Origin of the sequence: Citrobacter sp. Cpo142 (assembly GCF_030332425.1) — a bacterium.
GTDB classification, from domain to species: Bacteria; Pseudomonadota; Gammaproteobacteria; order Enterobacterales; family Enterobacteriaceae; genus Citrobacter; species Citrobacter portucalensis.
Window position 1 is genome coordinate 1 of the sequence record NZ_JAOWHW010000097.1, and the last position, 57,671, is coordinate 57,671.

General features: G+C 52.8%; 44 protein-coding genes and 1 pseudogene (1 of these 45 running past the window's edge). 31 read left to right on the forward strand and 14 right to left on the reverse strand.

Annotation, left to right across the window (positions count from 1 at the left end):
- Positions 1 to 309, reverse strand: a pseudogene (locus tag OGY18_RS05165) (IS1-like element transposase); the annotation flags it as partial.
- Between the two features lie 407 nt (positions 310 to 716).
- Between OGY18_RS05165 and OGY18_RS05170 the strand changes: the two are divergent.
- Positions 717 to 2,375, forward strand: coding sequence for an ATP-dependent endonuclease (locus tag OGY18_RS05170; RefSeq protein ID WP_003834292.1), 1,659 nt, complete (start codon positions 717 to 719; stop codon positions 2,373 to 2,375).
- Here OGY18_RS05170 and OGY18_RS05175 read toward each other — a convergent pair.
- On the reverse strand, positions 2,372 to 3,322 hold the full coding sequence (locus tag OGY18_RS05175) for a VirK/YbjX family protein (RefSeq protein WP_003834290.1): 951 nt from the start codon (positions 3,320 to 3,322) through the stop codon (positions 2,372 to 2,374). The two genes, OGY18_RS05170 and OGY18_RS05175, sit on opposite strands and share 4 nt — an antisense overlap.
- A gap of 159 nt (positions 3,323 to 3,481) precedes the next feature.
- On the opposite strand from OGY18_RS05175, the gene macA reads away from it, so the two are divergent.
- Both macA and macB read left to right on the forward strand, forming a co-directional pair.
- Complete coding sequence (gene macA, locus OGY18_RS05180; protein ID WP_148361767.1) at positions 3,482 to 4,597, forward strand: macrolide transporter subunit MacA; 1,116 nt, start codon at positions 3,482 to 3,484, stop codon at positions 4,595 to 4,597.
- Positions 4,594 to 6,540 (forward strand): macrolide ABC transporter ATP-binding protein/permease MacB, encoded by a 1,947-nt coding sequence (gene macB, locus OGY18_RS05185; RefSeq protein WP_003834285.1) that lies wholly within the window; start codon positions 4,594 to 4,596, stop codon positions 6,538 to 6,540. Before macA ends, macB begins: the two co-directional genes overlap by 4 nt.
- 74 nt (positions 6,541 to 6,614) lie before the next feature.
- Here macB and cspD read toward each other — a convergent pair whose 3' ends face one another.
- Positions 6,615 to 6,839 carry a cold shock-like protein CspD gene (cspD, locus tag OGY18_RS05190; protein WP_003036813.1) on the reverse strand — a complete coding sequence of 75 codons (225 nt, stop codon included), beginning with the start codon at positions 6,837 to 6,839 and terminating at the stop codon, positions 6,615 to 6,617.
- Positions 6,840 to 7,162: 323 nt separating this feature from the next.
- Here cspD and clpS point away from each other — a divergent pair, with 323 nt between their 5' ends.
- Both clpS and clpA read left to right on the forward strand, forming a co-directional pair.
- A complete protein-coding gene (clpS, locus tag OGY18_RS05195) occupies positions 7,163 to 7,483 on the forward strand; it encodes an ATP-dependent Clp protease adapter ClpS (protein ID WP_003036810.1) in 321 nt (106 codons plus the stop codon).
- 30 nt (positions 7,484 to 7,513) lie between these two features.
- Positions 7,514 to 9,790 (forward strand): ATP-dependent Clp protease ATP-binding subunit ClpA, encoded by a 2,277-nt coding sequence (gene clpA / locus OGY18_RS05200; protein ID WP_003036804.1) that lies wholly within the window; start codon positions 7,514 to 7,516, stop codon positions 9,788 to 9,790.
- Between the two features lie 269 nt (positions 9,791 to 10,059).
- On the opposite strand, the gene trhP is transcribed toward clpA, so the two are convergent.
- The 8 genes from trhP to OGY18_RS05240 all read right to left on the reverse strand — a co-directional run bounded on the left by trhP (position 10,060) and on the right by OGY18_RS05240 (position 23,022).
- Complete coding sequence (gene trhP / locus OGY18_RS05205) at positions 10,060 to 11,421, reverse strand: prephenate-dependent tRNA uridine(34) hydroxylase TrhP (RefSeq protein ID WP_003834280.1); 1,362 nt, start codon at positions 11,419 to 11,421, stop codon at positions 10,060 to 10,062.
- Between the two features lie 159 nt (positions 11,422 to 11,580).
- Positions 11,581 to 11,913 (reverse strand): YegP family protein, encoded by a 333-nt coding sequence (locus OGY18_RS05210; protein ID WP_003834279.1) that lies wholly within the window; start codon positions 11,911 to 11,913, stop codon positions 11,581 to 11,583.
- 127 nt (positions 11,914 to 12,040) lie between these two features.
- Positions 12,041 to 12,763 carry an envelope stress response regulator BaeR gene (gene baeR / locus OGY18_RS05215; protein ID WP_003834278.1) on the reverse strand — a complete coding sequence of 241 codons (723 nt, stop codon included), beginning with the start codon at positions 12,761 to 12,763 and terminating at the stop codon, positions 12,041 to 12,043.
- Complete coding sequence (baeS, locus tag OGY18_RS05220) at positions 12,760 to 14,163, reverse strand: envelope stress sensor histidine kinase BaeS (protein ID WP_003834277.1); 1,404 nt, start codon at positions 14,161 to 14,163, stop codon at positions 12,760 to 12,762. The genes baeR and baeS overlap by 4 nt, the downstream gene beginning before the upstream one ends.
- Positions 14,163 to 15,575: an MFS transporter gene (locus tag OGY18_RS05225; RefSeq protein ID WP_003834276.1), complete on the reverse strand. Its 1,413-nt coding sequence runs from the start codon at positions 15,573 to 15,575 to the stop codon at positions 14,163 to 14,165. Before OGY18_RS05225 ends, baeS begins: the two co-directional genes overlap by 1 nt.
- Positions 15,572 to 18,652, reverse strand: coding sequence for a multidrug efflux RND transporter permease subunit MdtC (gene mdtC / locus OGY18_RS05230; protein WP_123267510.1), 3,081 nt, complete (start codon positions 18,650 to 18,652; stop codon positions 15,572 to 15,574). Before mdtC ends, OGY18_RS05225 begins: the two co-directional genes overlap by 4 nt.
- Positions 18,653 to 21,775 (reverse strand): MdtB/MuxB family multidrug efflux RND transporter permease subunit, encoded by a 3,123-nt coding sequence (locus OGY18_RS05235; RefSeq protein ID WP_286552121.1) that lies wholly within the window; start codon positions 21,773 to 21,775, stop codon positions 18,653 to 18,655.
- Complete coding sequence (locus OGY18_RS05240; protein ID WP_286552122.1) at positions 21,775 to 23,022, reverse strand: MdtA/MuxA family multidrug efflux RND transporter periplasmic adaptor subunit; 1,248 nt, start codon at positions 23,020 to 23,022, stop codon at positions 21,775 to 21,777. Before OGY18_RS05240 ends, OGY18_RS05235 begins: the two co-directional genes overlap by 1 nt.
- A 279-nt stretch (positions 23,023 to 23,301) precedes the next feature.
- Between OGY18_RS05240 and OGY18_RS05245 the strand changes: the two genes are divergently transcribed.
- The gene (locus tag OGY18_RS05245; protein WP_106672390.1) at positions 23,302 to 23,361 is read left to right on the forward strand and encodes a type I toxin-antitoxin system Ibs family toxin; all 60 of its coding nucleotides are present in this window, start codon (positions 23,302 to 23,304) and stop codon (positions 23,359 to 23,361) included.
- 99 nt (positions 23,362 to 23,460) lie between these two features.
- Here the strand turns inward: OGY18_RS05245 and yegD are convergent, their stop codons facing one another.
- Complete coding sequence (yegD, locus tag OGY18_RS05250) at positions 23,461 to 24,813, reverse strand: molecular chaperone (protein ID WP_286552123.1); 1,353 nt, start codon at positions 24,811 to 24,813, stop codon at positions 23,461 to 23,463.
- Positions 24,814 to 24,949: 136 nt separating this feature from the next.
- On the opposite strand from yegD, the gene alkA reads away from it, so the two are divergent.
- Positions 24,950 to 25,819 carry a DNA-3-methyladenine glycosylase 2 gene (gene alkA / locus OGY18_RS05255; RefSeq protein ID WP_191219846.1) on the forward strand — a complete coding sequence of 290 codons (870 nt, stop codon included), beginning with the start codon at positions 24,950 to 24,952 and terminating at the stop codon, positions 25,817 to 25,819.
- Here the strand turns inward: alkA and OGY18_RS05260 are convergent.
- Positions 25,787 to 29,116, reverse strand: a complete 3,330-nt coding sequence (locus tag OGY18_RS05260) for a diguanylate cyclase (RefSeq protein ID WP_063940589.1) — start codon at positions 29,114 to 29,116, stop codon at positions 25,787 to 25,789. The two genes, alkA and OGY18_RS05260, sit on opposite strands and share 33 nt — an antisense overlap.
- A gap of 315 nt (positions 29,117 to 29,431) precedes the next feature.
- Here OGY18_RS05260 and udk point away from each other — a divergent pair, with 315 nt between their 5' ends.
- The 3 genes from udk to asmA all read left to right on the forward strand — a co-directional run bounded on the left by udk (position 29,432) and on the right by asmA (position 32,626).
- The gene (gene udk / locus OGY18_RS05265; protein WP_003036776.1) at positions 29,432 to 30,073 is read left to right on the forward strand and encodes a uridine kinase; all 642 of its coding nucleotides are present in this window, start codon (positions 29,432 to 29,434) and stop codon (positions 30,071 to 30,073) included.
- A gap of 91 nt (positions 30,074 to 30,164) precedes the next feature.
- A complete protein-coding gene (gene dcd / locus OGY18_RS05270; protein WP_003834269.1) occupies positions 30,165 to 30,746 on the forward strand; it encodes a dCTP deaminase in 582 nt (193 codons plus the stop codon).
- Positions 30,747 to 30,772: 26 nt separating this feature from the next.
- Positions 30,773 to 32,626 (forward strand): outer membrane assembly protein AsmA, encoded by a 1,854-nt coding sequence (asmA, locus tag OGY18_RS05275; protein ID WP_286547736.1) that lies wholly within the window; start codon positions 30,773 to 30,775, stop codon positions 32,624 to 32,626.
- A gap of 44 nt (positions 32,627 to 32,670) precedes the next feature.
- On the opposite strand, the gene OGY18_RS05280 is transcribed toward asmA, so the two are convergent.
- On the reverse strand, positions 32,671 to 34,254 hold the full coding sequence (locus OGY18_RS05280; RefSeq protein ID WP_032934495.1) for a TerC family protein: 1,584 nt from the start codon (positions 34,252 to 34,254) through the stop codon (positions 32,671 to 32,673).
- Positions 34,255 to 34,908: 654 nt separating this feature from the next.
- Between OGY18_RS05280 and OGY18_RS05285 the strand changes: the two genes are divergently transcribed.
- The 21 genes from OGY18_RS05285 to OGY18_RS05385 all read left to right on the forward strand — a co-directional run.
- Positions 34,909 to 36,048 (forward strand): polysaccharide export protein, encoded by a 1,140-nt coding sequence (locus OGY18_RS05285; RefSeq protein WP_003834266.1) that lies wholly within the window; start codon positions 34,909 to 34,911, stop codon positions 36,046 to 36,048.
- 5 nt (positions 36,049 to 36,053) lie between these two features.
- Positions 36,054 to 36,503 (forward strand): low molecular weight protein-tyrosine-phosphatase Wzb, encoded by a 450-nt coding sequence (gene wzb, locus OGY18_RS05290; RefSeq protein ID WP_148361772.1) that lies wholly within the window; start codon positions 36,054 to 36,056, stop codon positions 36,501 to 36,503.
- Positions 36,500 to 38,662 carry a tyrosine-protein kinase Wzc gene (gene wzc, locus OGY18_RS05295; protein WP_286552126.1) on the forward strand — a complete coding sequence of 721 codons (2,163 nt, stop codon included), beginning with the start codon at positions 36,500 to 36,502 and terminating at the stop codon, positions 38,660 to 38,662. The genes wzb and wzc overlap by 4 nt, the downstream gene beginning before the upstream one ends.
- Before the next feature lie 72 nt (positions 38,663 to 38,734).
- A complete protein-coding gene (gene wcaA, locus OGY18_RS05300; RefSeq protein ID WP_000206145.1) occupies positions 38,735 to 39,577 on the forward strand; it encodes a colanic acid biosynthesis glycosyltransferase WcaA in 843 nt (280 codons plus the stop codon).
- A gap of 2 nt (positions 39,578 to 39,579) precedes the next feature.
- The gene (gene wcaB / locus OGY18_RS05305; protein WP_069219544.1) at positions 39,580 to 40,068 is read left to right on the forward strand and encodes a colanic acid biosynthesis acetyltransferase WcaB; all 489 of its coding nucleotides are present in this window, start codon (positions 39,580 to 39,582) and stop codon (positions 40,066 to 40,068) included.
- Positions 40,065 to 41,282, forward strand: a complete 1,218-nt coding sequence (wcaC, locus tag OGY18_RS05310) for a colanic acid biosynthesis glycosyltransferase WcaC (protein WP_286552130.1) — start codon at positions 40,065 to 40,067, stop codon at positions 41,280 to 41,282. Before wcaB ends, wcaC begins: the two co-directional genes overlap by 4 nt.
- Positions 41,257 to 42,474, forward strand: a complete 1,218-nt coding sequence (gene wcaD, locus OGY18_RS05315) for a colanic acid polymerase WcaD (protein WP_125112559.1) — start codon at positions 41,257 to 41,259, stop codon at positions 42,472 to 42,474. The genes wcaC and wcaD overlap by 26 nt, the downstream gene beginning before the upstream one ends.
- 5 nt (positions 42,475 to 42,479) lie before the next feature.
- Entirely contained in the window at positions 42,480 to 43,226 is a 747-nt protein-coding gene (wcaE, locus tag OGY18_RS05320; RefSeq protein ID WP_149281544.1) for a colanic acid biosynthesis glycosyltransferase WcaE, read from the forward strand.
- A gap of 9 nt (positions 43,227 to 43,235) precedes the next feature.
- Positions 43,236 to 43,790: a colanic acid biosynthesis acetyltransferase WcaF gene (gene wcaF / locus OGY18_RS05325; RefSeq protein ID WP_286552131.1), complete on the forward strand. Its 555-nt coding sequence runs from the start codon at positions 43,236 to 43,238 to the stop codon at positions 43,788 to 43,790.
- A gap of 24 nt (positions 43,791 to 43,814) precedes the next feature.
- The gene (gene gmd / locus OGY18_RS05330) at positions 43,815 to 44,936 is read left to right on the forward strand and encodes a GDP-mannose 4,6-dehydratase (RefSeq protein WP_003036748.1); all 1,122 of its coding nucleotides are present in this window, start codon (positions 43,815 to 43,817) and stop codon (positions 44,934 to 44,936) included.
- 2 nt (positions 44,937 to 44,938) lie between these two features.
- Positions 44,939 to 45,904 carry a GDP-L-fucose synthase gene (gene fcl, locus OGY18_RS05335; protein ID WP_198579330.1) on the forward strand — a complete coding sequence of 322 codons (966 nt, stop codon included), beginning with the start codon at positions 44,939 to 44,941 and terminating at the stop codon, positions 45,902 to 45,904.
- 2 nt (positions 45,905 to 45,906) lie between these two features.
- Entirely contained in the window at positions 45,907 to 46,386 is a 480-nt protein-coding gene (locus OGY18_RS05340; protein WP_286552135.1) for a GDP-mannose mannosyl hydrolase, read from the forward strand.
- Positions 46,383 to 47,609, forward strand: a complete 1,227-nt coding sequence (gene wcaI / locus OGY18_RS05345; protein WP_069219550.1) for a colanic acid biosynthesis fucosyltransferase WcaI — start codon at positions 46,383 to 46,385, stop codon at positions 47,607 to 47,609. Before OGY18_RS05340 ends, wcaI begins: the two co-directional genes overlap by 4 nt.
- Entirely contained in the window at positions 47,609 to 49,045 is a 1,437-nt protein-coding gene (gene cpsB / locus OGY18_RS05350) for a mannose-1-phosphate guanyltransferase (RefSeq protein WP_286552249.1), read from the forward strand. The genes wcaI and cpsB overlap by 1 nt, the downstream gene beginning before the upstream one ends.
- 127 nt (positions 49,046 to 49,172) lie before the next feature.
- A complete protein-coding gene (cpsG, locus tag OGY18_RS05355) occupies positions 49,173 to 50,543 on the forward strand; it encodes a colanic acid biosynthesis phosphomannomutase CpsG (RefSeq protein WP_286552139.1) in 1,371 nt (456 codons plus the stop codon).
- Between the two features lie 54 nt (positions 50,544 to 50,597).
- Complete coding sequence (wcaJ, locus tag OGY18_RS05360; protein ID WP_126317720.1) at positions 50,598 to 51,992, forward strand: undecaprenyl-phosphate glucose phosphotransferase; 1,395 nt, start codon at positions 50,598 to 50,600, stop codon at positions 51,990 to 51,992.
- 1 nt (position 51,993) lies between these two features.
- On the forward strand, positions 51,994 to 53,472 hold the full coding sequence (gene wzxC / locus OGY18_RS05365; RefSeq protein WP_284969257.1) for a colanic acid undecaprenyl disphosphate flippase WzxC: 1,479 nt from the start codon (positions 51,994 to 51,996) through the stop codon (positions 53,470 to 53,472).
- Between the two features lie 23 nt (positions 53,473 to 53,495).
- Positions 53,496 to 54,776, forward strand: a complete 1,281-nt coding sequence (gene wcaK / locus OGY18_RS05370) for a colanic acid biosynthesis pyruvyl transferase WcaK (protein WP_286552146.1) — start codon at positions 53,496 to 53,498, stop codon at positions 54,774 to 54,776.
- Entirely contained in the window at positions 54,773 to 55,993 is a 1,221-nt protein-coding gene (gene wcaL / locus OGY18_RS05375) for a colanic acid biosynthesis glycosyltransferase WcaL (protein WP_286547729.1), read from the forward strand. Before wcaK ends, wcaL begins: the two co-directional genes overlap by 4 nt.
- An 11-nt stretch (positions 55,994 to 56,004) precedes the next feature.
- On the forward strand, positions 56,005 to 57,399 hold the full coding sequence (gene wcaM / locus OGY18_RS05380) for a colanic acid biosynthesis protein WcaM (protein ID WP_286552149.1): 1,395 nt from the start codon (positions 56,005 to 56,007) through the stop codon (positions 57,397 to 57,399).
- Positions 57,400 to 57,548: 149 nt separating this feature from the next.
- Positions 57,549 to 57,671, forward strand: partial view of an NAD-dependent epimerase/dehydratase family protein gene (locus OGY18_RS05385; RefSeq protein ID WP_063940478.1) — the start only. Its footprint extends 873 nt past the window's final position; 123 of the gene's 996 nt are visible here — the first part of the coding sequence; its start codon is at positions 57,549 to 57,551; its stop codon lies off the right edge, out of view.

Here is a 57,671-nt window from a genome sequence, read left to right on the forward strand (position 1 = left end):
CAATCACATCACTGCCCGGTTGTATGCGCGAGGTTACCGACTGCGGCCTGAGTTTTTTAAGTGACGTAAAACCGTGTTGAGGCCAACGCCCATAATGCGTGCACTGGCGCGACATCCGACGCCATTCATGGCCATATCAATGATTTTCTGGTGCGTACCGGGCTGAGAGGCGGTGTAAGTGAACTGTAGTTGCCATGTTTTACGGCAATGAGAGCAGAGATAGCGCTGATGTCCGGCAGTGCTTTTGCCGTTACGCACCACGCCTTCAGTAGCGGAGCAGGAAGGACATCTGATGGAAATGGAAGCCACGCAAGCACCTTAAAATCACCATCATACACTAAATCAGTAAGTTGGCAGCATTACCCCGGGTTCGAGTTCCTTGCCCGGTAATTCATCGCTAAAAAGGGACGATGATGAAAGAGCGGGTATTTTAGAAAAAAACATCATCCCTTCGCCAGTTAAATTGATGAAAAAATTTGATTTAAGGCAATATGTTGTTATTCCTTTATGAATATTGGATGAATGAAGCATAGTTCAATTAGGAAAAGGTGATGATTGAGTTCTGAAATAATATTCCGAGGAAAACATAAGAAGAATATTCTTATATTTTTCAATTTCTGCTACTAACCTCCTGATCATACCGGGTGTCCTGAGCGCCCGCTTGCCGTTATACTCCTGATAACTTGAAGGAAAAAGTTAGCATTTCCGGAGGCTATATGATTCTCGAACGCGTTGAGATTGTTGGATTTCGTGGTATTAACCGTCTGTCGTTGATGCTGGAGCAGAGCAACGTGCTGATTGGGGAGAACGCGTGGGGTAAATCCAGTCTGCTGGATGCCTTGACCCTGCTGCTGTCGCCGGAGTCAGACCTGTATCATTTTGTCCGCGAGGATTTCTGGTTCCCGCCGGGTGATATACAGGGCCGGGAACACCACCTGCACATTATCCTGACGTTTCGTGAATCCCAACCAGGTCGTCACCGGGTGCGTCGCTATCGTCCTCTGGAAGCCAGCTGGACGCCGTGCCAGGATGGCTATCACCGCATTTTTTATCGCTTGGAAGGCGAGTGTGCGGATGACGGTAGCGTTCTGACCTTGCGCAGTTTTCTTGACGGCGACGGCCATCCATTACCTCTCGATGACATTAACGATCAGGCGCGACACCTCGTGCGCCTGATGCCGGTACTGCGTCTGCGTGACGCGCGATTTATGCGACGGATCCGCAACGGTACGGTGCCAGATTCGGCGGATGTCGAAGTCACCGCCCGCCAACTGGATTTTCTGGCGCGTGAGCTGGCTACCCGGCCGCAAAACCTGACAGACGGGCAGATCCGTCAGGGTTTATCGGCCATGGTACAGCTGTTGGAGCACTATTTTTCCGAGCAGGGGGCTGGCCAGTCCCGCTACCGTCTGATGCGCCGTCGCTCCAATAACGAACAACGGAGCTGGCGCTATCTGGACATTATTAACCGCATGATTGATAAACCCGGCGGACGTACGCACCGGGTTATTCTGTTGGGCCTGTTTTCGACCTTGTTGCAGGCCAAAGGCACGCTAAGGCTGGATAAAGACGCCCGACCTTTATTGCTGGTGGAAGATCCGGAAACACGTTTACATCCGATCATGCTGTCGGTGGCCTGGCACTTGTTGAATTTACTGCCTCTGCAGCGAGTGGCGACCACCAACTCCGGTGAGCTGCTGTCCCTTACGCCTGTTGAACATGTTGTTCGTCTGGTGCGTGAATCATCCCGCGTCGCCGCCTGGCGGCTGGGACCGGGTGGGATCAGTGCAGAAGACGGTCGGCGAATCGCATTTCATATTCGTTTTAATCGTGCGTCATCGTTGTTTGCCCGCTGCTGGCTGCTGGTGGAAGGTGAAACGGAAACCTGGGTGATTAACGAACTGGCCCGCCAGTGCGGACACCACTTTGATGCGGAAGGGATTAAAGTCATTGAATTTGCCCAGTCAGGTCTTAAGCCGCTGGTTAAATTCGCCCGCCGGATGGGAATAGAGTGGCATGTGCTGGTCGATGGAGATGAAGCCGGGAAAAAGTACGCGGCCACGGTACGTAGCTTATTGAATGACGACAGAGAGGAAGAGCGCGAGCATTTGACCATGCTCCCCGCGCTGGATATGGAACACTTTATGTATCGCCAGGGGTTTGCTGACGTCTTTCACCGGGTGGCGCAAATTCCGGAGAACGTGCCTATGAATATGCGCAAAATAATCTCCAAGGCGATTCATCGGTCGTCAAAACCGGATCTGGCGATCGAGGTGGCGATGGAAGCCGGGCGGCGGGGCGTTGATGCGGTGCCAACGCTGCTGCGAAAAATGTTTTCCCGCGTGCTGTGGCTGGCACGCGGCAGAGCGGATTAGTGGCGAAACATCGACGACAGCTGCGAATGGATGCTGTCCAGTAGCTGATAGCGGCGGCGGTATTCTGCGCGTTTTTTGCTCGCAATATCCGCCTCGCTTTTTCGCGCCAGCGTGCGCGGAATATGATAGTACCCGTTGCTGTCGCACTCACCGCCAACCGACTCCCAAAAAGTGTTGTAGTCGGAAAGGATTACCTTGTTTTTATCGTCGTAGCGCGGGCTGCGAAAAATATGCTGTTCATTGCTTACAGCCAGAATTTGTTCGATATTTAATTGTTCCGCAAAACAGCAAATGGCTTCCATCACAATACGTTTTGGGAAAATCCCATGGCATGATTTGGTCGCTTTTTGAATTTCTTCATGTGGCAGTAATCGGCTGCCTCCCTGTAACCCGCCAATAAACAGTGTACTGCTCCCTTCATAATTGCACAGCGTAAACGTCATTTCCGCTAAAGTCTCGCCAGTGCAATTGCGTACCAGAATGGTGCTTTCACCTTCTTTATCCAGTATGATGAATGAAGTCATTATTACGCTAAATACTTCGCTATTTTTTCCCTCAATTTGTGCTAGTTGTAATCCATCTTCACTTAAATAATTCTTAAATTCAGTGGCTGAAAAAAAGCTACGGATAGCATTGTAATGATAACGCACGGCATCCAGTTTCGTTTTGTGGTCAAGATTTTTCGCGAGATAGGCGCGATGCAAACGAACCGGCAATCGTGGCTGGCGTGCAAGTATGCTATCAAGGTCAGGCCATTGCGCCAACTCGGTCATCCATTCACGCGTTAATCGCGGCATAAGCGCTGAGCGCAGCAAAAACTTACGACGAAAGCTACGCTGATGCCAAAATTGTCCGGGGCGCCAATGTCCGGTCATCAGGCTACAAAAGAGGCTAAAACTTGTGACTGGTTTTGAAGAATGAAAAGTGCTTTCAGTTAGCTGGCTCATAATATAAATCCGATTGATACCCTTGTACTAATTTCAGCACAGCGGATCTTAACCATTCATCAATAACTCTGTTATTCTTGCGCTTTTCAACGGCGATTTATTTAACGTTGATGTTTAGCACTCCACTCTGGTGGACGTATTGGGGGAATTGGGACATTTATGAAGCTCAAGGGAAAAATCAAAAAACGCTATTTTCTGTTCGCCATCATCCTTATTGTGGCGGTAATTGCACTTTGGCGAACGCTTAATGCGCCTTTACCTCAGTATCAAACATTAATTGTTCGTCCTGGCGATCTGCAGCAAAGCGTGTTGGCTACCGGTAAGCTGGATGCGCTGCGTAAAGTTGACGTCGGGGCGCAGGTCAGCGGGCAGTTAAAAACGCTGTCGGTTGCGATTGGCGATAAAGTAAAAAAGGATCAGTTGCTCGGCGTTATCGATCCTGAACAGGCGCAAAACCAAATTAAAGAGGTTGAAGCAACGCTGATGGAATTGCGCGCCCAGCGTTTACAAGCCGAAGCTGAGTGGAAGCTGGCGCGGGTTACTCTTTCCCGCCAACAACAGCTGGCGAAAACCCAGGCTGTTTCACAGCAGGATCTCGACACGGCGGCCACCGAAATGGCGGTCAAACAGGCGCAAATTGGCACAATTGACGCGCAAATTAAACGTAATCAGGCCTCACTCGATACGGCAAAAACCAACCTTGATTACACCCGCATCGTTGCGCCAATGGCTGGCGAAGTAACGCAAATTACTACGCTGCAAGGGCAAACCGTTATTGCCGCCCAGCAGGCCCCTAATATTCTGACGCTGGCGGATATGAGCACCATGCTGGTAAAAGCGCAGGTTTCTGAGGCTGATGTAATTCACCTGCATCCAGGGCAAAAGGCCTGGTTTACCGTGCTGGGCGATCCGCAAACACGCTATGAAGGTAAACTCAAAGATGTTCTTCCGACGCCAGAGAAAGTGAATGATGCGATTTTCTACTATGCCCGCTTCGAAGTTCCAAACCCGAAAGGGATCCTGCGTTTGGATATGACCGCGCAGGTCCATATCCAGCTCACGGATGTCAAAAATGTCCTGACCATCCCGCTGTCGGCGCTGGGCGATCCTATTGGCAATAATCGTTATAACGTCAGGCTGCTGCGTAACGGCGAAACCCGCGAACGTGAAGTGGTTATCGGCGCGCGTAATGACACCGATGTGGAGATCGTGAAAGGGCTGGAAGAGGGGGATGAAGTCATTACCGGTGAGGGCAACGCTGGAGCTGCAAAATGACAGCATTGCTTGAGCTGAGCCATATCCGCCGCAGCTATCCGTCAGGTGAAGGCCAGGTTGAGGTGTTGAAGGACGTATCCTTGAGCATTCAGGCCGGGGAAATGGTGGCGATTGTCGGGGCGTCGGGTTCGGGTAAATCGACGCTGATGAACATTCTCGGCTGTCTGGATAAGCCAACCAGCGGTACGTATCGCGTTGCCGGACGCGATGTCTCTACGCTGGATAGCGATGCGCTAGCGCAACTCCGTCGTGAGCATTTTGGTTTTATCTTCCAGCGCTATCACCTGCTGTCGCATTTAACCGCCGCACAAAACGTTGAGGTACCCGCGGTCTACGCTGGCACTGAACGTAAGCAGCGCCTGGCGCGTGCGCAGGAATTACTCCAGCGGCTGGGGTTGGGTGACCGGGTTGACTATCAACCTTCCCAGCTTTCCGGTGGTCAGCAGCAGCGGGTCAGTATCGCGCGTGCGCTGATGAACGGGGGGCAGGTTATTCTTGCCGACGAACCCACCGGTGCACTGGATAGCCATTCCGGCGAAGAGGTGATGGCGATTTTGCATCAGCTGCGCGATCGCGGGCATACGGTAATTATCGTTACTCACGACAGCCAGGTCGCCGCGCAGGCCGAACGGGTCATTGAAATTCGTGACGGCGAGATTGTGCGCAATCCACCGCCACAGAAACCTTCTGGCGGACGCGATATCGCGGAGCCAACGGTGAAAACGGCATCCGGCTGGAGCCAATTTGTCAGCGGTTTTCGTGAAGCGCTTACCATGGCCTGGCTGGCAATGGCCGCGAATAAAATGCGAACACTACTGACCATGCTTGGGATCATCATCGGTATTGCTTCGGTGGTGTCGATCGTGGTGGTAGGCGATGCGGCTAAACAACTGGTACTGGCAGATATTCGCGCTATTGGTACTAACACCATTGATATCTATCCTGGCAAAGACTTCGGCGACGACGATCCGCAATATCAACAGGCGTTGAGGTATGACGATTTGACGGCGCTACAGAAGCAGCCCTGGGTCAGTTCAGTAACGCCTGCAGTGTCGAAGAACCTGCGGTTACGCTATGGCAACATCGATGTTGCTGCCAGTGCTAATGGCGTTAGCGGCGACTATTTCAACGTCTACGGCATGACATTTAGCGAAGGGACCACCTTTAACGCCGAGCAACTGGCGGGGCGTGCTCAGGTGGTGGTGCTCGACAGCAATACCCGTCGTCAGTTGTTCCCCAACAAAGCGAAAGTTGTTGGCGAGGTCGTGCTGGTGGGGAATATGCCTGCCACGGTGATTGGTGTTGCAGAAGAGAAACAGTCAATGTTTGGCAGTAGCAAGATCCTGCGTGTCTGGCTGCCTTACAGCACTATGTCCGGGCGCATAATGGGACAGTCGTGGCTGAACTCGATCACCGTGCGGGTGAAGGATGGTTTTGACAGTGCCCAGGCCGAACAGCAACTGACCCGACTGTTGACGTTGCGCCACGGTAAGAAGGATTTCTTCACCTGGAATATGGACGGTATCTTGAAAACCGCCGAAAAGACCACACGTACATTACAACTCTTCCTGACGCTGGTGGCGGTGATTTCGCTGGTGGTCGGTGGGATTGGCGTGATGAATATTATGCTGGTTTCGGTAACCGAACGAACGCGTGAGATTGGCATTCGTATGGCGGTTGGCGCTCGCGCCAGTGACGTGCTGCAACAGTTCTTAATTGAAGCAGTGTTGGTGTGTCTGGTTGGCGGCGCGTTGGGCATTAGCCTGTCGATGCTGATCGCCTTTACGCTACAGCTATTTCTGCCGGGCTGGGAAATTGGATTTTCACCCGTCGCGCTGTTGACGGCTTTCCTGTGTTCGACTGCAACCGGGGTGTTGTTTGGCTGGCTACCGGCGCGGAATGCGGCACGTCTGGATCCGGTAGATGCTCTGGCGCGGGAATAATGCCACAGAGATAAAAATGCCAGCCGCAAGGGCTGGCATTTTGACTGCGGGATGTACACAATGAGACAGAAGAGCTATGCGACAGCTTCTGCTTCAATGACAGGCACGATGACACTGGCATGATTGCCTTTTGGCCCCTGGTGGACATCAAACTGGACAGACTGTCCGGCTTTTAGCGTTCTGTAACCATCCATCTGAATGGTGGAGTAATGGGCGAAAATATCTTCGCCGCCGCCTTCGGGGCAAATGAAACCAAACCCTTTGGCGTTGTTGAACCACTTAACAGTACCCGTTTCCATACTTCGACATCCTTCGTAAATCTTATATAAGTAAGATGGAATGAACCGGTGGCGGAGTGGGGGCTGTTCAAAACCTCGCCAACTCTCGAAACTACAATTTAGAGAAATCAGGCGGGGCGTCAAGCGCCAGGCAGACGGAATAGGGTAAAAATGCATCAAAATTTGAAGCAGTTAACGCTATTGTCGGTTATGTGACAGATGTCGCGGATGGCACTAATAGATGATAGTTATCTAATACTTGAGGTAGATTGATTGTGCGCATAGGCTGCTTGTCATCGGCAAGATTTTCTGCCGGAAACCGTAACTGAAGATGACGACTGACAATGGGTAAGACGAACGACTGGCTGGATTTCGATCTGCTGGCGGAAGATAAATTGCGCGACGCGCTAAAACCGCCATCTATGTATAAAGTGATATTAGTCAATGATGATTACACTCCGATGGAGTTTGTTATTGACGTGTTACAAAAATTCTTTTCTTATGATGTAGAACGTGCAACGCAACTGATGCTTGCAGTTCACTATCAAGGCAAAGCTATCTGCGGTGTGTTCACTGCCGAAGTGGCTGAAACCAAAGTAGCGATGGTGAACAAATATGCGAGGGAGAACGAGCATCCGTTGCTGTGTACGCTGGAAAAAGCCTGAATGCAGGCATAAACATTGGGGGAGGTGCCTATGCTCAATCAAGAACTGGAACTCAGTTTAAACATGGCTTTCGCCAGAGCGCGCGAGCACCGACATGAGTTTATGACCGTCGAGCACTTGTTACTGGCGTTGCTCAGTAACCCATCGGCCCGCGAAGCGCTGGAAGCGTGTTCTGTGGATCTGGTGGCGCTCCGTCAGGAACTCGAAGCCTTCATTGAACAGACCACACCTGTATTGCCTGCCAGTGAGGAAGAACGCGACACGCAGCCAACGTTGAGTTTTCAGCGTGTACTGCAACGCGCGGTCTTTCATGTTCAGTCCTCCGGGCGCAATGAAGTTACCGGCGCAAATGTGCTGGTCGCTATCTTCAGCGAGCAGGAATCTCAGGCGGCTTATCTGCTGCGTAAGCATGAAGTAAGTCGTCTTGATGTGGTGAATTTTATTTCTCATGGCACGCGCAAAGACGAACCCAGCCAGTCTTCTGACTCTGGGAATCAGCCAAATAACGAAGAGCAAGCTGGCGGGGAGGACCGTATGGAAAACTTCACGACTAACCTTAACCAGCTTGCCCGAGTGGGCGGAATTGATCCGCTCATTGGCCGGGACAAAGAGCTGGAGCGCGCCATTCAGGTACTGTGCCGTCGCAGAAAAAACAACCCGCTGCTGGTGGGAGAGTCTGGTGTCGGTAAAACCGCCATTGCCGAAGGTCTCGCCTGGCGTATCGTCCAGGGTGATGTGCCTGAAATTATGGCTGATTGTACTCTTTACTCCCTGGATATCGGCTCGCTGCTGGCAGGCACCAAATATCGCGGTGATTTTGAAAAACGCTTTAAGGCGCTGTTGAAACAGCTGGAACAGGATACTAACAGCATTCTGTTTATCGATGAGATCCACACCATTATCGGTGCGGGTGCGGCATCGGGCGGCCAGGTGGATGCGGCTAACCTTATCAAGCCGTTGCTCTCCAGCGGGAAGATTCGTGTGATAGGGTCCACAACCTATCAGGAATTCAGCAATATCTTTGAAAAGGATCGTGCCTTAGCGCGCCGTTTCCAGAAAATCGATGTCACTGAGCCATCGGTAGAAGAGACCGTGCAGATCATCAACGGTCTGAAGCCGAAATACGAAGCGCACCATGACGTCCGCTATACCGCCAAAGCGGTGCGTGCAGCGGTCGAACTGGCGGTGAAATACATTAACGATCGTCATCTGCCGGATAAAGCGATTGACGTGATTGATGAGGCGGGCGCGCGTGCGCGTCTGATGCCGGTCAGCAAGCGCAAGAAAACCGTCAACGTGGCGGATATCGAGTCCGTTGTGGCCCGCATTGCGCGGATCCCGGAGAAGAGCGTTTCCCAGAGCGATCGCGACACGCTGAAAAACCTGGGCAACCGTCTGAAAATGCTGGTATTCGGACAAGATAAAGCCATTGAGGCGCTGACTGAAGCGATCAAAATGAGCCGTGCCGGTCTGGGACACGAGCATAAACCGGTCGGTTCGTTCCTCTTTGCCGGACCAACTGGCGTCGGTAAGACCGAAGTCACGGTGCAGTTGTCCAAAGCACTCGGCATTGAACTGCTGCGTTTTGATATGTCCGAATATATGGAACGCCACACCGTCAGCCGCCTGATTGGTGCGCCTCCGGGGTATGTCGGTTTCGACCAGGGCGGTTTGCTGACCGATGCTGTTATTAAGCATCCGCATGCGGTACTGCTGCTGGATGAAATCGAAAAAGCACACCCGGATGTCTTTAACCTGCTGTTGCAGGTGATGGATAACGGCACGCTGACCGACAATAACGGGCGTAAAGCGGATTTCCGCAATGTGGTGCTGGTCATGACCACCAACGCCGGTGTGCGTGAAACTGAGCGTAAATCGATTGGGTTGATTCATCAGGACAATAGTACTGATGCAATGGGCGAAATCAAAAAAGTGTTTACGCCGGAATTCCGTAACCGCCTCGACAACATTATCTGGTTTGATCATCTCTCTACCGAGGTGATTCATCAGGTTGTTGATAAGTTTATCGTCGAGCTTCAGGTTCAGCTGGATCAGAAAGGTGTCTCTCTGGAAGTGAGCCAGGAAGCACGTGACTGGCTGGCAGAGAAAGGCTACGACCGCGCAATGGGCGCACGTCCAATGACGCGTGTTGTCCAGGATAACCTGAAAAAACCATTGGCTAACGAACTGCTGTTCGGTTCGCTGGTGGATGGTGGCCAGGTGACCGTTGCGCTGGATAAAGAGAAAAATGAGCTGACTTATGGTTTCCAGAGTGCGCAAAAGCACAAGCCAGAAGCTGCACATTAATCTTTAATCACCTAATCAGCCGGGCGTAATGCCCGGTTTTTTTTCGCCTGATAAAAGTGATTTGAATTGGGATATTCAGAGGAGTTTAAACGGCAGGCAAAAAATAAGCCTGCGTAAGGGAGATTACGCAGGCTAAGGAGGTGGTTCCTGGTACAGCTAGCATTTATGGGTTATGTTTTTCAGCGGAGGGGATAATACCCTTAATGAACGAAACGGTATGTGATCGATTTCTAAGAATCTTCCGAACGCTGAAAAATAACCGTAATTAACTACTTAGCATGCGGGTCGCGCGTGGACTCACCGGTAAAATTACGCATCAACAATGCATAATTCAGATCGATATCCTCCGGTACAGGCATCCACACGGTGTAACCATCGCCCGGCGCAACCGGCATCGCTTCGCCTTTCGCGTTTTCCATCTGTTCGAGAGTAAAGTTGATGTTGCCCTGTGGGGTCATCAGCTCCAGGCTGTCGCCGACGGTGAATTTGTTTTTCACCAGTACGGCTGCCAGTTCGCCTTTACGTTCGCCGGTGAATTCGCCGACAAACTGCTGACGCTCGGAAACAGAGAAACCGTATTCGTAGTTCTGATAGTCGTCATGTGTATGGCGGCGCAGGAACCCTTCGGTGTAACCACGATGTGCCAGACCTTCCAGCGTTTCCAGCAGTTGCGGGTCGAACGGTTTACCGGCTGCGGCATCATCAATGGCTTTACGATAGACCTGCGCGGTACGTGCACAGTAATAGTATGACTTGGTGCGGCCTTCGATCTTCAGGGAATGCACACCCATCTGCGTCAGACGTTCAACGTGGGCAATGGCACGCAAATCCTTCGAATTCATGATGTAAGTGCCGTGTTCGTCTTCGAACGCGGTCATGTACTCGCCCGGGCGCTGGGCTTCTTCGATCATAAAGACTTTGTCTGTCGGTGCGCCAATACCCAGCGTAGGCTCAACGTTTTGTACCGGGATAGGCTCGTACTTATGCACGATATTGCCCACCACGTCTTCTTTGCCTTCCTGCACGTTGTATTCCCAGCGGCAGGCATTGGTGCAGGTACCCTGGTTAGGGTCACGTTTGTTGATATAGCCAGAAAGCAGGCAACGGCCGGAGTAGGCCATACACAGCGCACCGTGAACGAAGATCTCAAGCTCCATATCCGGCACCTGGGTGCGGATCTCTTCGATTTCTTCCAGCGACAGCTCGCGGGAGAGGATCACGCGGGTCAGCCCCATCTGCTTCCAGAATTTCACCGTCGCCCAGTTTACGGCGTTAGCCTGTACTGAAAGGTGAATGTCCATGTCAGGGAAGTTTTCGCGCACCAGCATAATCAGACCAGGGTCTGACATGATCAGTGCATCCGGCCCCATTTCCACCACCGGTTTCAGATCACGAATGAAGGTCTTCAGCTTGGCATTGTGTGGGGCAATGTTAACCACCACATAGAATTTTTTACCCAGTTCATGAGCTTCATTAATGCCGAGCTGCAGGTTTTCGTGGTTGAATTCGTTGTTGCGTACGCGCAGTGAGTAACGCGGTTGGCCCGCATACACAGCGTCTGCGCCATAGGCGAAAGCGTAACGCATGTTTTTCAGCGTTCCCGCCGGGGAAAGGAGTTCCGGTTTAAACATAATTTTCTCGTTCTGATGACAGGTCAGACTCGCCTCACTCAATGAGGCGGTTAGGGGAGTGCCCCCATATTAAGGGCGGGCATTGTAGCGCTGCGAGGAAGTCAGGTAAAGAAAAACGCCGGGCGACAGCGTTGCGTTACCCGGCTGAGCGAGTAATTATCAGGTCTTATCTTTTATCGTCTGACTGGCACCATTGGTCTTAACTGAAGCAATACCGGTCTCGCGTGACTGTTCATTCGCATACAGTTGACTGCTACCAATAATCTGGTGGTTTGCAGCTTTCAGGTTGAAATGTAATTTGCCATTAGCCGCTGTTTTTTTCTCATAACGCTCATCCAGAGGGCTGTTAGCCTGGACAGATGCGATCCCTTTTTCTGCAGCGCCTTTTGTAGTGTAAAGCTCACTGGTAAGGATTATTTCCCCGTTCCCAGCTTTAAGAACAAAGCGGTACTGATCATCGCTACTCTTACTTAATTCAAACCAACCAGCCATATGAACTCCTTGATTAAAAGTTTTATATCAAACAGTTATTGACGACAGTATTGTCAGAAACAGTATGAGCGATATTTGGAGAGTTGCTAGTTACCAGGGCTCACGGAGCCCTGAAGGGCAGGAGAGTTTAAGCAATTCGGCAGGCGTCGGCTTCCCAGCGATACCCCACGCCATAGACCGCGCGGATAAACGACTGCTCGGCATCCAGCGACTCCAGCTTGCGTCGCAGGTTCTTAATATGGCTGTCGATGGTGCGGTCGGTAACGACGCGGTAATCGTCATAGAGATGATTGAGCAACTGTTCACGGGAGAACACTTTTCCCGGCTCATGTGACAACGTTTTAAGTAAGCGGAATTCGGCGGGCGTTAAATCGAGCATCTTCCCACGCCAGGAGGCCTGAAAACGGCCTTCATCGACGATAAGCGGGCTTTCTGCATCCATTTGTTGCAGTTCGCGCTGCGGTTTGCATCGGCGCAGGATCGTTTTTACGCGCGCGACAACTTCACGCGGGCTGTAAGGTTTACAAATATAATCATCAGCACCGATCTCCAGCCCCAGCAGGCGATCAATCTCTTCGATTTTAGCGGTTACCATCATGATGGGGACTTCTGAGAAGCGGCGGATTTCCCGACACAGGGTCAGACCGTCGGTACCGGGCAGCATCAGATCCAACAAGATCAGATCGGGCGGCGTTTGGCGCACGTAAGGCAGAACCAGGTCGCCGTGGTTGATCAGCGTAGGGGCATAGCTCGCTGCCCGCAGGTAGTCGATCAGCAGTTGCCCCAGCTTAGGCTCATCTTCCACGATCAGAATACGCGGTGTGTTTTCATCAATGGGTAACTCAGTCATACATCTCTCTGTAAATCGCGTTCCAGCGGTAACTCTACTGTAATGCTAACCCCACCAAAAGGCGAATGGGCGGCACGAATCAGACCATTATGCGCCTGTACGATATTGACGCAAATCGCCAGCCCCAATCCAGAACCTCCGCTGGCGCGGTTGCGCGAGCCTTCGGTGCGATAAAATCGTTCAAACAGCTTCTGTAACTGCTCGTCACTTACGCCAGGAGCGGAATCTGCGAAGGTTAATAACACCATGCGTTCGCGTTGTTCGGCGCTGATATGCAACCCGCCACCGCTATCGGTGTAGCGCAGACTGTTTTCCAGCAGGTTGTTGAACAGCTGCATCAGACGATCCCTGTCACCAAATACCGTCATGCTGTCGGGGAGCGAAAGCTGTATGGTCAATCCACGGCTGGCGAAGCGTTCACGAAATGCGCCGCTTGCCACTTCCAATAGGGGGATGAGGTCCAGCGATGTTTTCTGATAGGCCAGCGCGCCTTCATCTGACATGGAGAGCTGATGAAGGTCGTCAACCAGTTTGGTGAGCGTACCGACTTCAGCCTGCAACGAGGCAACGGAGTCAGGGGTAAACTGGCGTACGCCATCCTGAATGGCCTCCAGTTCACCGCGCAACACCGCCAACGGCGTACGCAGTTCGTGAGAAATATCGGCCATAAAGTCACGACGCATCTGCTGGTTTTTTTCCAACGTACTGGCGAGTTGGTTGAAGTCCTGCGCCAGCTTGCCCAGCTCATCCGTACTGGTTGGCGTAACGCGAGTGGTGAAATCGCCCGCTGCCAGTTTGTGCGTGCCTTCCACCAACCGCTTAACCGGGGCCAGCAGGCTGCGCGCCAGCGTAAACGTCGCCAGCGCGGCCAGGATCGTGGAGAGCGCAACGATAAGCCAACTGGATCGTCTTTGCTGCATGTCGAAATTGATATCCGTATTCCGCGTTAAGCGTTCTACAGGAGAGGCGATCACGGCGCCCACTTCGCTACCGTTAACGCGTATGGGATGGCGCATGCCGTCGCGAGGAACTGGGCCGCGCGGGCCGACCAGCACGCGGGCATTTTGGTCGACAACCCAAAACTGTGTACGCCAGCCGTGTGGCGGCATGCCTGGGCCCGGTTTATCATCGTCGTTATCGTGTTCAAAAGAGCGCAGGATCTGGAAAACAAAACGATCGTTATTGCGTAAGAATCGCCAGTTGCCGTGCTGCTCGTACTGCTCGCTTAATGCGTCGCTGAGCATTTGCAGCCGCTGCTCGTTGCCGTGCTTGATATAGTCAATAAAACCACGTTCGAAGCTAATGCGTACGGCCCAGTGCATGCTGATCAGCAACACAATGCAGGTGGCGAAAATTGCCAGAAACAGTTTGCCGGTGATACCGGGCCGCCAGAACTTCATCAGGTGCTCCTTTTGCGCCGTGAAATCACCGCGTTGGTTTGCGTGTCGTTCGGCACGCGGGCAAAAATAATGGCGGGCAGCGCAATAATGAAGGCGATGCACAGCCAGGTATACATAAAGACGGTATGCGTACTTCCGCTGTCGATAGCGATATGCTGTTGGCCGAACATGCCCAGCAGCAGGCCTGCGATGGTCACACCAATACTCATCGATAGCTGCATGATCATAGACAGCAGGCTGTTACCGCTGCTGGCCAGATCGTCAGGCAGATCTTTTAACGTAAGCGTGTTCATGGATGAAAAACGCGTTGAGTTGACCATTCCCTGTAAAAACAGCACGAAGGGCAGGGCGTAATACCAGCCCAGCAGTGCCGTGGTCATTAGCAACAGACTGACCAGCGAAAGGCCAAGCGTAGTGGTAATCAGCACACGACGGTAACCAAAGCGGTTCACGACCTGCACCACAATGCGCTTCATGCCCATACTGCCCAGCACCATCGGGATCATCATCAACCCGGCATGAAAAGGTGAAAAACCGAGGCCAATCTGTAAAAACACCGGTGTCATAAACGGCAACATGCCGCTGCCGATGCGTCCGGCAAAACTGCCGAACAGACCTAGCGAGAAGGTTGGTGTGCGAAACAGATTCAGGCTGAATAGTGCACGCGGATTACGATGGGCGTGTTTCAGATACAGCGCAATAGCCAATACCCCGCAGATAACCAGCGCCGCCAGCGTGATACTGGAGAGGCCGGTTCCTTTGCTGCCATCGAGCGCCAGCGTCAGTACCGCCATGCCGACCGCCAGCATCGCGAACCCTGAGAGGTCGAAACGTCGGGTTTGCATGGTGTAGTTGGGCATCAGCATTAACGTCGCTATTGCGCCGACAATGCCTACCGGAATGTTAATCAAAAATATCCAGTGCCAGGAGGCGTATTCAACCAGAATCCCGCCTAACGCTGGGCCCAGCAGCGGGCCGATTTGACCGGGTAAAGTGACAAACGTCATTGCCGCCATATATTGCTCACGCGGGACGATTTTCATCACCGTTAGCCTGCCGACCGGCACCATCATCGCGCCGCCAACGCCTTGTAAGACGCGCGCCATCACCAGCTCGTTGAGCGTGCTGGACCCGGCACAAAACAGCGAGCCAAGCGTAAACAGGATGATGGCGGTGAAGAAGATATTACGCACGCCAACTTTGTCCGCCAGCCATCCGCTGGCGGGCAGCATCACGGCAACAGTTAAAACATATGACACAATGACCATATGCATGTGTAACGGGCTTTCCCCGAGGCTTGCCGCCATCGAGGGAAGCGCGGTGTTAACGATAGTGGTATCCAGCGACTGCATAAAAAAGCCAAATGCCACAATCCAAAGTTGCCAGCGGGTGCTGTCGGGAAGTTCTGTCATAACTCTGCTACCGGTTTGCTGTTTTTACGCGAAAAACGCAGACGCAGACGGTCGAAAAAGAGATAGACCACGGGCGTGGTGTACAGCGTCAGGAGTTGGCTCACGACCAGCCCACCGACAATGGTTATCCCCAAAGGCTGGCGCAGTTCAGAGCCATCCCCTGCGGATAACACCAACGGCAACGCGCCAAACAACGCCGCCAGCGTGGTCATCATTATTGGGCGAAAGCGCAACAGGCAGGCCTGGAAAATAGCTTCTTCCGGCTGCAGCTTACCGTTTCTCTGCGCTTCCAGCGCAAAATCGACCATCATGATGGCGTTTTTCTTCACAATGCCAATTAATAGCATGATCCCTATCAGGGCGATTAGGCTGAACGGGGCATTGAACAGTTCCAGCGCCAGCAACGCCCCGACGCCAGCCGAAGGTAGCGTGGAGAGGATGGTCAGCGGATGGACATAGCTTTCATACAGCATACCCAGCACGATATAGACCGTGGCGATGGCGGCGATAATCAGGATCACCTGCGAATTCATCGTGTCCTGAAATACCTGTGCGGTACCGGCAAAGCTACCGCGAACCGTGGAAGGGACGCCGAGCTGGGTCATGGTTCTGTTGATCGCCTCTGTCGCTTCTGACAGTGAAGAACCTGTCGGCAGGTTAAACGACACGGTTGAGGCGGCGGACAAGCCCTGATGGTTCACAGACAGTGGCGCATTCGCCGGCTGCCATTTAGCAAAATACGATAATGGGATCGCTTTACCGTCATTGTTGATGACGAACATTTTGTCCAGTGCGCTGATGTCCTGGGTGTAACGTCGATCGACCTCCATCACCACTTTGTACTGGTTCATCGGCTGATAGATGGTAGAAATCTGCCGTTGTCCGAAAGCATTATTCAACAGGCTGTTGGCGGCTGCCACATCGATCCCCAGGCGAGACATGGTGTCGCGATCGTAAATCAGATTCATCTCCGCGCCATTGTCCTGCTGATCGGAGTTGACGTCCGCCAGTTGGGGCAGGGCGGCAAGCGCCTTACGGATCTTCGGTTCCCACTCGCGCAGCGCCGCGAGATCGTCGGACAACAATGTGTATTGATAGCTGGCGTTGGCCTGACGTCCGCCAACGCGAATGTCCTGCACCGCCATCAGAAAAAGATTCGCGCCTGGCTCTTTGGCAAGTGCGACGCGCAGGCGGTCGATCACCTGCTGAGCCGTTTCATGGCGCTCACCGCGTGGCTTGAGGGTAATAAACATCATCCCGCTGTTGACCCGGGAACCGCCGGTAAAGCCGGTGACGTTATTTACCGCCGGGTCGTCGCGGATGATTTTCATAAAATCCTGCAGTTTGCCGCGCATCGCCTGGAAAGAGATGCTCTGGTCGGCCTGGATCCCACCCATCAATACACCCGTATCCTGCTCCGGAAAGAAGGTTTTGGGGATGGAAATATAAAGCCAGATATTCAGCGCAATGGTGCCAAGTAACACCACGCCTACCAGTCGCGTATGGCGCAGCACCCATTTAAGCGAGGTGCCGTAACTCTGTTGCAGCGCAACCAGCACACGACCAAAACCCCGTTTGCGAGACTGTTCGCGTGGGGTGCTGGATTTGAGCATCCAGCCGCACATCATTGGCGTTAATGTCAGCGACACCAGCAGTGAGATGCCGATAGCGACCGACAGCGTGACGGCAAACTCGCGCAGCAAGCGCCCAGGCAATCCGCCCATTAACAGCAGTGGCAGGAACACCGCCACCAGCGACAGACTCATGGAGAGCACGGTGAATCCCACTTCGCGCGTACCCTGTAACGCTGCCTGGAGAGGCTTCATTCCTGCTTCCAGGTGGCGGGCAATATTTTCCAGCACCACGATGGCGTCATCGACGACAAATCCCGTGGCAATGGTTAACGCCATCAACGACAGGTTGTTCAGGCTGAATCCGCACAGATACATGGCGGCAAAGGTACCGATCAGCGAGACCGGGACTGCTACCGCGGGGATCAGCGTCGCACGCCCGGAGCGCAGGAAAACAAAGACCACCAGGATAACAAGCGCCACGGAGATAATCAGCGTCTGTTCGACTTCCTCCAGTGAAGCGCGAATGGTCGGCGAGCGGTCCTGGGCGATTTGCAGATCGATGGCGGCCGGTACCAGCGTTTGTAGCTCCGGTAATTTGGCGCGAATGCTGTCTACCGTCTGAATGATATTGGCTTCCGGTAGCTTGCGGATCATCAACAGAATGGCCGGTTTGGCATTGGTCATCCCCGCGTTGCGTACGTCCTGCACCGAGTCGGTTACAGACGCAACGTCGCCCAGTCGCACCGCCGCGCCGTTGTTGTAGTGGATGATAATCGGCTGGTATTCGGCGGCGGTTTTCAGCTCGTCGTTGGTCTGGACCTGCCAGCGGTGGGTATCATTCTCGATAGCGCCCTGCGGCTTACGCACGTTGGCGTTGTCAATTGCGCTACGCACGTCATCCAGTGACACACCCTGGTTAAACAGCGCCTGCGGATTAAGCCCTACACGCACGGCAGGCAGTGAGCTGCCTCCAACGTCCACGTCGCCCACGCCGTCGATTTGAGCGATGGTCTGCGCCAGTTGAGTTGATGCGAAATCGTACAATTCACCTTGCGAGTACGTGTCCGATGTTAGCGTCAGGATCATGATTGGCGCATCGGAAGGGTTGGCTTTGCGATACGTTGGTCGGCTCGGCATCCCGCTGGGTAGCAGACTTTGCGCGGCGTTAATTGCGGCCTGAACGTCCCGCGCCGCGCCATTGATGTCACGGTCGAATTTGAATTCGAGAATAATACGCGTACTGCCAAGTGAACTGCTTGATGTCATTTCGTTCACGCCCGCAATGCGCCCCAGCGAGCGCTCCAGCGGAGTTGCGACCGAGGACGCCATCGTTTCGGGTGAGGCACCCGGTAACGATGCGCTGACCATGATCACCGGAAAATCCACCTGCGGCAGCGGAGCGACCGGCAGCAGACGAAATCCGAGTATGCCGCACAGGGTGATGGCTACCGAAATGAGAATGGTCGCCACTGGACGATGAATGAAAAGCGCGAAAAATTTCATTTACGCTTCCTCTTCCTGACGCGGGAAGCGGCTTTTCACGTACAACGACAGACGGTCAAACAGCAGATAAATCACCGGGGTGGTAAACAGGGTTAATACCTGACTCACCAGCAGCCCACCGACCATGCCAATACCTAATGGGCGACGTAACTCTGCGCCCACGCCGGTACTCAACATCAGCGGCAACGCGCCGAGCAGTGCCGCCAGTGTAGTCATCAGGATCGGGCGAAAACGCAGCAGACAAGCCTGGAAAATGGCATCGCGTGGTGACATTCCCTGTTCGCGCTCCGCGGCAAGGGCAAAGTCGATCATCATGATGGCGTTTTTCTTGACGATACCGATGAGCAAAATAATGCCGATAATCGCGATGACGTCCAGTTCGCTCCCGGCAATCATTAACGCCAGAAGCGCCCCGACGCCCGCCGTCGGCAGCGTGGAGAGAATAGTAATTGGGTGAATAAAGCTCTCATACAGCACGCCGAGGACGATATACATCGCGACAACCGCAGCCACAATCAACCAGATGGTATTTCCCAGCGCGGCCTGGAAAGTGAGCGTACTGCCCTGGAACTGGGTGGTAATATTGGCGGGCAGGTTAAGCGTTTTTTCGGCATCCAGAATCGCCTGTACCGCATCACCCAGCGAATGTTCGTCTGGCACGTTGAACGAGATGGTGGTGACCGGGAACTGATCGAGGTGATTAATCGACAGCGGGGCAAAACGCTGTTCAATACTGGCGATCGCGCTGAGCGGTACTATGCCACCGTCGCTACTGGTCAGACGTATTGTATCCAGCGCCGCAAGCCCCGGTGTATTGTTGGTGTCATGTTCTAACACCACGCGATACTGATTGGCCTGGGTGTAGATGGTTGAAATCAGTCGCTGGCCGAAAGCGTTGTACAGGGCGTTGTCGACATCTGACATGCTGATGCCCAAACGGCTGGCGCTGTCGCGATTGACGTTCACATATGCTACCAGCCCTTTGTCCTGCCAGTCGCTACTGACATCGGACAGTTGCGGTAGCTGATTTAGTTTTGCTATCAGTTGTGGAACCCAGGTGCTGAGGGCATCAAGGGATGTTGCTTGCAGCGTGAACTGATATTGCGTCCGGCTGACCTGAGTATCAATCGTCAGGTCCTGAGTGGGCTGAAGATAAAGGTCAACGCCGGGAACTCTGTCAACCGCGTCCTGTAGGCGCGCAATCACTTTCTGCACCCGATCGTCGCGTTCATCCAGCGGCTTAAGGTTGATTTGTAAGCGCGCGCTGTTCAATGCCGTATTAGTGCCGTCCACACCGACAAAAGCGGTCAGGCTTTCTACTGCCGGATCTTTCAGAATGACATCTGAAACCTGACGCTGGCGCTGGGCCATGCTGGCAAATGAGCTGGACTGTGGCGCCTGTAGCGTTCCCTGGATAATGCCGTTATCCTGGATCGGAAAGAAGCCTTTGGGGATAAAGACCCATAGCATAACGCTCAGCGCCAGCGTGCCGAGCGCTACGCTGAGCGTGAGCCACGGATGGTTGAGCACTTTCGCCAGCCAGTGTCCGTACCCGGCAATAACGCGTTCAAACATTCGCTCTGAGGCACGGGAGAAGCGGTTTTGCTTACGTAATGAGGCCTGATTCAGCATACGCGCGCACATCATCGGCGTAAGAGTGAGCGAGACAACGGCGGAAATCAGAATCGCTACGGCCAGCGTCACAGCGAACTCACGGAACAATCGACCTACGATATCTCCCATAAACAGCAGTGGGATCAGTACGGCGATCAGTGAAAATGTCAGAGAGATGATGGTAAAACCAATCTCGCCCGCGCCCTTCAGGGCAGCAGTCAGCGGTTTTTCGCCTTTTTCGATATAGCGTGAAATATTCTCGATAACCACGATAGCGTCATCCACCACAAAACCTGTCGCAATGGTTAGCGCCATGAGGGTCAGGTTGTTGATGGAGAAATCGAGGAATACCATCACCGCGAAAGTACCGATTAACGATAACGGTACGGCGACCGCAGGAATAATGGTTGCCGGAATATTGCGCAAAAACAGGTAGATAATCATGACTACCAGCGCAATCGCCAGCATCAACTCAAATTGGGTATCCGCTACGGACGCACGGATATTGGTCGTACGATCGGAAAGTACGCTGACCTTAACCGATTTGGGCAAGCTTTCGGTAAGCTGCGGCAGCATCTGGCGGATACTGTCTGCCGTGGAGATGATGTTCGCCCCAGGTTGGCGCTGAACATTCATCACTATAGCTTGTTGCTTATTGGCCCATGCGCCTAGCCAGCTGTTTTCTGCTCCTTGTTCGACGGTGGCGACATCGCCCAAACGAACCGGCGCACCGTTTTTATAGGCAATAATGAGCTGACGATATTCGTCTGCGGACTGCATCTGGTCGTTGGCTGAAAGGGTAACGGCACGCGTTGGGCCATCAAGACTCCCTTTTGCTGAATTGACGTTGGCACCGGTAATGGCCGTACGGATGGTTTCGCTGGTCAGACCGAGTGCGGCAATGGCCTGAGCGTTAAGTTTCACGCGGACCGCCGGACGTTGCCCTCCGGAAAGTGTTACCAGACCCACGCCGGATACCTGAGAGATTTTCTGCGCGACGCGGGTTTCGACCATATCTTCCACCTGCGTCATCGGCATGGCGCTGGAAGTGACCGCCAGTGTCATGATCGGCGGATCTGCCGGGTTTACCTTGCTGTAGACCGGAGGGTTAGGGAGATCGCTGGGTAATAAATTGGTGGCGGCGTTAATCGCGGCCTGAACTTCCTGCTCGGCAACATCCAACGGGAGCGTCAGTTGAAACTGTAACGTAACGACCGATGCGCCACCGGAACTTTGTGATGACATCTGTTTTAAGCCAGACATCTGCCCGAACTGACGTTCAAGCGGTGCGGTGACCGCCGAGGTCATGACGTCTGGGCTGGCGCCGGGGTAGAGCGTAACGACCTGAATCGTGGGGTAATCCACTTCAGGTAAGGCGGCGATTGGCAGGAAGCGATAGCCGATAATACCGGCAAGCAAAATCGCGACCATCAGCAGAGTGGTGGCGACGGGGCGCAGAATAAACAGGCGCGATGGTCCGCCTGTGCTGTCCGGAGGTAACACCTGCATCAGGAGTTGGCTCCTTTTTTGCCGTATCCGCGTGGCGCTGTTTTCTCGTCGGAAACAGAGGCGTCGTGCGCCTCAACGACTTCGACTTTTGCGCCTTCCGTCAGACGGTCAATCCCGTCGGTCACGACCCGATCGCCCGCAGAAAGCCCGGCGGCAATCACCACTTTTTGGCTATCCTGAATACCCGGTTTCACCAGGTGTTTGCTCACTTTATTGTCGCTATTCAGTACCCAGACAAAGTGGCCTTCGTTGCCCATCTGCAGGGCGGCAGTTGGGATCACAACGGCATTTTGTTGTGTGTCGACCAGCATGCGGGCGTTAACGAACTGGTTAGGGAATAAGGCATCATCCTGATTGGAAAAACGAGCCTTAACTTTGATTGTTCCGGTGGTGGCATCAATCTGATTGTCGAGACTGAGCAGGACGCCTTCGCTGAGCTTTTGCGAATTGGTTCGGTCCCAGGCTTCGACCTTCAGCTGGCCCCCCGATTTTTGTGCCTGCAACACGGTAGCAATGTCGTTTTCAGGCAAAGTAAATATCAGGTCGATGGGATGCGTTTGCGTAATGACGACAATTCCGGTGGTATCGCCGCTGGAAATTTGGTTACCGACATCGACCTGTTTCAGGCCGACACGACCATCGACAGGCGCGGTTATCCGACTCCAGTCGAGCTGCAACTGAGCGCTGGCGACGCTGGCTTCATCCGCTTTGATTGTGCCTAACGTCTCGTTGACCAGCGCCTGCTGGGCATCCAGTTCCTGGCGGGAGACCAGATTGGTTTTAACCAACTGTTGATAGCGGGCAAGATCGCGACGGGCATTCGCCAGCGTGGCTTTATCTTTTGCCAGTTGTCCCTGCGCCTGAGCCAGAGCAACTTTGAACTGGCTGGGATCTATCTCTGCCAGCAGGTCGCCGGCTTTCACCTGTTGTCCTTCCTCAAAGTGTAAGGCGATGAGTTGACCATCCACCCGACTACGCACCGTGGCGGTATTTGCGGCAGTAACGGTCCCCAGCCCTGTCAGATAGCGTGGCACGGCTTCCTCGGTGGCGGTGGCAGCCTGCACGGGAGCCAACGGTCCGGAGCGTATTCCACGCCGTCCTGACCCCGCCGTGTGCTGCGCGGGTTTGGTCGCGCCCGGTGCGGTTCCCTGGGATGCACTGCGGCTTTGCCAGAACCAGATGGCGGCGACGGCGGCCACGACGATCACGATTGCTATCACCCAGCGGGATTTATTACTGCCTTTCATTGTTATGAGTTTCTCATCCTGAAACGATTCGCGGAATGATACTAGTTTAGCCAGCGAACAAGGGAGAAAAATGGAGGAATTATGAAACACTGTCGGGATTCGTCTGAATGCTGACGCGGCTTTGCGAGGCGTTACGCAACAATCGGTGGTGAAGATAGCGAATGCGCAATTGTGCGATAGAGTGCTGACAGGGCAAAAAGGAGGAAAGCCAGAGATTTCAGCGGGACGCTGGAACGGGAAAGCCCCTCCCGAGGAAGGGGCCAAAATAAGGAAAGGGTTATGATGAAGTACGTCATCATACTGGTGATACTCTTAGTCATTAGCTTACCGGCTTACTAAGACACCAGGGGGAGGGGAAACCCTCCCTAACCCTCACTCCTGAACATAAGCCACAGCAAGGATGATGTCAATATGCACACTTTTCACCATGCGAGTGGCTTAGCGGAAAACAACGTCAGCCCAGCGGGCCAGTCCGGCGGTAACTGAACCGAAATCATCGCCACCCGCGATCGGGATCCCCGGAAGCTGCTGGGCGAGGGCTTTTTTAATCAGCGGTGAACGCGCGCTGCCGCCGGTCAGATAAATCACGTCCGGTTTTTCCTGCGCGTTGTCCAGCGCCAGCTGAACCTGCTCCAGAATACGCGTCAGGGGCTGATTGAGCGCAGCTTCCAGTCCGTGTTGACTGATATCGGTTGCCAGCGTGTCGCTGATAAACGGTATCGCCGCCGTTACAATTGTCTGGTCGGAAAGTGCGATTTTGCTCTCTTCTGCGCTGCGCACCAGGCGGTAGCTCAGACGCTCGCGCCAGACTTTAAGCAGCAGAGCGACTTTATCGGCTTCTCTTGCGTCGCGGACAAGATCGTTGAGCAATCGTCCGTTGGCGCTGCTGTAGAAATCACTTTGCGCGGGAACGTCGTTGATTGCGACCGCGTTCCACCAGGGGAGAATCGGTAAGGCGATACCTTTTTCAGTCTCACCGCCCATACCCAGCAGCGGCATCAGGTGTTTAAACGCCAGCGCGATATCCAGATCGTTCCCGCCTACGCGGCAGCCACTGTGTCCCAGCAGGCTGTTTTCGCGATCGGCACGCTGATGCCATTGCGGCCCCATCAGCAGCAGTGAACAGTCGGTCGTCCCCCCGCCAATATCTACCACCAGCACGCGTTTTTCTTCCTGCAGCGTCGCTTCGTAATCCAGCCCCGCCGCTACCGGCTCGTACTGGAAGACGACATCCTGAAAACCGGCGCGTTTGGCCGCACGTTCAAGAATACCCTGCGCCTGGGTGTTGGCGTCATCGCCACCTAATCCCTGGAAGTTGATGGGCCGACCAATCACGGCCTGAGTGATAGCTTCCGGCAGCTGGCTTTGCGCCTGGTTGCGAATGTGCAGCATCATTGCACAGACCAGATCTTCAAACAGCGCAACCTGCTGCGGCTTCAGACCGCTGGCGCCCAAAAATGATTTTGGCGATTTAACGAAGTACACCTCTTCCGGGTCTTCAATATACTGACCCAGCGATGCCAGACCGAACTGCACGCTGTTGGCGTTAACGTCGATGTCTTCTTCGCGGTTGTAGCGCATCGCGCGGCGAAGCAGCGCCTGCGTTTCATCGTCCGTAGTTGGGATGTCGTGATGGCGATACAGCCACTCGCTAACCGCTTCGCGCGTTGGTGCGCACAACATTGAGGGTAGTAGCGTGCTGTTATTTTCCATTTTGAGCAGGTGAGGCTGCTCGTCACGCATAACGGCCACTGAACAGTTTGCCGTACCGTAGTCAAAACCAATAAACACCGTAAAAATCCCCATGCCAGTGAAGAAGGGGCGTGACTTTAACGAATAGTTGACGCCCCGACAACTGGAATATGAAAGCAAGGCGTACTGATTGAATACCGTTTATGCTGTAGGTTTGCGTAAAAAGGAAAACTGAATGTTCACGCTGAGCTGGCAACCGCCTTATGACTGGCCCTGGATGCTGGGGTTTCTTGCCGCCCGTGCGGTTGAAGGTGTCGAAACCGTAGGAAAGCTGGATTATGTCAGAAGCCTGTCCGTAGGGGGACATCGTGGTCTGGTGCGCGTTGTCCCGGATCTGCACGCCAACGTGCTACACGTGACATTGAGCACAGGGTTACAGCCGGTAGCTTCCGAGTGCCTGGCAAAAATAACGCGCTTGTTCGATCTTGGCTGTTGCCCGCAGCAAATTATCGCCGCGCTGGGTAGCCTCGGTGCGGCGCGTCCTGGACTGCGCCTACCGGGATGTGTCGATGCATTTGAGCAAGGGGGGCGGGCGATTTTAGGGCAGTTAGTCAGCGTATTGATGGCCGCGAAACTGACGGCGAAAGTGGCGCATGCTTATGGGGAAGCGCTGGAGGATGCACCCGAGTATGTGTGTTTTCCTACGCCGGAAGCGCTTGCCAATGCCGATCCGCTGCACCTGAAAGCGTTAGGAATGCCGCTCAAACGCGCTGAAGCGTTGATTCATCTGGCTCGCGCAATGCTTGAGGGAGCGCTCGCGACAACAGCCCCTACCGATATCGAACAAGGCGTTAAGCAGCTACAAACGTTTCCCGGGATAGGACGCTGGACCGCCAACTACTTTGCACTGCGCGGCTGGCAGGCGAAGGACGTTTTTCTGCCGGATGATTATCTGATTAAGCAGCGTTTTCCCGGCATGACACCGGCCCAGATCCGACGGTATGCAGAGCGCTGGAAACCCTGGCGCTCCTATGCGCTGTTGCATATCTGGTATACGGATGGCTGGCAGCCGTCAGTTGATGGCGAAATTACTGGTATTCAGTAGCAGATCCAGCGGTTGGGCGTCGGCAATAATATCGCCATAAATCATATCAATACCGATGCCAGAAAGCGTATCCATGATGAGTGGCAACTGCACCGGGCCGGCGATAGTTTTTATGTCCAGGCGCTGGGCATGACCCTGGATAATGGACACCCACATTTCGTCGATCAGGTTGCCGGGAGCGCTGGCACTTAGCTCGCTGTCGAGCAACAGGTAATCGACAATGTGATATTTCAGGTTGTCAAAAAGCTCTAAATCGCGACCAACCTGACTTAACACAATTCGACAACCGTACTGACGCAGTCGATGCAGGGCGGATATCGCCTGCGTTGGGTTGGTTTTGATGACGCTTGCCGGAACGGTCAGATGCAGCAATCGCGGCGGTAGTGGACTGTGTTGCAAGTGCTCCAGCAGCTCATCGATAAGTTCTGTGTTGAGCAGGCCGGCGGCGGAAAGGGGCAGGGCAATACTGAGACCCTTGTTGGCGACGGCTGGGGCAGCATTCTGGAAGAACTCGCTAAATACCCGACGGTCAAGCGCCTTGCTTAACGCGGGATCGACCAGCCCGGCGCGGAAGGCTTGCTCCTCAATGGCTTCACCTTCAGCGGTGCCTAAGCGAAGCGAGAGAAGCCAGAAGCTAAACGTCTCCGGTATACGTGGGGAAGCCACACCTCTGGCGATCATCAGCATTGGGTTGTGCATAATGGTGTGTCTTTGCTCATCCAATGTCAGTTGACTACACGCGTCATGACCCTGGCTTTGCTGCGGTTCATAAACGCAGACGCGTCCACGCCCACTGTTTTTCGCCGCATAACAGGCAATATCGGCCTGAGACATCACATCGGTCGCGACATGGTTTTTCTCATCAATGAGCGTAATCCCTGCGCTGGCGCCAATACGGTGTAAGCGGCCTTCCCACATGAAGTGGTAATCATTAATGGCGCTGATGACGCGACCTGAAATAAAGCGGGCGCTTTCGATATTACAATCCGGTAGCAACAGACCAAACTCGTCGCCGCCCAGGCGCGCCAGCATATCGCTGGATCGCAACATGCTGAGCATAAGCGCTGAGAGTTCACGCAGCAGGGCATCGCCAGCGGCATGACCCGCGCTGTCGTTCACCGCTTTAAAACGATCCAAATCGATAAAAACCAGCACATGACGCTGGTGCGTATCGTGTACCGAATGCAGCAATTGTTTTAGATGGTTTTCGAAACTGACCCGGTTTGCCAACTGCGTCAGGTCATCATGCGAGGCGCTGTAGCTAAGCTGGCGGAGCATCTTCCGTGACTCTGTGACGTCCTGAATAACCAACACTGAGCCAATGCTGCCGCCGTCGAGGGTGCTGAGAGACGTGATGCTGTACTGAATGTCATAACTGTTGCCGTTACGGCAATGCAGGACCACTTCCTGTTCGATTGCCGTACGCGACATGTCAGCACTGTAGATATTTTCCATCAGCGGCCCGTTCTCGCCAAAAGTAATATGTAGTACCGTCAATAGCGGAATGCCGATGGCACTGTCCTGCTGCCAGCCGCTCATTTTCTCAGCGACCGGATTCATAAAGGTCACGTTCATATCGACATCAATACAAATCACCGCTTCGCCGATTGAATCCAGCGTAATGTGCAGGCGCTCTTTTTCCTGATACAGCGCTTCGTTAAGCTGCTTGACTTCGGTCATATCCATATTGATACCAAGCAAGCGTTCAACTTCACCGTCTTTATTCAGTACCCGGTTGGCCAACGAACGGATATGGCGTATGCCATCTTTTACCGCGATACGAAACTCAAGCTTAAACGGAGCCCGTGCGGCCAGTGAATCACGAATCACATTTTCGGCGTACTCACGATCTTCGGGTACCACGCACTCATACCAGACTTGCCAACTGGGCTTGATATGCGCAGGAACTTCGTAGAGATCGAACATCCGTTTATCCCAGCTGATCACGTCAGGCTGGAGTTCCCATTCCCAGATCCCAATCCCCCCGGCTTCATTGGCGAGGGTAATGCGCTCCATCAACCGTTTGTTGATCCATTCGGTATGCTTCAGGTCGTTAATGTCCTCAACCTGCGCAATAAAGTAGAGTGGGGTATTGTCGCTATGACGCACTAACGAAACCGCCAGCAACGCCCAGACGACGTCGCCTGCGCGGGTGTAATAGCGTTTTTCCATGGAATAGCTATTAATCTCTCCGCGTGCCAGCATGTTCAGTTGTTCAATGTCGTTGTTCAAATCTTCCGGCCAGGTCAATTGCTGGAAGGTCAGTGAACGTAACTCCTCCTGGCTATATCCCAGAAACTGGCACAAGGCTTTATTGGCCTGTAACCATTGTCCCTCGGTACCGACTAAAGCCATGCCAATCGCGGAATATTCCATGGCGTTACGAAAGCGTGACTCGCTTTCTGAAATGTGCTTGCGTTCGGCTCGAAACGCGTACATCACCATGGTCATCATATTAGCGGGCAACAGGATCATCAAAAACGGCAACCAGGGGATGTCCGTCATCATGTTCGGTTTCGGGGTGTAAAGCAGCGAAGGGTCGGCAGCCAGCATCAGCGAAACCATCATCACGGTGCTGAGGAATATTAAAAACGCCTCCATACGCGGCAGACGGACAGCGCTCCACATCAGCAGGACAATAACGCAGGTAAATGGCCATGGAATGTACATCATGGACAGCCAACTGAGCGTTAAGGTCACCAGCAGGGTAATCAGGGTCTCAAGCAATAATCGCGGGTCGCGATGGCGCAACAGGTAATGTGGTTTAAACAGTAAACCTAACGGCACCAACGCCAGTGCGCCAATGGATTCTGACAGTACCCAAATGAGAAAGGTATTTAATGACGTGTCCTTCGGCAGCAACAACCACATCAATATGCCGCCCAACAGTGGCGGAACAACCGCGCTACCAAATGCCAGGCGCGCCCAATCATTCAAATTTTGTAAGGGATTGTACCAGGGCAGCAGTTTACGCAATAACATTGCGCCAACAACAGCCTCAATAATGTTAATGACCGTATAGGAGAAATTAAGCGACTGTCCGGGGAAAAAAAGTAAAGAGGCACCGATGCTACCGAATGAGCAAGCCAGCGCGATCCCTGGCCACATCTTTCCCGCGTGACGGTAAAAAGCCACCATCATGATAGAGGTTGGAAACCACAGCGGTGCAAGCTGTGCGCCGTAACGTGACAGTTCCAGCGAAAACAACGTAAAGATGAAAGCCACCAGACCTAAACTGGCCAGGCGCAGTAAAGGATGGGGTAAGGTAACTAAAACATGTTGGGATTGTTTACTCATTACCACTCTACCCAAATAGCCGTTGTCGCCCAGCAGAGATGCCGAACGCATCACATTTAATCTGGGATTATGCTAGTACAAACAATTTACAATTTATACGCCAGCTGCTCATAAATTAACACTCCCAAGCTATTAATTCCTAAGGCAGGTGAATAAATATAGCGGCTGTTCTAAATCTGACCATTTTAATTTGCGACAGGGACAGCATTGGTGCAGCCTGGGGTGGCATCGCGCCGCTGAAATCCTTATAATTGCCGCGTTTGGCGTTTCGGCGCCGCCCTTCCTTACATCCAGGTTAATCAGGTCGCTAAATTTATGACTGATCAGTCCCATCAGTGCGTCATTATCGGCATTGCCGGCGCATCGGCTTCCGGCAAGAGCCTTATTGCCAGTACTCTTTATCGCGAATTGCGTGAACAAGTCGGTGACGAACATATTGGCGTTATTCCCGAAGACAGCTATTACAAAGATCAAAGCCATCTGTCGATGGAAGAACGCGTAAAAACCAACTACGACCATCCGAACGCGATGGACCACAGCCTGCTGTTTCAACATCTGCAAACGCTGAAACGCGGCTCTGCCATTGAGCTGCCGGTTTATAGCTATGTTGAGCACACGCGTACGCAAGACACTATTCATATCGAACCGAAGAAAGTCATCATCCTGGAAGGCATTTTGCTGCTGACGGATGCGCGTTTGCGCGATGAGATGAACTTTTCTATTTTTGTTGATACGCCGCTGGATATTTGTCTGATGCGCCGTATCAAGCGCGATGTGAATGAACGTGGTCGTTCAATGGATTCGGTGATGGCGCAATACCAGAAAACCGTCCGCCCAATGTTCCTGCAATTTATTGAGCCTTCAAAACAATACGCCGACATCATTGTGCCGCGCGGGGGTAAAAACCGCATCGCCATCGATATTCTGAAGGCTAAAATCAGTCAGTTCTTTGAATAAGTTCAGCGAATTGTGTACCGTTCAGTGATAACCTGGTTCACCCTTAACGCACCTGGCATTAAGGGTTTGAAGCACGAAAGGAGAAAGTGCCATGCGTTTATGTGACCGAGATATTGAAGCCTGGTTGGATGAAGGTCGCCTGTCGATCACTCCACGCCCTCCTGTCGAGCGAATCAATGGCGCCACGGTAGATGTGCGTCTTGGCAACAAATTCCGTACGTTCCGCGGTCATACAGCGGCGTATATCGATTTGAGCGGACCGAAAGATGAAGTCAGCGCCGCGCTGGATCGCGTGATGAGTGATGAAATCGTCCTCAAGGACGGCGAGGCATTCTTCTTGCATCCGGGTGAGCTTGCGCTGGCAGTAACATTTGAATCTGTGACGCTGCCTTCCGATCTCGTCGGTTGGTTAGATGGCCGTTCTTCGCTGGCTCGTCTGGGACTGATGGTACACGTCACCGCACACCGTATCGATCCGGGCTGGTCTGGCTGTATCGTACTGGAGTTTTACAACTCCGGAAAATTACCCCTGGCTCTGCGTCCGGGCATGCCGATTGGCGCGTTAAGTTTCGAACCGCTTTCCGGTCCGGCAGCGCGGCCATACAACCGTCGTCAGGATGCGAAGTATCGCGACCAGCAGGGCGCCGTTGCCAGCCGGATCGATAAAGACTGAGTGTTTTTCAGTCCATTGGGGATAGCATGAGACGATTTCTGACGACGCTGATGATTCTTCTGGTCGTGCTGGTGGCCGGCTTTTCTGCGTTAGTACTGTTGGTGAATCCGAATGATTTCCGCGCGTATATGGTCAAGCAGGTTGCCGCACGTAGCGGATATCAGCTGCAGTTGGATGGCCCCCTGCGTTGGCACGTATGGCCGCAACTGAGTATCCTCTCAGGGCGAGTGGTGTTAACGGCTGAAGGTGCCAGCGAACCTCTGGTTCGTGCCGACAATATGCGCCTTGACGTTGCGTTATGGCCGCTGTTGAGCCACCAGCTCAGCGTGAAGCAGGTGATGCTCAAAGGCGCAGTGATTCAACTGACCCCGCAAACTGAGGCGGTGCGCGGTAAAGATGCGCCCGTTGCCCCAAAAGACAATATGTTGCCCGATCTGGCGGAAGACAAAGGGTGGTCGTTTGATATCGCCCGTTTGCGGGTTGCCGACAGTGTTCTGGTATTCCAGCATGAAGACGACGAACAAGTTACCGTTCGTGATATTCGTCTGGAGATGGAACAAGATAGCCAGCACCGCGGCACGTTTGATTTTTCCGGGCGTGTGAACCGCGATCAGCGCGATCTCGCGTTATCCTTTAACGGTACGGTCGATGCCTCCGATTATCCGCATAACTTATCTGCGAATATTGCGCAGTTAAGCTGGCAACTGCAGGGGGCCGATCTGCCGCCGCAGGGAATCAACGGTCAGGGACATCTTCAGGCGCAATGGCTGGAAGAAAAAAAACAGCTTTCATTTAGCCAGATAAATTTGACCGCTAATGACTCTTCTTTCTCTGGGCAAGCACATGTGGCCTTGTTGGAAAAACCGGAATGGGCCGTCGACCTAAAATTTGGTCAGCTCAATCTGGATAACCTGCTCGTACAACATGACGCAGCGGCGACAGCAAAAGGTGACGTTCAGCAAGGTCAGAGTCAGTCAACGCTGGCGCGCCCCGTCATTGCTTCCCAGGTTGATGCCGTTTCGTATCAAGGACTCAAGGGGTTTTCGGCAGACATCGCTTTGCAGGCTGACAAAGTGCTGTGGCGGAAAATGGCGTTTGAGAATGTCTCGGCAAAAATAGACAACCGGTTCGGCTTACTGAACATTGCGCAGTTGCAGGGAAAAAGTGATGGCGGGCTGATCTCATTGCCCGGCACGCTGGATGCCAGAAAGGGAGAACCGCGAGCGGTCTTTCATCCGCGCCTGGAAGGTGTGGAAATTGGCACTATTTTGAAGGCCTTTGATTACCCCATCGCACTCACCGGCAAGCTGTCGCTGGCAGGGGATTTTTCCGGCTCAGATATTGATGCTCAGGCGTTTCGCCATAGCTGGCAAGGGCAGGCTCATGTCGAAATGAACGATACGCGAATGGAAGGGATGAACTTCCAGCAGATGATTCAACAGGCTGTAGAACGCAGCGGTGGGGATGTTAAATCTCAGCAAAACCTCGATAACGTGACCCGGTTGGATCATTTTGTAACCGATATGACGCTGGATAACGGAGAGGTGACGCTGGATAACATGGCAGGGGAGTCCGCGATGTTGGCGCTAACCGGCAAAGGAACGTTAGATCTGGTGAAGCAGAATTGCGACACGCTGTTTAACATTCGCGTGCTGGGCGGTTGGGATGGCGAAAGTCAGTTGATCAATTTCCTGAAGGCCACCCCGGTTCCTCTCAGGGTCTATGGCCAGTGGCAATCACTGAACTACAGTCTGCAAGTTGATCAGCTTTTGCGTAAGCATCTGCAGGATGAAGCAAAACGTCGTCTGAATGACTGGGCAGATCGCAATAAAGATTCCCGCAACGGCAAAGATGTTAAAAAGTTGCTGGATAAGCTCTGATTCATATTGCCGGATGGTGGCTAATGCCCCATCCGGCTCGTGACTTACACCTCGTAATCCATCTCTTCTTCACCGTGTAGCGGTATCAGCTGGACCTTTTGCACGCGATGATTTTCCACCTGCAGGGTTTTTAGCCGATAGTCGCCAACCTGAACTTCCTCCCCGGTTTTCGGGATGCGCTGCAAATACTCCATTAACAGCCCGGCAATGGTGTGATACTCACGCTTTTCGTCTAACGGGATAGGGACGTACTGCACCAGGTCTTCCAGCGGCATATGTCCGTTAGCGGTCCACGAACCATCGGCGTTTTTCTGAATATCATGGCGGGCGTCGATTTCCTCTACCTCGTTTGGCAGATTGCCGGCGATGGTTTCCATCACATCACTCAGCGTCACAATCCCTTCGACGGAACCAAATTCATCGGCTACAAACGCGAAATGCGTGCGGGCATTACGGAACTGCTCAAGCGCCGGAAGCAGCGGCAAAGTTTCCGGGAACACCAGCGGCTGGCGAATCAATACGCGCAGGTCGAGCGGCTCGCCGCGCAGAGACTGTTGCAGCAAATCGATGACATGCACCACGCCCAGCAGTTCCTCCTGCTCGTCTTCGCCAGTGACCACCAGACGCGTATGCTGGTTTTTTTCCAGTAAGGCGCGGATTTCTGCTTCGGGCGCATTGAGGTCGATATGTTCAATATCGTGGCGCGAGGTCATGATACTGCTGACGGTACGCTGATTGAAGTTCAGCACACGTTCAATCATCCGCCGCTCCTGAGGCGCAAAAATTTGACCTTCATGATGATCCGCCAGCATCGCCGCGGTTTCGGCATCCAGTTCAGCATCTTCTTTTTGCCCGCTCAGCAGTCGCATTACCGCCTCGGCGGTGCGCTGGCGCAGAGTATGGTTGGCTGAGAGGAAGCGACGACGGTTAAAGATAGCCAACTGGTTCAATGCTTCGATCATGACCGAGAAGCCGATGGCCGCGTACAGGTAACCTTTCGGGATATGGAAACCAAACCCTTCGGCCACCAGACTGAAACCAATCATCAGCAGGAAGCTCAGACACAGAATAACAATAGTTGGATGGCTGTTAACAAAGCGCGTCAGCGACTTGCTGGCCAGCAACATCAGGCTGATGGCAATAATGACTGCCGCCATCATCACCGCCAGGTGATCGACCATGCCAACAGCGGTAATGACGGAATCCAGAGAGAAGATGGCGTCCAGCACCACGATCTGCGCGACCACCCCCCAGAACTTAGCGCCTTTACGCTGGGTGGGGTTATCGCTGTCTTTCCCTTCCAGCCGTTCGTTGAGCTCCATAGTGGCTTTAAACAGCAGGAAGAAACCACCGAACAGCATGATCAGATCGCGGGCGCTGAAGCTGAGATCGCGAATGCTGAACAGCGGCGTGGTCAGCGTTACCAGCCAGGATATTGATGCCAGCAGCAGCAGGCGCATAACCATCGCCAGCAGTAGCCCGGTAATACGCGCCTTATCCCGCTGGGCAGGAGGCAATTTCTCCGCGAGGATGGCAATAAAAACAAGATTATCAATGCCAAGAACAAGTTCGATCACGATTAACGTGACCAGTCCGGCCCAGATTGACGGATCGGCAATCCATTCCATAGTAAATGCTATACCCATAGTTGTATGACAATTGTCACAATTCGATCATGGGTAAAACTGGCGAAAAATGCAATGGCGAGAAGGGATTTCTCTGTCGGTTATATCAGAACAAACGCAGGATAATAGCCTTAATGTAACTACAGGAAATGATTTTATTAATCTAAACATATTTAGGAAATATCGCAGGTGGAATATTTCTATATCAATATTGTCAATGTCAATAAAATCCTAAAAATATACAAACCCGACGCTTAATATTAATCTTAAAAGCCGGGTATCGGCGGTTTGTTATCTTGCCTGATATTCGCATAGCTGCAACAATTCTTGCGGTAATAATCAAAAGATAAATATTTCCTCATCAATCAGTGACGCCATTCCCGATGCGTTAACGCTGTAAAAGTGATGAAAATAAAGGAGAAGATAAAAATCTAAATTAATCAGTGCATTGGTAGCTAGTGAAGCCAGGGGCGGTAGCGTGTCTGGTCGCCTGAAACAAGCCTAAATTATTCTGTCAAGAGACCGCAGATGAATACATTTTTTTAGGACTGATGCCAGTTAAATTCCCTTTCAATTAACGGCAAGGTAAATACGTACAGGCGAAGTCGCTATTTAGATTGCATGTGATAAATACTCTGCCAAAGTGATAAATAATCAATGATGAAATCCAAACTTAAATTGATGCCAGTATTGGTATCGGTGATCTTGATAAACGGTTGTACCGTGCTTCCGGGCAGCAATATGTCTACGATGGGCAAAGATGTGATTAAACAGCAGGACGCTGATTTTGATATCGATCGCATGGTGAATGTTTATCCACTCACGCCACGGCTGGTCGAACAATTACGTCCTCGACCAAATGTTGCACAGCCTAATATGTCGCTGGACCAGGAGATTTCCGGATATCAGTACCGGGTCGGCCCGGGGGATGTCCTGAATGTGACCGTCTGGGACCATCCTGAACTCACCACGCCAGCCGGGCAGTACCGTAGCTCAAGCGATACCGGCAACTGGGTGCAGCCTGATGGCACCATGTTTTACCCCTACATCGGCAAAGTCAGCGTGGTAGGGAAAACGTTGGCAGAGATTCGTAGTGATATTACCGGGCGCTTAGCGAAGTACATTGCTGACCCGCAGGTGGACGTTAATATCGCCGCTTTCCGCTCGCAGAAGGCCTATGTCTCCGGGCAGGTGAACAAATCCGGCCAGCAGGCCATCACCAACGTGCCGCTTACCGTTCTCGATGCCATTAACGCCGCTGGTGGTCTCACCGAGGCAGCAGACTGGCGCAACGTTGTGCTGACTCATAAAGGGCAGGAGCAACGTATTTCACTGCAAGCGCTGATGCAAAATGGCGACCTGAGCCAGAACCGTCTGCTCTATCCTGGCGACATTCTGTTTGTTCCGCGTAATGACGATCTGAAAGTCTTCGTAATGGGGGAAGTGAAAAAACAGAGCACCCTCAAAATGGACTTCAGCGGCATGACGCTTACCGAAGCGCTGGGCAATGCCGAAGGTATTGACCTGACCACCTCCAACGCCAGCGGCATTTTCGTTATTCGACCATTGAAAGGCGAGGGCGGGAACAACGGCAAGATCGCCAATATCTATCAGCTTGATATGTCCGATGCGACGTCGCTGGTGATGGCAACATCATTCCGACTTCAGCCATACGATGTGGTGTACGTCACTACCGCGCCGGTTGCTCGCTGGAACCGTTTGATCAATCAGTTGCTGCCGACTATTAGCGGTGTTCGCTATATGACGGACACGGCCAGCGACCTTCACAACTGGTAATCATCATGTTTAACAAAATCTTAGTTGTCTGTGTGGGGAACATTTGCCGTTCCCCGACGGCAGAGCGCTTGTTAAGGCAATTTCATCCGGCGTTAACGGTCTCTTCTGCCGGTCTTGGGGCGTTGGTGGGGAAAGGCGCGGATCCGTGCGCCATTAGCGTGGCGCAGGCGCACAACTTGTCCTTGGATAATCATTGTGCCCGGCAGATCACGGGACGAATGTGCCGGGAGTATGACCTGATCCTGACCATGGAAAAGCGCCATATCTCTGCCCTGTGTGAAATGGTGCCGGAGATGCGCGGCAAAGTGATGCTTTTTGGGCACTGGGACAGCGAGCGCGAAATTCCCGATCCGTATCGTAAAAGCCGTGATGCGTTTGACGCGGTGTACGCATTACTTGAACGGTCTGCCCGCCAATGGGCTCAGGCACTGAACGCAGAGCAGGGAAAACAATGACAGAAAAAGTAAAACAGTCTGCTGCGCCGGTAACGGGCAATGATGAAATCGATATTGGTCGTTTGGTCGCAACGGTGGTGGAAGCCCGCTGGTGGGTTCTTGGCATTACCACGGCTTTTGCATTGTGTGCCGCGGTCTACACGTTGTTCGCCACACCCATCTACAGTGCGGACGCGCTGGTGCAAATTGAGCAAAATACCGGAAATTCACTGGTGCAGGATATTGGCTCGGCGTTGTCGAACAAACCTCCGGCCTCAGAAGCGGAAATTCAGCTCATTCAGTCACGACTGGTATTAGGGAAAACGGTAGACGATCTCAACCTTGATATCGCCGTTACCAAAGATACGTTCCCCATTTTTGGCGCGGGCTGGGATCGGCTGATGGGGCGTCAGAACGAAACGGTTAACGTGACGACCTTCATGCTGCCAAAGGCAATGAATGAACAGACCTTCACGCTCAATGTGCTGAATGACACAAGCTATCAACTGGTGAGTGACGGGGGTTTTAGCGCCCGGGGGCAAGTCGGCAAGGTGTTGGAACACGATGGCGTGACGATGCTGGTTGAGGCAATTCATGCCAGCCCGGAGAGCCAATTTACCGTCAGCAAATTCTCCACGCTGGGCATGATAAACACCCTGCAAAATAATCTGATGGTAGCGGAAACAGGCAAAGATACCGGCGTATTAAGCCTGACCTTTACCGGCGAAGACCGCGAGCAAATCCGCCAGATCCTCGACAGTATTACCCGCAACTATCTGCAACAAAATGTGGAACGTAAATCCGAAGAGGCCGCCAAAAGTCTGGCGTTTCTGGCAAAGCAACTGCCTGAGGTGCGTAATCGGCTGGACGTTGCTGAAAACAAGCTGAACGCCTTTCGTCAGGATAAAGACTCCGTGGATTTGCCGCTGGAAGCCAAAGCGGTGCTGGATTCGATGGTGAATATCGATGCGCAGTTGAATGAACTGACCTTCAAAGAAGCGGAGATTTCCAAGCTGTTCACCAAAGCGCATCCGGCGTACCGCACGCTGCTGGAAAAACGCCAGGCGCTGGAAGATGAGAAAAGTAAGCTGAACGGGCGCGTAACGGCGATGCCGAAAACGCAGCAGGAAATTGTTCGTCTGACGCGTGATGTGGAGTCCGGTCAGCAGGTCTATATGCAGTTGCTGAACAAGCAACAGGAACTGAAGATTACCGAGGCCAGTACGGTTGGCGATGTGCGCATTGTCGATCCCGCGATTGCCCAGCCTGGCGTGCTGAAGCCGAAAACGGCGCTGATTATTCTCGGCAGTATCATTCTCGGTTTGATGCTTTCCGTGGTGGGCGTACTGCTGCGTTCTCTGTTTAATCGCAGTATTGAACGCCCGCAGGCACTGGAAGAGCATGGTATCAGCGTGTATGCCAGTATTCCGCTGTCCGAATGGCAAAAAGCACGTGATAACGTTCAGACCATTAAAGGTGTGAAACGCTACAAGCAAAGCCAGCTGTTGGCCGTGGGTAATCCAACCGATCTCGCCATAGAAGCGGTCCGCAGCCTGCGTACCAGCCTGCACTTTGCCATGATGCAGGCGCGTAACAACGTATTGATGCTGACCGGCGTCAGCCCGTCGATTGGCAAAACGTTTGTCTGCGCCAACCTGGCGGCAGTCATCAGCCAGACCAATAAACGCGTGCTGTTGATCGACTGCGATATGCGCAAAGGCTATACCCACGAACTGCTGGGGACCAATAACGACAACGGCCTGTCTGAGATCCTCATCGGCAAAGGGGATATCTCATCCAGCGCCAAACCGACATCGATTCCGCATTTTGATCTGATCCCTCGCGGTCAAATCCCTCCCAATCCTTCCGAGCTGCTGATGAGCGAGCGTTTCGGCGAACTGATTGCCTGGGCCAGCTCGCACTATGACCTGGTGCTGATTGACACTCCACCAATTCTGGCGGTGACCGATGCGGCGATTGTTGGCCGTCATGTCGGCACCACGCTGATGGTGGCGCGTTATGCGGTCAACACGCTGAAAGAGGTGGAAACCAGCCTGAGTCGCTTCGAGCAAAATGGCATTCAGGTGAAAGGGGTGATCCTCAACTCGATCTTCCGTCGTGCCAGCGGGTATCAGGATTACGGCTACTACGAATACGAATACACGTCGGATGCGAAATAAATCACCAACCCTGCCGGATGCGGCAAAAACGCCTTATCCGGCCTACAAAAGCGTATCTATCCGGAAACGAAAATGACGACAGAAAACCCGCTAATTTCAATTTATATGCCAACCTGGAACCGCCAGCAGCTGGCCATTCGGGCGATTAAATCGGTGTTGCGCCAGGACTACCCTCACTGGGAGATGATCATTGTGGATGATTGCTCTTCCTCATATGAGCAGTTGCAGCAGTTTGTTGAGGAACTCAACGATCCGCGCGTGTCGTATACACATAATTCCACCAACTCCGGGGCCTGTGCGGTGCGTAATCAGGCCATTATGCAGGCCAACGGGCAATACATTACGGGGATTGATGATGATGATGAATGGACGCCGAACCGCCTGAGCGTGTTCCTGCAGTATCGGCATCAACTGGTCACACGGGCGTTTCTGTATGCCAATGACTATGTCTGTGAGGGCGAAGTGTATTCGCAGCCGACCAGTCTGCCGCTCTATCCGAAGTCCGTTTATTCACGCCGCAGGTTTTATAAGCGCAACATCATTGGTAATCAGGTATTTACCTGGGCATGGCGGTTTAAAGCATGCCTGTTCGATACCACGCTGAAAGCGGCGCAGGATTACGACATCTTCCTGCGCATGGTGGTGGCGTATGGCAAACCGTGGAAGGTCAAAGAGGCGACGCAGATCCTGCATGTGAATCACGGTGAGATGCGTATTACCTCATCGCCGAATAAATTCTCCGGCTACTTTCAGTTTTACCGCAAGCACAAAGGCAAATTTGACCGGGCCAGCAAGAAATATCAGTTGTTTACCCTCTATCAGATCCGCAACAAACGGATGAACTGGCGCACGCTGCTGACGCTGCTTTCTGTTCGCAACAGTAAGCGTCTGGCCGACGGACTGCGAGGACGCTAATTATGCTGGAAGATTTACGCGCGAACGGTTGGAGTCTGCGCCCCTGCTGCATGGTGGCGGCCTATCGGATTGCCCATTTTTGCTCCGTCTGGCGTAAAAAAAACATCATAAACAACCTGTGGGCCGCCCCGGTGCTGGTGATGTATCGCTTTATCACCGAGTGCCTGTTTGGCTATGAAATTCAGGCTGCTGCATCAATTGGTCGTCGTTTCACCATCCATCATGGCTATGGGGTGGTTATCAATAAACACGTGGTGGCGGGGGATGATTTTACCCTACGCCACGGCGTCACTATCGGCAATCTTGGTGCCAACGATCCATCCTGTCCGGTCATCGGTAACGGCGTTGAGTTGGGGGCCAATGTCACCCTGCTCGGCGACGTTGCTATTGGCGATAACGTGACGATTGGCGCCGGGAGCGTTGTGGTGGATAGCGTCCCGGACAATACGCTGGTCGTGGGCGAGAAGGCACGGGTGAAGGTAATAAAATGAAGATATTACAGTTTAATGTCCGACTCGCAGAAGGTGGGGCGGCAGGCGTGGCGTTAGATTTGCATCTGAGGTCGCTGGAAAAAGGGCTTTCGTCGCGTTTTGTCTATGGATATGGCAAAGGCGGTAAAAAAAGCGCCAGTCATGCGAATTTCCCGCAGGTTATCAAATATACGCCGCGCCTGACGTCGGCGGCGAACATTGCGCTGTTTCGTTTCGCGAACCGCGACATGTTTGGCAATCTCAACAAGTTATATCGTGAAGTTACCCGCACCAGCGGCCCACTGGTACTGCATTTTCATGTGTTGCACAGTTACTGGTTGAACCTGGAAGAGGTGGTGACCTTTTGCCAAAAAGTGAAGGCGCATAAACCGGATATCACCTTCGTCTGGACGCTGCACGATCACTGGAGCGTGACCGGGCGCTGTGCCTTTACCGATGGCTGCGAAGGCTGGAAAACGGGCTGCCAGAAATGCCCGACGCTCAGCAACTATCCGCCGGTAAAAATCGATAAAGCCCATCAGCAGTTGCCCGGCAAGCGGCAGATGTTTCGCGCCATGCTGGCGCTGGGCTGCCAGTTTATCTCACCCAGTCAGCATGTGGCCGACGCATTCAACAGTCTGTATGGCGTGGGACGCTGCCGTATTATCAATAATGGCATTGATGTGGCAACTGAAGCCATTCTTGGCGAACTGCCCGCGATGCCTGCGGAGAGCGGCCGGCCGAAAATTGCCGTGGTGGCTCATGACCTGCGCTATGACGGCAAAACCAGTCAACAACTGGTGCGAGCGATTGCCGCGCTTGGGGACAAAATTGAGCTGCATACCTTCGGCAAATTTTCGCCATTTGCGGGAGATAACGTCATCAACCACGGTTTTGAGAGCGATAAGCGCACGTTGATGAGTGCGCTTAACCAGATGGATGGACTGGTGTTCAGCTCCCGTGTCGATAACTACCCGCTGATTCTGTGCGAAGCACTTTCCATCGGCGTACCGGTAATTGCTACACACAGCGATGCCGCGCAGGAAGTGCTGGCTAAATCAGGCGGCAAAACGTTCAGCGAAGCGGATGTATTGCAGCTGGTGCAGCTGAAAAAATCAGACATTGCGCAGGCGGTATTTGACACGTCCCTTACCGCGTTCAGCCAGCGCAGTCGGGTGGCATACAGTGGGCAACAGATGCTGGAGGAATATGTCTCGTTCTATCAGAATCTGTAGCTATCTGGTGCTACCGCTGCTTTATCTGCTGGTTAACGTCAAACTTGCCCAGCTTGGCGAGAGCTTCCCGATAACCATCGTCACGTTCTTGCCCGTTCTGCTGTTGCTGTTTGTCGAGCGCATCAATATCAAAAAATTAATGATCGCACTGGGCGTGGGGGGCGGGCTGACGGCGTTTAACTACCTGTTCGGTCAATCACTGGATGCCAGCAAGTACGTAACGTCAGCGATGCTGTTTGTTTATACCGTGGTGATTATTGGCATGGTGTGGAGTATTCGCTTCAAAACCATTTCACCGCATAACTATATTAAGATTTTGCGTTTTTTCTGGCTGGTGGTGGGGCTGGTGGTGGGGTTAGCTGCGGTTGAAATGGCACAGATAATTCTCAGCGGCGGCAGCAGTTTAATGGAAGTTATTTCGAAATATCTTATTTACAGTAACAGCTATGTTCTGAACTTTATTAAGTTTGGTGGGAAACGTACCACCGCACTCTATTTCGAACCGGCATTCTTCGCTCTGGCGTTAATCTCAATTTGGCTCAGTATCAAACAGTTTGGTATCAAAACACCTAAGTCCGATGCTATGATTCTGGCAGGGGTAATATTATCAGGATCTTTTTCAGGGGTAATGACGTTTATTTTGTTTTATCTCCTGGAGTGGGCGTTCCAGTACCTGAATAAGGATGCGATAAAAAAGAAGCTACCGCTGGCGATAATCTCATTAAGCGTGTTTTTAGTTGGGGTGATATTTGCTTTTCCGTACATCGCAACGCGGCTTGGTGATTTAGGAACTGAAGGTTCGTCATCGTATTATCGTATCGTAGGACCATTGGTGATGGTCGGTTATTCATTACTGAATGTTGATGGCGTAGTGAGATTTGGCTCACTTTATGAATACGTCGCGTCATTCGGAATTTTTAACGGTGCAGATGTCGGTAAAACAATAGACAATGGTTTGTATCTGCTGATTATTTATTTTTCATGGTTCGCGGTGATATTAGCCCTGTGGTACATGGGGAAGGTCATGAAAATGATGATCAATGCGTTTGGCGATAATCAGAATTATCGGGTGCAGCTTTATCTTTTTACACCGTTGTCCCTGTTTTTTACAGGTTCAGTATTTAGTCCGGAATACGCATTTTTAATTGTGTGTCCGTTTATATTGCGCAAGGCGCTGAATATCGCGAGGTAACTCACATGCTGCTCAGTATCATTACCGTCGCCTTTCGCAATCTGGAAGGGATCGCCAAAACTCACGCATCGCTGGCACATCTGGCGCAAGCGGGTGATATCAGTTTTGAGTGGATTGTTGTTGATGGCGGCTCCTCGGATGGTACGCCGGCGTTTCTTGAAGGGCTCAGTGGGGAACACCGGTTACGGTTTGTTAGCGAGCCGGATAACGGCATCTATGATGCGATGAACAAAGGTATCGCGATGGCGCGCGGGCGGTTCGCGCTGTTCCTCAACTCCGGGGATATTCTGCATGCGGATGCGGCACATTTTATCCGCCAGTTAAAAACGCAGAGCGACCAAACCATGGTCATTGGCGATGCGTTGCTGGATTTCGGCAATGGCAACAAAATTAAGCGCCGGGCAAAACCAGGTTGGTATATTTATCACAGCCTGCCCGCCAGCCATCAGGCGATATTCTTTCCGCTCTCAGGACTGAATGTCTGGCATTATGATTTGCAATATAAAATATCGTCTGATTACGCGTTGGCAGCCCAATTATACAAGTCCGGTTACGCTTTTAAAAAGCTGAGCGGGTTGGTATCGGAGTTTTCCATGGGCGGAGTGTCAACGACGAATAATCTGGAATTGTGTCGGGATGCCAAAAAAGTACAGCGCCAGATATTACACATGCCAGGTTTTTGGACCGGATTGTCAGAATATTTACGTCTGCGCACAACTGGTAAAACTAAAACCTTATATGGGAAAACGTAAGGGCATAGTATGCAAGATTTAAGCGGATTTGAAGTGCCTGGAGGTTTTCGCGGCGGTGGCGCTATTAAAGTGCAATTATGGTGGGCAGTGCAAGCAACATTATTTCGCTGGTCTCCACAGGTCATGTATCGCTGGCGTGCATTTTTATTACGAATGTTTGGCGCAAAAATAGGAAAAAACGTAGTCATTCGGCCTTCAGTAAGAATTACTTATCCGTGGAAATTAACCCTGGGAGATTATGCCTGGGTGGGTGACGACGCGGTTTTATATACGTTAGGTGATATTACGATTGGCGCCCACGCGGTTATTTCGCAAAAAAGTTATTTATGCACCGGGAGTCATGATTATGCCAGTCAACATTTTGATATTAACGCCACGCCGATTGTGGTTGGCGCTAAATGCTGGTTGGCGACAGATGTCTTTGTCGCGCCTGGCGTGACGATTGGCAATGGCACCGTCGTCGGAGCACGAAGCAGCGTATTTAAATCGCTGCCAGCAAATGTCATTTGTCGGGGAAATCCCGCAGTAGTCACGCGCGAACGCGTCGAGAAAGTTACTCCCTGAGGGGATCACTGAAGAGGTTATAACATGTCAAAAGTCGCTCTCATTACTGGCGTAACCGGGCAGGATGGTTCTTACCTGGCAGAACTCCTGCTGGAAAAAGGGTACGAAGTACACGGTATTAAGCGTCGCGCTTCATCATTCAACACCGAACGTGTGGACCACATCTATCAGGATCCGCATTCAGGCAATCCCAAATTTCATCTGCACTATGGCGATTTGACCGACTCCTCCAACCTGACCCGTATTTTACAGGAAGTCCAACCGGATGAAGTCTATAACCTGGGTGCCATGAGCCACGTTGCGGTGTCGTTTGATTCACCGGAATACACCGCAGACGTTGATGCGATCGGCACCTTGCGTTTGCTGGAGGCGATCCGCTTCCTTGGTCTGGAGAAGAAGACCCGTTTCTACCAGGCGTCTACCTCTGAACTGTACGGTCTGGTACAGGAAATCCCGCAGAAAGAGAGCACGCCGTTCTATCCGCGCTCGCCGTATGCCGTTGCCAAGCTGTATGCCTACTGGATAACCGTCAACTACCGCGAGTCTTACGGGATGTATGCCTGTAACGGCATTCTGTTCAACCACGAGTCTCCGCGCCGCGGCGAAACCTTTGTTACTCGCAAAATTACCCGGGCGATCGCCAACATCGCTCAGGGGCTGGAGTCTTGCTTGTACCTGGGCAACATGGATTCACTGCGCGATTGGGGGCATGCCAAAGATTACGTCAGGATGCAGTGGATGATGCTGCAGCAGGATAAGCCGGAAGATTTCGTGATTGCCACCGGCGTGCAGTATTCCGTGCGCCAGTTTGTAGAAATGGCGGCCGCTCAGCTGGGGATTAAATTGCGCTTTGAAGGTGAGGGCGTGAATGAGAAAGGCATCGTGGTTTCTGTGACCGGACACGATGCGCCGGGGGTGAAACCCGGGGATGTCATGATTGCCGTTGATCCGCGCTACTTCCGTCCGGCTGAGGTGGAAACGCTGCTGGGCGATCCGGCCAAAGCCCATGAAAAACTGGGCTGGAAACCGGAAATCACACTGCGCCAGATGATCTCGGAAATGGTTGCCAACGATCTTGATGCGGCGAAGAAACATTCCCTGCTCAAGTCGCACGGTTACGAGGTCGCTATCGCGCTGGAGTACTAAGGATGAAGACACAACGTATTTTTGTGGCGGGCCATCGCGGGATGGTGGGGGCCGCCATCGTCAGACAATTGTCGCAGCGAAATAACGTAGAGCTGGTGCTGCGTACCCGCGACCAGCTTAATCTGCTGGACGCCGGTGCGGTGCAGGCGTTCTTCGCCACTGAACACATTGATCAGGTTTATCTGGCGGCGGCAAAAGTAGGGGGGATTGTGGCGAACAATACTTATCCTGCTGATTTTATTTATGAAAATATGATGATTGAGAGCAACATTACTCATGCAGCGCATCTGCATAACGTGAATAAACTGTTGTTCCTCGGGTCATCCTGTATTTATCCCAAGCAAGCTACCCAGCCAATCGCCGAAAGTGAACTGTTGCAGGGGACACTTGAACCGACCAATGAGCCGTATGCGATTGCCAAAATTGCCGGTATCAAGCTGTGCGAATCGTATAACCGACAGTATGGCCGTGATTATCGCTCGGTGATGCCGACCAATCTGTACGGACCGCATGACAACTTTCATCCGAGTAATTCGCATGTGATCCCGGCGCTGCTGCGCCGCTTTCATGAGGCTCGCGAGCAAAATACGCCGGATGTGGTGGTGTGGGGAAGCGGGACGCCAATGCGTGAATTTCTGCATGTCGACGATATGGCGGCGGCCAGTATCCACGTGATGGAGCTGGCTCAGGAAGTGTTGCAGGAATATACCCAACCAATGCTGTCGCATATCAACGTGGGCACCGGTGTGGACTGCACCATCCGTGAACTGGCCCAGACCATCGCGCAGGTTGTGGGTTACAAGGGGCGCGTGGTGTTTGACGCCAGCAAACCGGACGGCACGCCGCGCAAATTGCTCGACGTTACGCGTCTGCATCAGTTGGGCTGGTATCACGAGATATCTCTGGAAGCGGGGCTTGCCAGTACATATCAGTGGTTCCTTGAAAACCAGCAGCGTTACCGGGGGTAAGCATGTTTTTACGTCATGAGGATTTTGCCACCGTTGTACGTTCAACCCCGCTGATTTCCATCGATTTGATCGTGGAAAACGCCCACGGCGAATTTCTGCTTGGCAAGCGCCTCAATCGTCCGGCGCAGGGGTATTGGTTCGTGCCCGGTGGTCGGGTGCAAAAAGATGAACCGCTGCGCGCAGCCTTTGAGCGGCTGACTGAAGCTGAGCTGGGGTTACGTTTACCGCTGTCCGCTGCAGAGTTTTACGGGGTCTGGCAGCACTTCTATGACGACAACTTTTCCGGGGAAGATTTCTCAACGCATTACATCGTGCTGGGATTTCGTCTGCGGGTGTCGGAAAACGACCTACAACTGCCTGACGTTCAACATGACGCGTACCGCTGGCTGGCAATTGAAGAGATTCTGACCAGTGACCATGTGCACGACAACAGCCGGGCTTACTTCCGTGAGAAGAGTCAGGCCGGAGTACCCGGGCTATGAAGATCCTTGTGTATGGCATCAACTATTCGCCGGAGTTGACCGGTATCGGTAAATACACCGGTGAAATGGTGGAGTGGATGGCGCAACAGGGGCATGACGTACGGGTGATCACTGCGCCGCCTTATTATCCGCAGTGGAAGGTCAACGGTCGCTACTCATCCTGGCGCTACCGTCGTGAAGAAGGCGATGCCATCGTCTGGCGTTGCCCGCTGTATGTACCTGAGCAGCCTTCTACGCTCAAGCGCGTGCTGCATTTAGGCAGTTTTGCCCTGAGCAGTTTCTTCCCGTTGCTGGCGCAGCGCCGCTGGAAGCCGGATCGCATCATTGGGGTAGTGCCGACGCTGTTTTGTACGCCGGGCATGCGCCTGCTGGCGAAGCTGTCCGGGGCGCGCACGCTGCTGCATATTCAGGATTACGAAGTCGATGCCATGCTGGGGCTTGGCATGGCGGGCAAAGGCAAGCGTGGCGCGGTGGCAAAACTGGCCAGCGCCTTTGAGCGCAGTGGGCTGTTGAATATGGATCATATTTCGACCATTTCTCGCTCAATGATGAATAAAGCGCAGGAGAAGGGCGTTGATGCACAGAAGGTCATTTTCTTTCCGAACTGGTCAGAAGTAGCGCGTTTTCGTGATGTGAACGATGCCGATGCTCTGGCGTTGCGCCAGCAACTGGGCTTGCCTGATGATAAAAAAATCATTCTCTACTCAGGCAATATCGGTGAAAAGCAAGGGCTGGAGAGTGTGATCGACGCAGCGGCCCTGTTGAGCGAACAGCCCTGGCTGTTTGTGATTGTCGGGCAGGGCGGGGGGAAAGCGCGGCTGGAGAGTATGTCTAGTGAACGCGGCCTGAACAATGTGATGTTCTTTCCGCTGCAATCTTATGACGCGCTGCCTGCGCTGCTCAAGATGGCGGACTGCCATCTGGTGGTACAAAAGCGCGGTGCGGCGGATGCCGTATTGCCCTCCAAACTGACCAATATCCTCGCCGTTGGCGGTAACGCGGTGATTACCGCCGAACCTGAGACCGAGTTGGGTCAGCTGTGTGACGCTCACCCAGGCATCGCGGTGTGTGTCGAACCTGAATCAATGAATGCGCTGGTTGGCGGGATTCAACAGGCGTTAACCATGCCAAAAGTGAACACGGTGGCACGTGAGTATGCCGAACGCACGTTGGATAAAGAAAACGTGCTGAGCCAATTTATTGCAGATATTCGGGGTACATGATGAGTCAAACCAAACTCTTTCCGGTGGTGATGGCCGGTGGCTCGGGTAGCCGTTTATGGCCTCTGTCCCGCGTGTTGTATCCAAAGCAGTTCCTGTGTCTGAAAGGCGACCTCACCATGCTGCAGACAACGATTTGTCGTCTGAACGGCGTGGAGTGCGAAAGCCCGGTGGTTATCTGTAATGAACAACACCGTTTCATTGTGGCGGAACAGCTACGACAACTGCACAAGCTGACTGAGAATATTATTCTCGAACCCGCCGGGCGCAATACGGCACCGGCGATAGCACTGGCCGCGCTGGCGGCAAAATGTCAAAGTCCGGGGGAAGATCCGCTGCTGTTGGTATTGGCGGCCGATCACATGATTGCCGACGAGGAGGCATTTCGCGAGGCGGTTCGCAATGCAATGCCCTATGCCAGCGCGGGTAAGCTGGTGACGTTTGGCATCGTGCCGGACCATCCGGAGACCGGCTATGGTTATATACGTCGCGGCGAGGTTTCGCCATCCAATACCGACGCCGTGGCTTTTCAGGTGGCGCAGTTTGTTGAAAAGCCCAATCTGGAAACCGCGCAGGCTTACGTGGCGAGCGGCGACTACTACTGGAACAGCGGCATGTTTCTGTTCCGGGCCGGGCGCTATCTGGAAGAACTGAAAAAATATCGCCCCGACATTCTTGAGGCCTGCGAAAACGCCATGAGTACGGTTGACCCCGATCTTGATTTTATCCGCGTTGATGAACAGGCGTTTCTCGCCTGCCCGGAAGAGTCTGTGGACTATGCGGTAATGGAACGTACGGCCGATGCGGTGGTTATGCCCATGAACGCAGGCTGGAGCGATGTTGGCTCCTGGTCATCATTGTGGGAAATCAGCGCCCATACCGCTGAAGGCAATGTGCATCATGGTGACGTCATTAGCCATAAAACGGAAAACAGCTACGTGTATGCCGAGTCTGGCCTGGTGACGACCGTCGGGGTGAAGGATCTGGTGGTGGTGCAGACCAAAGATGCGGTGCTGATAGCCGATCGCAACGCGGTGCAGGACGTCAAAAAAGTGGTGGAGCAAATTAAAGCTGACGGACGCCATGAACACCATATTCACCGTGAAGTTTATCGTCCATGGGGCAAGTACGACTCTATTGATGCCGGAGACCGTTACCAGGTGAAGCGAATTACCGTTAAACCCGGAGAGGGATTGTCCGTGCAGATGCATCATCACCGGGCTGAACACTGGGTTGTGGTGGCTGGTACCGCGAAGGTGACAATCAATGATGATATCAAACTGCTCGCTGAAAACGAGTCTGTCTATATTCCGCTGGGGGCGACCCATTGCCTGGAGAACCCGGGGAAAATCCCGCTCGATCTGATTGAAGTGCGCTCCGGATCTTATCTCGATGAGGATGATGTGGTGCGGTTTGCGGACAGATACGGGCGCGCTTAACACAACATCATCGTTGCCGGATGGCGGCGTGTACGCCTTATCCGGCCTACAAACGAACGGTTAGTCATTTTTTGAAAAATATCTCCAGTCAGGAGAGGGCTAACTGTTGCCTGAAGAAGGGTAAATCATGACGAAATTAACCTGTTTCAAAGCCTACGATATTCGCGGCAGGCTGGGCGAAGAGCTGAATGAAGATATCGCGTGGCGTATTGGCCGCGCTTACGGTGAGTTACTGAAGCCAAAAACCATTGTCCTCGGTGGCGATGTGCGCCTGACCAGTGAGACGCTGAAGCTGGCGCTGGCGAAAGGACTGCAGGATTCGGGCGTGGATGTGCTGGATATTGGTATGTCGGGCACCGAAGAGATTTATTTTGCCACTTTCCACCTGGGCATTGACGGCGGTATTGAAGTGACCGCCAGCCATAATCCGATGGATTACAACGGCATGAAGCTGGTGCGGGAAGGGGCACGGCCCATCAGCGGTGATACCGGTCTGCGCGACGTGCAGTGCCTGGCGCAAGCCAATGACTTCCCGGCGGTTGATGAGACAAAACGTGGCCGCTACCAGCGCATTACTACCCGTGATGCCTACATTGACCACCTGCTGGGTTACATCAATCCCGCCAACCTGAAACCGATGAAGCTGGTGCTCAATTCCGGCAACGGCGCGGCAGGTCCGGTGGTTGACGCCATTGAAGCCCGTTTTAAGGCGCTGGACGTGCCGGTCGAGTTCATCAAAATCCACAACACGCCGGATGGCAACTTCCCCAACGGTATTCCCAATCCTCTGCTGCCGGAATGCCGGGCCGACACGCGCAATGCAGTGATTGAACACGGCGCGGATATGGGGATTGCCTTCGACGGTGATTTTGACCGCTGCTTCCTGTTCGATGAAAAAGGTCAGTTCATTGAGGGTTACTACATTGTCGGCCTGCTGGCGGAAGCGTTTCTGGAGAAGAATCCGGGGGCGAAAATTATCCACGACCCACGCCTGTCCTGGAACACCGTGGATGTGGTGACTGCGGCAGGCGGTAAACCGGTGATGTCTAAAACCGGGCACGCGTTTATCAAAGAGCGGATGCGCCGTGAAGATGCCATTTATGGCGGTGAAATGAGCGCGCACCACTATTTCCGCGATTTTGCCTATTGCGACAGCGGAATGATCCCGTGGCTGCTGGTGGCGGAGCTGCTGTCTCTGAAAGGGCAGTCGCTGGGCGAACTGGTCCGCGACCGGATGGTGGCCTACCCGGCGAGCGGAGAAATAAACAGTACGCTGGCAGAGCCGACGGCGGCGATTGCGCGCGTGGAGCAGCATTTTTCCCGTGAGGCGTTGTCGGTGGACAGAACGGACGGTATCAGCATGTCGTTTGTCGACTGGCGCTTTAATTTACGCTCATCCAATACCGAACCGGTGGTGCGCCTGAACGTGGAATCGCGCGGAGATATTCCGTTGATGGAAGCGCGAACGCGCACTCTTCTGGCGTTACTGAATCAGTAATGCTGGTGCTTCCTTTGCCCGATGCTGGGCAAAGGGTGACTAACAGGAACCACGATGACACATCTAAAAAAGCGCGAACGCGCCAAAACCAATGCGTCGTTAATTTCGATGGTGCAACGCTTTTCAGATATCACCATCATGTTTGGCGGGTTGTGGGTAATCTGCGAATTAAGCGGTTTGCCTTTCCTGTACATGCACCTGCTGGTGGCGCTGATCACGCTGGTCGTTTTTCAGATGCTCGGTGGCATAACGGATTTTTATCGCTCCTGGCGTGGTGTCAAAATTTCCACTGAGCTGGTGCTGTTACTGCAAAACTGGTCGCTGAGTCTGATTTTTTGCGCAGGTCTGATCGCCTTTAATAACGATTTTGACAACCGTCTCGCCGTCTGGCTGGCGTGGTATCTGCTATCCAGCGTTGGCCTGGTGTTGTGCCGCTCGTTTATTCGCTACGGCGCGGGATGGATGCGCAATCGCGGGTACAACACTCGTCGGGTGGCTGTGGCAGGTGAGCTGCCAGCCGGACAAATGCTACTGGACAGTTTTCGCCATGAACCGTGGCTGGGGTTTGAAGTAGCAGGTGTCTATCACGATCCTATCCCTGGAAAAAACTCCCGCGACTGGGCCGGTAATCTGCAACAACTGGTGGATGACGCCAAAGCCTCACGCATTCATAACGTTTATATCGCCATGTCGATGAGCGATGGCGCCAGCGTCAAAAAACTGGTGCGTGAGCTGGCCGATACCACCTGTTCTGTGATCCTTATTCCTGATGTCTTTACCTTCAACATTCTGCATTCACGGATTGAAGAGATGAACGGCATTCCGGTGGTGCCGCTGTATGACACGCCGCTCTCGGGGATTAATCGTCTGTTAAAGCGCGCGGAAGATATCGTGCTGGCTTCGCTGATCCTGCTGCTTATTTCTCCGGTGCTGTGTGGCATAGCGCTACTGGTAAAACTGACCTCCAAAGGGCCGGTGATTTTCCGCCAGACCCGCTATGGCATGGACGGCAAACCGATCAAAGTCTGGAAGTTTCGTTCGATGAAAGTGATGGAAAACGACGCGGTGGTGACGCAGGCGACGCAAAACGATCCGCGCGTTACCCCTGTGGGGAATTTCCTGCGCCGAACGTCGCTCGATGAACTGCCGCAGTTTATTAACGTGCTGACCGGAGGCATGTCTATCGTCGGGCCACGCCCGCATGCGGTAGCGCATAACGAACAGTATCGCCAACTGATCGAGGGGTACATGTTACGCCATAAGGTGAAACCGGGGATTACCGGCTGGGCGCAAATCAACGGCTGGCGGGGTGAAACCGATACGCTGGAAAAAATGGAAAAACGTGTGGAATTTGACCTCGAATACATTCGCGAGTGGAGCGTGTGGTTCGATATCAAAATTGTTTTTCTGACGGTATTCAAAGGCTTTGTCAACAAAGCGGCGTATTAACATGAGCTTACGAGAAAAAACGCTGAACGGCGCAAAGTGGTCGGCGATTGCCACGGTGATCATCATTGGTCTGGGGCTTATCCAGATGACCGTACTGGCACGGATTATTGATAACCACCAGTTCGGGTTGTTAACCGTGGCGCTGGTAATCATCGCGCTGGCCGATACGCTGTCTGACTTTGGTATCGCTAACTCAATTATTCAGCGCAAAGAGATTGGCTATCTAGAACTGACCACGCTGTACTGGCTCAACGTTGGGCTGGGTATCGTGGTATGCGTGGCGATGTTTCTGCTGAGCGAGACGATTGCCCATGTGCTCAACAACCCAGAACTGGCACAGCTTATCAAAACATTATCACTGGCGTTTGTGGTGATACCGCACGGGCAGCAGTTTCGCGCGCTGATGCAAAAAGAGCTGGCCTTCAACAAAATTGGCATGATTGAAACCAGTTCGGTGCTTGCCGGTTTTACCTTCACCGTAGTCAGTGCCCATTTCTGGCCGCTCGCGCTGACGGCCATTCTCGGGTATCTGGTGAACAGTACGCTACGTACGCTGCTGTTTGGCTATTTTGGTCGCCGGATTTACCGTCCGGGGCTGCATTTTTCGCTGGCATCGGTTTCGTCGAATCTGCGTTTTGGTGCGTGGCTGACGGCAGACAGCATTATCAATTACATCAATACCAACCTTTCCACGCTGGTTTTAGCCCGCACGTTGGGAGCTGGCGTGGCGGGCGGATTCAATCTCGCCTGGAATGTGGCGGTTGTCCCCCCGATCAAACTGAACCCGATTATCACCCGCGTGCTGTTTCCGGCGTTTGCCAAAATCCAGGACGACAGCGAAAAGCTACGGGTGAATTTTTACAAGCTGCTGTCGGTGGTTGGGATTATCAACTTCCCGGCGCTGCTGGGACTGATGGTGGTGTCGAATAACGTGGTGCCGCTGGTATTCGGCGAGAAGTGGAACGGCATTATCCCCATCCTGCAACTGCTGTGCATTGTTGGGCTGCTGCGCTCGGTGGGGAATCCAATAGGATCGCTTTTGATGGCGAAAGCGCGGGTTGATATCAGCTTTAAATTCAATGTGTTCAAAACCTTTCTGTTTATTCCGGCCATTTTCATCGGTGGGCATCTGGCCGGAGCGATTGGCGTGACGCTGGGCTTTTTGCTGGTCCAGGTGATTAACACAGTCCTCAGCTATTTCGTGATGATTAAACCTGTTCTTGGCCCCAGCTACCGCCAGTACATGCTCAGTCTTTGGCTGCCGTTGTATCTCTCCTTGCCAACCCTTGTGGTGAGCTATGCGTTGGGCGTAATGCTGCATAGCCAGCTGTCGTTGGGCGTGTTGTTGGGGAGCCAGATAGCGGCAGGGGCGCTGGCGTTTGCGCTAATGATAGTGCTGTCGCGCCATCCGCTGGTGGTGGAAATAAAACGCCAGCTCTGTCGCAGTGAAAAAATGAAAACCTTGCTCCGTGCAGGATAAGAACAACGCTTTAAGAGGTCATAATGAAACTATTAATTTTGGGCAACCATACCTGCGGGAACCGAGGGGATAGCGCGATCCTGCGCGGTTTGCTGGATGCCATTAACGCGTTGCGTCCTGAGACTGAAGTGGATGTTATGAGCCGTTACCCGGTGAGCTCCTCATGGTTGCTGAACCGCCCGGTGATGGGCGATCCGCTGTATTCGCAGATGAAGCAACACAACAACGCAGCGGGTGTTATGGGGCGCGTGAAGAAAGTGCTGCGTCGCCGCTATCAGCATCAGGTACTGCTCTCGCGTGTTACCGACTCCGGTAATCTGCGCAATATCGCTATCGCCCAGGGTTTTACCGATTTTGTTCGTCTGCTGTCGCGCTATGACGCCATCATCCAGGTCGGCGGATCGTTCTTTGTCGATCTGTATGGCGTACCGCAGTTTGAACATGCCCTGTGTTCGTTTATGGCGAAAAAACCGTTGTACATGATTGGTCACAGCGTGGGGCCATTCCAGGATGAGCAGTTTAATCAACTGGCGAACTACGTGTTTGGTCACTGTAATGCGTTGATTTTACGTGAATCCGTCAGTCTTGATCTGATGAAGCGCAGCGCAATTACCACGGATAAAGTTGAAACAGGCGTGGATACGGCCTGGCTGGTCGACAATCATCATGAGGATTTTGAGCCAGGTTATGCGGTACAGCACTGGTTACACATGGCGGCTAAACAGAAGACTGTTGCCATTACATTGCGTGAACTGGCTCCTTTTGATAAGCGTCTGGGGACAACGCAGCAGGCCTATGAGCAAGCCTTTGCCGGAGTGGTGAACCGCATCCTCGATGAAGGTTACCAGGTGATAGCGCTGTCAACCTGCACCGGTATTGATAGTTACAACAAAGATGACCGCATGGTGGCGTTAAACCTGCGCCAGTATGTTAACGACCCGGCCCGATATCACGTGGTGATGGATGAACTTAACGATCTGGAGATGGGGAAGATTCTGGGGGCATGCGATCTGACGGTGGGTACTCGCTTGCACTCGGCCATCATCTCGATGAATTTTATGACGCCAGCCATCGCCATTAACTACGAGCATAAATCGGCAGGGATTATGCAACAGTTGGGGTTGCCGGAGATGGCTGTCGATATTTGCCATCTGCTCGATGGCAGTCTGGAAGGAAAGGTCGCCGATACCCTCGGACAGTTACCTGATCTGAACATACGGCTTGGGGATGCTGTGACACGCGAACGCGAACGCGGGGTACACATGGTGCAGTCGGTTTTAACGCGTATTGAGGGGGAAAAATGAAGATTGGCTTTTTCCTGCTTAAATTTCCGCTCTCTTCTGAGACCTTTGTACTCAATCAGATAACCGCATTTATCGATATGGGCTACGACGTGGAGATTGTCGCTTTGCAGAAGGGCGATCTTGAAAATACGCATGCCTCATTTAATACCTACCGGCTGGGTGAAAAAACGCGCTGGTTGCTCAATGAACCGGAAAGCAAACTGGCGAAGCTGAAATATAGGGCCGCGGCGGCTCTGCACGGTCTCACCCGCGCAGCGACCTGGAAGGCGCTTAATGTTGCACGCTATGGCGAGGAGGCGCGCAATCTGATTTTGGCGGCTATTTGCGGCGGGAATCCGCAGGCGTTTCAGGCAGATGTCTTTATTGCTCATTTTGGGCCAGCAGGCGTAACGGCCGCCAAGCTGCGTGAGCTTGGGATGATCCGCGGAAAAATCGCCACGGTATTTCACGGCGTCGATGTTTCGCATCGGGATGTGCTTACCCGCTATACCCCTGAGTATCAGCAACTGTTTCAACGTGGAGATTTGATGTTACCCATCAGCAATCTCTGGGCCGGACGTTTAAAAAACATGGGATGCCCGCCGCAAAAAATCGCGGTTTCGCGTATGGGTATCGACATGACGCGTTTTACCCCTCGCCAACTGAAAGCACCAGCTGCACCGCTGGAAATTATCTCTGTCGCCCGGTTAACCGAGAAAAAAGGACTGCACGTCGCCATCGAAGCCTGTCGTCAGTTAAAAGAGCAGGGCGTTTCATTTCGTTATCGCATTCTGGGTATCGGCCCTTGGGAGCGTCGTTTACGTACGCTGATCGAGCAATATCAACTCGATGACGTGATTGAGATGCCCGGCTTTAAGCCCAGTCATCAGGTAAAGGAGATGCTTGAGCAGGCGGATGTATTTTTGCTGCCGTCGATCACCGGAAGAGACGGCGATATGGAGGGGATCCCGGTAGCGCTGATGGAGGCGATGGCGGTGGGTATTCCGGTGATTTCTACCGTTCACAGCGGGATCCCGGAGCTGGTCGAGTCGGGTAAATCTGGCTGGTTGGCACCAGAAAACGATGCGCAGGCACTGGCAGAGCGTTTAGCGGCATTTAGCCTGCTCGACAGTGAGCAGGTACAGCCGATTGTGCAGTGTGCGCGCGAAAAAATTGAAACTGAATTTAATCAGTTAGCGATCAATAAACAGTTAGCCAGTCTGCTGCAAACGATGTAAGTCGAGGTTGTATGTCAGAGAACAAACTCTCACGCCGTACTTTTCTGACGGCAGGCTCTGCGCTTGTCGTATTGCATACTCCCGTTGTCCGGGCGCTTGAATCATCGGGCAGCGTCAACATTCAGGATTACAACCCAAAGGATTGGGTCGCTTCATTCCGGCAGGCGTTCAAAGAAGGACAAACGGTAGTCGTACCCAAAGAACTGGAATGCAAGGATCTCAATACCGCTATCGTTATTCCCCTTGGCAAAACGCTACACCTGCAAGGCAGAATCAGCGGCAATGGCCGTGGTCGCTTTGTTCTGCAGGATGGATGCAGGGTAGTGGGTGAGAAGGGCGGGAGCCTGAGGAATGTTACCCTCGATGTGCGCGGTTCGGATTGCGTGATAAAAGGGATTGCCATGAGTGGTTTCGGGCCAGTGACGCAAGTCTATATCGGCGGTAAGACACCGAGGCTGATGCGCAATCTGGTTATCAATGATATTACCGTCACGCGCGCTAACTATGGGATCCTGCGTCAGGGCTTTCATAACCGAATGGATGGCGTAAAGATTACAAACTGCCGTTTTAGCGATCTTCAGGGGGATGCCATTGAGTGGAATGTGGCGATAAACGACAGCAACATCCTCATTTCTGACCATGTCATTGAACGTATTAACTGTACCAATGGCAACGTGAACTGGGGCATCGGCATCGGGCTGGCGGGCAGTACCTATGACAATTCCTATCCCGATGAACTGGCGGTAAAAAACTTTGTCGTGGCGAATATCACCGGTACCGACTGTCGACAGCTAGTCCATGTAGAGAACGGCAAACATTTTATCATTCGTAATATCACTGCACGAAATATTACCCCAGATTTTAGTAAGAAAGCGGGCATTGATAATGCGACGGTCGCTATTTATGGATGCGATAATTTCGTGATTGATAATATCAATATGGAAAATAGCGCAGGTATGCTCATTGGCTACGGTGTTATTAAAGGACGATATTTATCCATTCCGCAGAACTTTAAGTTAAATAATATCCATCTGGATAACACAAAACTTGAATATAAATTACGCGGCATTCAGATCTCATCAGGTAATGCAACGTCGTTCGTGGCCATCACCAACGTGGAGATGAAGCGAGCCACGCTTGAGTTGCACAACCAACCGCAGCACCTTTTTTTACGTAACATCAGAGTGATGCAGCAATCCACAACAGGACCCGCGCTCAAGATGCACTTCGATCTACGCCAGGATGTGCGCGGCAAGTTTATGGCCAGACAGGACACACTACTCTCACTGGCCAACGTACATGCGGTAAACGAAAGCGGGCAAAGTTCAGTTGACATCGATCGGGTAAACCATCAGGTGGTGAATGTCGAAGCGGTGAATTTTCGACTGCCGGGGCAGGGGAGGTAACCCCCACTATATTCTTACTGGATATCATTGGCTAAAAGATTATAATCACCCAATTACTGTTAAAGCTGGGGCTGGGCAGCATTGACTACTCAGGGAAGACGCTCATCTTTATCATATGTTTCTTGTGTTACGAACAGACAAAGTGATTTATGAACGATAAAGTTTTGCTCATCGGTGCCTCCGGATTCGTGGGGACCAGACTCCTGGAGACGGCTGTTGCGGATTTTGATATCAAGAATCTGGATAAACAGCAGAGTCATTTCTATCCGCAA

Bases quoted from the DNA above. Each gene is read 5' to 3' on its own strand.
- OGY18_RS05170 (WP_003834292.1), top strand. From the start codon at position 717: ATGATTCTCGAACGCGTTGAGATTGTTGGATTTCGTGGTATTAACCGT.
- OGY18_RS05175 (WP_003834290.1), bottom strand. From the start codon at position 3,322: ATGAGCCAGCTAACTGAAAGCACTTTTCATTCTTCAAAACCAGTCACA.
- macA (WP_148361767.1), top strand. From the start codon at position 3,482: ATGAAGCTCAAGGGAAAAATCAAAAAACGCTATTTTCTGTTCGCCATC.
- macB (WP_003834285.1), top strand. From the start codon at position 4,594: ATGACAGCATTGCTTGAGCTGAGCCATATCCGCCGCAGCTATCCGTCA.
- cspD (WP_003036813.1), bottom strand. From the start codon at position 6,839: ATGGAAACGGGTACTGTTAAGTGGTTCAACAACGCCAAAGGGTTTGGT.
- clpS (WP_003036810.1), top strand. From the start codon at position 7,163: ATGGGTAAGACGAACGACTGGCTGGATTTCGATCTGCTGGCGGAAGAT.
- clpA (WP_003036804.1), top strand. From the start codon at position 7,514: ATGCTCAATCAAGAACTGGAACTCAGTTTAAACATGGCTTTCGCCAGA.
- trhP (WP_003834280.1), bottom strand. From the start codon at position 11,421: ATGTTTAAACCGGAACTCCTTTCCCCGGCGGGAACGCTGAAAAACATG.
- OGY18_RS05210 (WP_003834279.1), bottom strand. From the start codon at position 11,913: ATGGCTGGTTGGTTTGAATTAAGTAAGAGTAGCGATGATCAGTACCGC.
- baeR (WP_003834278.1), bottom strand. From the start codon at position 12,763: ATGACTGAGTTACCCATTGATGAAAACACACCGCGTATTCTGATCGTG.
- baeS (WP_003834277.1), bottom strand. From the start codon at position 14,163: ATGAAGTTCTGGCGGCCCGGTATCACCGGCAAACTGTTTCTGGCAATT.
- OGY18_RS05225 (WP_003834276.1), bottom strand. From the start codon at position 15,575: ATGACAGAACTTCCCGACAGCACCCGCTGGCAACTTTGGATTGTGGCA.
- mdtC (WP_123267510.1), bottom strand. From the start codon at position 18,652: ATGAAATTTTTCGCGCTTTTCATTCATCGTCCAGTGGCGACCATTCTC.
- OGY18_RS05235 (WP_286552121.1), bottom strand. From the start codon at position 21,775: ATGCAGGTGTTACCTCCGGACAGCACAGGCGGACCATCGCGCCTGTTT.
- OGY18_RS05240 (WP_286552122.1), bottom strand. From the start codon at position 23,022: ATGAAAGGCAGTAATAAATCCCGCTGGGTGATAGCAATCGTGATCGTC.
- alkA (WP_191219846.1), top strand. From the start codon at position 24,950: ATGTTCACGCTGAGCTGGCAACCGCCTTATGACTGGCCCTGGATGCTG.
- OGY18_RS05260 (WP_063940589.1), bottom strand. From the start codon at position 29,116: ATGAGTAAACAATCCCAACATGTTTTAGTTACCTTACCCCATCCTTTA.
- udk (WP_003036776.1), top strand. From the start codon at position 29,432: ATGACTGATCAGTCCCATCAGTGCGTCATTATCGGCATTGCCGGCGCA.
- dcd (WP_003834269.1), top strand. From the start codon at position 30,165: ATGCGTTTATGTGACCGAGATATTGAAGCCTGGTTGGATGAAGGTCGC.
- asmA (WP_286547736.1), top strand. From the start codon at position 30,773: ATGAGACGATTTCTGACGACGCTGATGATTCTTCTGGTCGTGCTGGTG.
- OGY18_RS05280 (WP_032934495.1), bottom strand. From the start codon at position 34,254: ATGGAATGGATTGCCGATCCGTCAATCTGGGCCGGACTGGTCACGTTA.
- OGY18_RS05285 (WP_003834266.1), top strand. From the start codon at position 34,909: ATGATGAAATCCAAACTTAAATTGATGCCAGTATTGGTATCGGTGATC.
- wzb (WP_148361772.1), top strand. From the start codon at position 36,054: ATGTTTAACAAAATCTTAGTTGTCTGTGTGGGGAACATTTGCCGTTCC.
- wzc (WP_286552126.1), top strand. From the start codon at position 36,500: ATGACAGAAAAAGTAAAACAGTCTGCTGCGCCGGTAACGGGCAATGAT.
- wcaA (WP_000206145.1), top strand. From the start codon at position 38,735: ATGACGACAGAAAACCCGCTAATTTCAATTTATATGCCAACCTGGAAC.
- wcaB (WP_069219544.1), top strand. From the start codon at position 39,580: ATGCTGGAAGATTTACGCGCGAACGGTTGGAGTCTGCGCCCCTGCTGC.
- wcaC (WP_286552130.1), top strand. From the start codon at position 40,065: ATGAAGATATTACAGTTTAATGTCCGACTCGCAGAAGGTGGGGCGGCA.
- wcaD (WP_125112559.1), top strand. From the start codon at position 41,257: ATGTCTCGTTCTATCAGAATCTGTAGCTATCTGGTGCTACCGCTGCTT.
- wcaE (WP_149281544.1), top strand. From the start codon at position 42,480: ATGCTGCTCAGTATCATTACCGTCGCCTTTCGCAATCTGGAAGGGATC.
- wcaF (WP_286552131.1), top strand. From the start codon at position 43,236: ATGCAAGATTTAAGCGGATTTGAAGTGCCTGGAGGTTTTCGCGGCGGT.
- gmd (WP_003036748.1), top strand. From the start codon at position 43,815: ATGTCAAAAGTCGCTCTCATTACTGGCGTAACCGGGCAGGATGGTTCT.
- fcl (WP_198579330.1), top strand. From the start codon at position 44,939: ATGAAGACACAACGTATTTTTGTGGCGGGCCATCGCGGGATGGTGGGG.
- OGY18_RS05340 (WP_286552135.1), top strand. From the start codon at position 45,907: ATGTTTTTACGTCATGAGGATTTTGCCACCGTTGTACGTTCAACCCCG.
- wcaI (WP_069219550.1), top strand. From the start codon at position 46,383: ATGAAGATCCTTGTGTATGGCATCAACTATTCGCCGGAGTTGACCGGT.
- cpsB (WP_286552249.1), top strand. From the start codon at position 47,609: ATGAGTCAAACCAAACTCTTTCCGGTGGTGATGGCCGGTGGCTCGGGT.
- cpsG (WP_286552139.1), top strand. From the start codon at position 49,173: ATGACGAAATTAACCTGTTTCAAAGCCTACGATATTCGCGGCAGGCTG.
- wcaJ (WP_126317720.1), top strand. From the start codon at position 50,598: ATGACACATCTAAAAAAGCGCGAACGCGCCAAAACCAATGCGTCGTTA.
- wzxC (WP_284969257.1), top strand. From the start codon at position 51,994: ATGAGCTTACGAGAAAAAACGCTGAACGGCGCAAAGTGGTCGGCGATT.
- wcaK (WP_286552146.1), top strand. From the start codon at position 53,496: ATGAAACTATTAATTTTGGGCAACCATACCTGCGGGAACCGAGGGGAT.
- wcaL (WP_286547729.1), top strand. From the start codon at position 54,773: ATGAAGATTGGCTTTTTCCTGCTTAAATTTCCGCTCTCTTCTGAGACC.
- wcaM (WP_286552149.1), top strand. From the start codon at position 56,005: ATGTCAGAGAACAAACTCTCACGCCGTACTTTTCTGACGGCAGGCTCT.